Origin of the sequence: Kribbella ginsengisoli (genome assembly GCF_039537185.1) — a bacterium.
Lineage (GTDB): Bacteria > Actinomycetota > Actinomycetes > Propionibacteriales > Kribbellaceae > Kribbella > Kribbella koreensis.
Genome location: NZ_BAABAA010000018.1, coordinates 1 through 56,623 on the forward strand (window position 1 = coordinate 1; position 56,623 = coordinate 56,623).

The following is a 56,623-nucleotide window of genomic DNA, read 5'->3' on the forward strand; positions in this document are numbered from 1 at the left end:
GGTCGCCACTCCCTGCGCAAGCCCGCCACATGTGGGTTCGGACACGCAACGGCGACCATGAACAGGCAATAACGTGTTCAAGGTCGCCGCTTCATGTTCAAGGTCGCCGCTTGGTGTTCACGCCCGCCGGATGGTGTTCAAGGTCGCCGTTTGGTGTTCAAGGTCGCCGGGAGTGGGTGGGGCAGGGGGAAGGGCGCAGGGGAAGGGTTTACTCTTCCTGGTCGTCGGCGCCGGGGCGTTCCGCCCAGGGGGTTTCCTTGGCGGGGCGGACGACGATTAGTTTGTCGCCGGCGGCCAGGACTGAGACGGACGAGTCGTAGTAGCGGTGGACCTTGCCGTCGCGGACGACCGAGACGACGCGGTCGGGGACCGATGACGGTGCCTTGCCGACCTCGCGGCCGAGGACTGGGCGTTCGGCGACCTCGAGGCCCTCGCCGTAGGTCAGTAGGTCCTCCATCACCTCGCCCAGGTTCGGGCTGACGGCGGACAGGCCCAGCAGTCGGCCGACTGCCTCCGAGGAGGTGACGACCGCGTCCGCGCCGCTCTGCCGCAGCAGGGGGACGTTGTCCTCCTCGCGGACCGCGACGACGATGTGCGCGTTCGGGTTCAACTGCCGGACGGCGAGCGTGACCAGGACCGCCGAGTCGTCGCGATCGGTGGTGACGATCACCTCGCGGGCGGTCATCACCTCGGCGCGGCGCAGGACGGTCCGGTTGGTCGCGTCGCCGTGGAAGGCGGCCATCTGATCGTTGCCCGCGTCACCGATCGCCTGCGCGCGCGGGTCGATCACCACGATGTCGGTGCGCTTGACCCCGTTGCTGAGCAGGGTCTGCACGGCCGAGCGGCCCTTGGTGCCGTAGCCGACGACAACGACATGGTCCTTCATGCGCTTCCTCCATCGCGAGTCGCGCATGATGCGGCGACCTTCGTTCGCCAGGACTTCGAGCGTCGTGCCGACCAGCACCACCAGGAACGCGATCCGCAGCGGTGTCACGATGAAGGCGTTCACCAGCCGGGCGGTCGGCGTCACCGGAGTGATGTCGCCGTACCCGGTCGTGGTGAGCGTCACGGTCGCGTAGTAGATGCTGTCGATGAAACCGACGCTGCCGTCGTAGGTGTCCTTGTAGCCACCCCGGTCGACCAGCACGATGCAGACCATCAGCACCAGCAGGCCGAGCGCGATCATCAGCCGCCTGGACAACTCCACCACCGGCGAGCGCGTGCTCGCGGGCAGGTTGACGAGAAGGCCGTGGGGGTTACGACCGGGCAGGGATGGCACGCGTCTGACGATAGGGCACCGACGGCCGATCCACCGCATGCGACAGGCTCTGGTCGGACAGTGCGACGGTCACCATCAGGTGGCCGCTGTCCTGGACGACCCTGGTCCGCATGCGCAGGCCCTCGACGGTTCGCAGCATCGCGTCGTTCTCCGGCTGCACCATGCAGACCACCCGGTCGGCACCCATATCCCGGGCCTCCCGGATCACCCGGCGCAGCAGTTGCGAGCCCAGACCGTGCCGCTGCCAGCCGTCCTCGACCAGTACGGCGATCTCCATCGCCGAGCCACTCAGCTCGTCCCAGGGAGCAGCCGTGGCCATCCCGACGACGGCCTCACCCGCTGCGGCGACGATGGAGATCCCGCCGGCCGGGGCCGACAGGTGGCGCGCAGTACGGGCCGTGAGCTTCGGCATGGGGACGTGGTACCGCCGGGTGCGGCTCTCGTACGAGCACCGGTCGTGCATGGCGACTACTGCCTCGGCATCGTCGACAGTGGCCTTGCGCAACTCCGGTACTGCGCTGCCGGGCCGGGGCGGCTCCTGGACCGGGCCGACCTCCCGCTCGGCCAGCCGGCCGGCGATCTCGACCAGTACGTCGGCACGCGCCCACTCGGCCGGCGTGTACTCATCGAACCCCTGCAGACTCTCCAGCTCCTCGTCCACGGAGATCGGGTCGTCGATGAGCCGCAGTACTGCGCGCAGGTAGCGGGTGGGGCCGTCATGGAGGACATCGGCCTGGCACGGGCGGACCGTAGTACCGGTGCAGCCCGCTTCGGCGACCAGTGCGGTCAGGTCGTCCGCGGTCCAGCCGACGCCGGTGGAGACAACCAGCTCGTCGACAGCCCCGGACTCGGCGGTGAAGACCTCCAGGCTCAGAATGTTGATCTCGTCGGCACCACAGCGTGCGGCGAGCTCGGCCAGTGCACCCGGCCGGTCGGCGAGTTCGGTCCTGATCTTCCAGAGCATGGTGACGCCCTCCCTCGTGGACACGTCCTTCCACTGTGCGCGGGAGCTGTTGCTACGCCGGGTCCTGCGTGTTACAAGCAGGTCAACCCTCTATCGGCGACGCTTGATCTTCGGCAGCCGATCAGTCAGCTTCGGCTTGCTCGCCGCCAGCACGACCGCGTTCTCGCGCCGATCCAGATCCGCATGCCGCAACAACTCCGGATAGGACGACTGCGCCACCGGCGGATAGGTCGTGACGATCGCATCCCCGCTGAAGACGAAGAAGACGGCCTGCCCGTCCTTGATCACCTTCAACAGCGACCCGTCCCGCACAGTCAACGCGTGCTCGATCGCCTTCTTCCGGGCGTTCCGCTTGGCCAGCGCCGCCTGCAACGCCTGCTGGGCAGGCTCGCGCCCATGCTTGACCGCCTCGAACGCCATCGGCCCGTACCGCACGCCGTACTTGACAACATTCTTGGCCAACTTGCCTTTTCCACCCGCCATGGTTCGACTGTACTGACTGCGCCGGGTCGGCATGCGGAGTTGGGGGCCGTCAGGCACGATGGGCGGGTGACCGTTCCTACGCCGCGCCGGCCGATCTTGCCGGGTGCCAAGTTGTTCGAGTCGTTGCCGGGTGCGCACGACCCGGCCGCGGTGGCCGAGGTGGCGCACCGGACCGCGGAGTTGCTGGTGCGCGGCGCGCGGTCGAGCGAGGACGCCGAGGTGATCGCGCGGGTGGTCAAACTCGCCGACGACTACGGCCTCGACGAACTCGCGGACCTGTGGTCCGACTCGCCGGCGGACTCGCTGCCCGGCACGCTGTGGCGGCTCTACCTGCTGCGCTCCTGGGTGCATGCTTCGGCCGAGGAGGTCTCCCGCGAATACGCGACGGGGCGCAAGTACGCCGAGGTCCACGCCGTGGTCGCGGGCGTCGCCGATCCGCCCGGGCCGACCGAAGTACGGGACATGGTCGACGCCGTACTACGAGGTGTCGCGACCGGCGATTTCGCCACCACTCTCGACCGCGCGGCCGCCTTCGCGCGGATCGTCGCGACCGGCCGGGCACACCTGGCCGACGACACCCACGACCTGGTCCGGTCGGCGTCCAAACTCGTCGAACTGGCAGACCAGCTGCAGACCGCGGCACGCACCGAACGCACCGGCAACCTGTGGTAGTTCGCTACACTGATGCAGGTGTCGGGCCGCGGTAGCCCCGGGTCCCAAAATTAGCCGCTTCGAGCGGCCTCGCGCCGTGAGGCGCTTCCCGGTCCGGCACCAAGTCTTGCGAATCCGGTCAGCATCCTGCGCTGGCCGGATTTTTCGCGTCGTGATCTTTCCGTGATCTCGACCGTTAACTTTTCCCGCCGGTCCACGCCTGACCGGCCCGCGGACTGCGTTAGTTCCATCCAAGCGATGGCTTGAAGCAAACGGGCATCCGGTTGCAGGTCACGGATCGGCACTGGTAGGCAGGGAACCGCGGAGGTGGGGCCGTAGCCCGAAGCAGTAGAGAACCTGGGGACTGAACAAGGAGAAGAACCCAGTGCGGAAAGCCCTGGCCGCGGCGGCTGTCGCTGCCCTGATCGCATTACTCACCGTTGTCGCCCGACCCTCGACCGTATCGATCCCGAAGGCCGACGCGAAGGTCGCGCCCGGTGTCCGGGTGGTCGGCAACCAACTCGTCGACGAGACCGGCAAGAAAGTCCAGTTGCGCGGCGTCAACCACTCCGGCGCCCAGTACGCCTGTTCCGAGGGCTGGGGGATCTTCGACGCTCCCGCCACCGACGCGACCATCGCGGCCATGAAGGCCTGGGGCGTCAACGCGGTCCGGGTGCCCCTCAACGAGACCTGCTGGCTCGGCAGTACTCAGGTCCGGCCCGGCATGCGCGGTTCGACGTACCGGAACGCCATCACGGCCTGGGTCACCAAGCTCACCACCGCCGGGATGACCGTGATCGTGGACGAGCACTGGACGCAGACCGACGCGAAGAAGGCGACCGACCAGCGGGTGATGCCGTCGCGGATCTATTCGGCCATGTACTGGCGGTCGGTGGCCGCCACGTTCAAGAACAACCCCGCGGTGATGTTCGACCTGTTCAACGAGCCGTACCCGGACAACAACCGCGACACCACGGCCGCCTGGAAATGCGTGCGCGACGGTGGCACCTGTCCCGGCGTCAAGTTCGTCACGGCCGGCATGCAGGAACTCGTCGTGATCGTGCGCGCCACTGGAGCCAACAATGTCATCCTCGTGCCGGGTCCCGAGTACGCCGGATCGCTGCGCCGCTGGCTGGAGTTCAAGCCGGTCGACCCGGCGAACCAGCTCGCCGCGTCGGTGCACATCTACGGACTGCCGCTCGATTCGCCGTACCGGGACCAGGCGCGCTGGCCCGAGATCGACAAGGTGGCGGCCAAGGTACCGGTCGTGATCGGCGAGATGGGTGACACCGACTGCACCCACCGGTTCACCGACAAGCTCACCAAGTACGCCGACGCGCGCAACATTTCGTATCTCGCGTGGGGCTGGGTGGTCAGCGACTGCGCCGACGAGCCGTCACTGATCAAGGACTACAAGGGCACCCCGTCCGGCTTCGGCGCCGGCATCAAGGCGGGCCTGCAGAAGAAGCGCTGACCCGAGGACCAGCGCTCCCCCGGCCGGATCTCGGGGTCCGGTCGGGGGAAACCCCCTGTCGCGATCACTCCCAGTAAGAGCAGACTCGGAACCACGACGGTTCTGGGGGCCGCTGAAACGCTTGGGAGGGCGAACAGCATGACGGAGGGACAGACGACCGTCGTGCGGGCGAAGGACCTGATTCGCACGTACGGCGAGGGCGATACCGCGGTCAAGGCGCTGCGGGGGGTCGGGGTGGAGATCACCGCCGGCCAGTTGACGGCGGTGATGGGACCGTCCGGCTCGGGCAAGTCGACGTTGATGCACATCCTGGCCGGGCTGGACAAGCCGACCTCGGGGTCGGTGCAGATCGGCGGCACCGAGATCACCACCCTGGGCGACGACGACCTGACCAAGCTGCGCCGCAAGCACATCGGCTTCATCTTCCAGTTCTTCAACCTGCTGCCGATGCTGACCGCGCGCGACAACATCGTGCTGCCGCTGACGATCGCCGGCGAGAAGCCCGACCCGGTGTACTTCGATGAGCTGGTGGCCCGGGTGGGCCTGGCCGACCGGCTCACGCACCGCCCGGCCGAACTGTCCGGCGGCCAGCAGCAGCGGGTGGCGATCGCCCGTGCGCTCGTCTCCCGCCCGACGGTGATCTTCGCCGACGAGCCGACCGGCAACCTCGACTCGCGGACCAGCAACGAGATCCTGCAGCTGATGCGCAGCTCGGTCGAGGAGTACGGGCAGACCACCGTGATGGTCACCCACGACGCCAAGGCTGCCGCGATGGCCGACCGGGTGCTCTACCTGGCCGACGGCGAGATCGTGAAGGAGACCGGGCGGACCGACCAGCACGAGATCCTGCAGATCATCGACTCGCTGGACCTGCAGTGACCGGCTTCGCGCTGCGCGGGCTGCTCAGCCGCAAGCTCCGCACGGCGCTGACCGCGATCGGCGTCGTCCTCGGCGTCGCGCTGGTGTCCGGGACGTACGTGCTGACCGACTCGATCTCGAGCGCGTTCGACTCGATCTTCTCCGACAACTACAAGAACACCGACGCGGCGATCACCGGCAAGACCGCGTTCGACGTACCGGACGGGACCGCGCCGGCGCCGCCGTTCGACGAATCCCTGCTGGCCAAGGTGTCGGCCCTTCCCGAGGTCGGCGTGGCCGGCGGCGCGGTGTCGGGCGAGGCGCAGCTGATCGGCAAGGACGGCAAGTCGATCGCCTTCGGTGGCGCGCCCAACCTCGGCTTCAGCGTCGATCCGGAGCACCAGGAGTTCAACTCGCTCGCGCTGGTGAACGGTGACTGGCCGGGGCCGAACCAGGTCGTGATCGACACCCAGACCGCCTCGAAGAAGGGCTTCGTGACCGGCGACACGATCGGTGTGCAGGCCCGCGGCGAAGTTCAGCAGATGCGGATCTCCGGGCTGGTCGAGTTCGGCTCGGTGTCGTCGATCGGCGGCGCGACGCTGGCCGGTTTCCAGCTGCCGACCGCGCAGAAGCTGTTCGACAAACCGGGCAAGCTGGATCAGATCCTGCTGAAGGCCAAGAGCGGCACGTCGCCGCAGCAGCTGATCGACGCCGTCCAGAAGGTCTTGCCGGAAGGCACTCAGGTGCGGTCCGCCGAGGACCAGGCCGCCAAGGACGCGGCCGGGACGAGCGACTTCCTGAACTTCTTCCGGACCTTCCTGCTGGTCTTCGGCGGGATCGCGCTGTTCGTCGGCTCGTTCGTGATCGCGAACTCGCTGTCGATCACGATCGCCCAGCGCACCCGTGAGTTCGCGACCCTGCGGACGCTCGGCGCCTCGCGGCGTCAGGTCCTCGGCACGGTCGTGCTCGAGGCGCTCCTGACGGGCGTGGTGGCGGCCGTCGCCGGGCTGTTCCTCGGGCTCGGAATCGCTACCGGGCTGTTCAAGATCTTCGACGCGGCCGGGCTGACCCTGCCCAACAACGGGCTGGTGTTCCGCGGCCGGACCATCGTCGTCGCGCTGGCGGTCGGCATCCTCGTGACCTTGCTGGCCAGTCTTCGACCGGCCATGCGAGCGACGAGGGTCCCACCGATCGCGGCCGTTCGCGAAGGTGCTTCGTTGCCACCGGGCCGTTTCCACCGGTACCGCGCACTGGGCGCTGTGGTGCTGACGCTGGCCGGCGTCGCGCTGGTCGTGGTCGGGCTGTTCGTCAACGGGCTGGGCACGGGCAATCTGCTGACGTTGCTGGCGGTCGGAGTACTGCTGATCTTCATCGGGATCGCGTTGTTCGCGGCGCAGTTGGTACGTCCGTTGGCGGCCGCGTCCGATCCGGTGGCTCGTGGGTCGGTACTCGTGCTGACCATCCTCGCGTGGCCGCTGTTCTCCTTGCCCTATTGGCTACTGCGGCGTGGGTACTGGGGACCGGGGTCCGGGCTGAAGCGGGCCGGTGGGTTCGTACTCGGCGCGGTGCTGAATCCGGTGCTGCTCGTCGTGGTCACCGCGATGGCGATCCGGCGGCGGGTGAGCTCGTGGGAGCCCGAGTGGCCGGCGGAGTTCCCCGGCGTACTGATCGATGGGCCTGCGGCTGGAATCGGTGGGCAGAACAGCCGGCGCGATCCGCACCGGACCGCTTCGACGGCTGCCGCATTGATGATCGGGCTGGCCCTCGTCACGCTGGTGGCGACTCTCGGCGCGGGCATCATCAAGCCGTTCGAGGACGCCGTCGACCGGATCTTCAGCGGTGACTACGCGGTCGCGGCGCAGAACAACTTCAGCCCGCTGCCGCCGACGGTCGCAGCCGCGGTCGCGAAGGTTCCCGGAGTACAGGCCGCTTCGAGTGTGCGTGGCGGGCAGGGGCAGGTGTTCGGCGACACGATCCAGGTCACGGCGGTCGATGAGCAGGCGCCGTCGGTACTGCGCTTCGACTGGAAGAGCGGCTCGCAGGAGACGCTCGGGACGCTGGGCGCCGACGGCGCGATCGTCAACGAGGACTACGCGAAGAAGCACAATCTGGCGCTCGGTTCGACGTTCTCGATGACGACTGTCGTCGGCAAGAGCCTGCCGCTGACCGTGAAAGGCATCTTCAAACCTCCGGCGGGCGGCTCGCCGTTCGGCGACGTGACGATCTCGACGACGACCTTCGACGCGGCCACCCCGCAGCCGCTGAACCTCTACACGTTCCTGAAGATGGACGGCGGGGTCACGGCCGCGAACACCGCGGTGGTGGAGAAGGCGCTCGCCAACTTCCCGAACGCGAAGGCCCAGACGCGGGAGCAGTTCAAGGACGCCCAGGCGAGCGGGATCAAGAGCCTGCTCAACGTGCTCTACGTGCTGCTCGCGCTGTCGGTCCTGGTCAGCCTGTTCGGCATCGTCAACACGCTCGTGCTGACCGTGTTCGAGCGGACCCGGGAGCTCGGCATGCTGCGGGCGATCGGCCTGACCCGGCGCCAGGTGAAACGGATGATCCGGCACGAGAGTGTGATCACGGCGCTGATCGGGGCGGTGATCGGCATCATCCTCGGCCTCGGCCTGGCGTCACTGCTGGCCGCCCGGCTGGACGAGGTCAGCTTCGCCGTACCCACCGGGCAGCTGATCGTCTTCGCCATCGTCTCGGTGGTCGTGGGCATCTTCGCCGCCATCTGGCCGGCCCGTCGCGCGGCCCGGCTCAACCCGCTGGAGGCACTGCAGTACGAGTAGCGGTAAAAAAGTGGCCGACGGCGAGGGGTTACCCGTCGGCCACTTACCGGCTACCTTCGCGAGGGCCGGGGTATCCCTGCGCGGGCAACCATCGGCGCCAACCGCCGTTCCCTACGCAAAGGATGCCCTCATGCGCCGCCTCCCCCGCGCGCTGCTCCTTACCCTCGCCGCCGGTCTGCTCCTCCCGTCCGCTTTACCTGCTGGTGCCGCTGCGCCGGACGACGCCCGTCACAGCCGCGACTTCGACATCCAGGCTCACCGCGGCGGCCTCGGGCTGACCGTGGAGAGCACGATCGCCTCCTTCTCGCGTGGCCTCGAGCTCGGCGTCAGCACGCTCGAGCTCGACGTCCAGATCACCGAGGACGGCTACGCGGTGGTCACCCATGACCGCCAGGTCACCGGCGCGAAGTGCAAGGACACCGCGCCCTACACGCCGGGCGACCCGGAGTACCCGTACGTCGGCAAGTTCATCAACACGCTGACCCTGAAGCAGGTCAAGCAACTCGACTGTGGCTCGCTGCCGCAGGCGAACTTCCCGGGCCAGACGCCCGACCCGGGTGCGCGGATGCCTGAGCTGCGCGACGTCTTCGCGCTGGTCAAGCGCTTCCACGCCGACAAGGTCAAGCTCAACGTCGAGACCAAGGTCGAGGCGGGCGCGCCGACCCAGACGGCACCGCGCGAGCAGTTCGTCCAGGTGGTCGCGGCCGAGATCCGCAAGGCCCGGATCGGCCGGCAGGTGACGATCCAGAGCTTCGACTGGGGTTCGCTGATGCGGATGCGGCAGGTCGCGCCCGAGCTGCCGATCGTCGCGCTGACCAACTACGACTTCCTGCAGACCGGCCAGCCCGGCAAGTCGCCCTGGCTCGGCGGTATCGACATCGACGACTTCGGTGGCGATCTGGTGAAGGCGGCCGCGTCGTTCGGCGCGGACGCGATCTCGCCGGTGCACGGGTTCCCGCAGGACGGTCGCGTGACGGATCCGGCGTACAAGCCGTATGTCACTGCTGACATGGTCCGGTCGGCTCACCAGGCCGGGATCAAGGTGGTGCCGTGGACGGTCGACGACCCGGCGACGATGCAGTCGCTGATCGACAAGGGTGTCGATGGCATCATCTCGGACTACCCCGATCGGGTGCGGTCGGTGGTCCGGTCGAACGGGTTCCGGTTGCCGGTCGCGTACGACGCTCCGGCGGTCCGCGCGCTGCCGGCGGCTCACGCGCACAACGACTACGAGCACCGGCAGCCGTTGACCGATGCGCTCGACCGTGGCTTCAACAGTGTCGAGGCCGACGTCTGGCTGGTCGACGGCGAGCTCCGGGTCGCGCACGACCTGGAGGACGCGATGCCGGGTCGCAATCTCGAGAGCCTGTACCTGAAGCCGCTCGCACAGCGGGTTCGGGACAACCACGGCGAGGTCTACCGGCACGGACGGAACTTCCAGTTGCTGATCGACATCAAGAGCGACGGGCCTTCGACGTACGCGGCTGTTGATGCGGCACTGCGGAAGTACAAGGGCATCAGCACGGTCTTCGCCGGTGGCCACACCTACCGCGGCGCGGTCACGTCGGTGATCAGCGGCAACCGCCCGCTCGACGTGCTGAAGGCCCAGAAGGTCCGGTACGCCGGTTACGACGGCCGACTCAGCGACCTGAACTCCAAGCTGCCCGCGTCGCTGATGCCGCTGGTCAGCGACAACTGGTCGAACAACTTCACCTGGCGAGGTATCGGCCCGTTCCCGGCTGGCGAGCGCACCAAGCTGCAGACCATCGTCACCACTGCCCACGCGGCCGGCTACCGGGTCCGCTTCTGGGAGACCCCGGACGTCCCGGGTGCAGCCCGTGAGGCCGTCTGGTCGGAGTTGGTGGCTGCAGGAGTCGACCACCTGAACACGGACGACCTCCACGGCCTGGAGGACTTCCTGCGCTAGTCCACTACCGCAGTGAGGGCAACGACGTCGAAGCCGTCCCGGACGGCCTGGCGTTGCTTGACGGCGCCGTTGCCCTCCCGGAGTACTCGCTGGATCGTCTCGGCGACCATGTCGGCCTCACCCAGCTGGTTGAGCGCCTGCGAGACATGTCGCTGCAGTAGGCCGAGTAGCTCGCTCATAGGTAGCGGGCGGGCCTTGAGTACCTCCAGCCCGTTGCTGGTGATCCCGTCGCGTGCTGCGAGCCAATAGGCGGCTCGTAGTACCTCCGGCTCGAGCTTCGGGCCCAGACCGCCGTCGTCGAGTGCTGTCATCACCAGTGCGCGGACGAGCGTCGCAAGCAGCACTGTCTCGTCGACGGTCAGCGGTACATCGCTCACGCGTATCTCGACCGTCGGCAGGTGGCTGGACGGGCGCACGTCCCAATAGACCATCCGCTCGTCCATGATGCTGTCCGTGGCGACCAGCATGGCGACAAGTGCGTCGTAGTGCTCGGCGGATTCGAAGTACGGCGGTGGGCCCGAGCAAGGCCAGCGCGACAACATGATCGATCGCCAACTGGAGTAACCGGTGTCCTGCCCCAGATAGACCGCACTGTTCGCCGTCAACGCCAGCAGAGCAGGCAGCCACGGCCGCAGATGGTTGCTGACCCGGATAGCGGCTTCCCTGTCCGGTACGTCGATGTGCACGTGACACGCACACACGGCCTGCTCACGAGCCAGTAACCCGTAGCGGGCCGCCATCTGCTCGTACCGCGGCTTCCTGGTGATCAGTTGAGTCGCAACTCCACGGGGAGGCACAGCAATCGCGAGCAACTGCGCATGCTCCTCCGCTGCGGCTTCCGCGAGCTTGGACCGCGCCCAGGTCAACTGGTAGCGCAGTTCATCAGCCGTTTGACACACAGGCGAGTTGATCTCCACCTGGGCTCTGGTCAGCTCCAATTCGATGTCTACCCCGTCAGTCCCCGCGGCGACGGCCTTACTGCGTGGCACCGGGTCGCCACCGGCCGAGACCAGCAGCAACTCCTCCTCGACGCCCATGGACGGATGGCTCAAGGCAACTCCTCTGTAGCGATGCCTTCGACGTACCCGGCGCCGACGTGCTGGAAACCGTGCCACTGCTGGTCACCAGGCATGCACTAGGCTCGGCCGGGTGAGTCTGCCGATCGTGACCGCCACCCGGTACGTGTTGCCGTTACGCGAAGGCGGTTCGCTGCCCGGTGTTGTCGAAGGCAACGATCTCGGCACCTACGTGCTCAAGTTCCACGGCGCCGGCCAGGGCCCGAAGGCACTGGTCGCCGAGATCATCGTCGGCGAACTGTTCCGCCGGCTCGGGCTGCGGGTGCCGGAGCTCAAGCTGATGGAGCTCGACCCGCTGATCGGCAAGTCCGAGCCCGACCAGGAGATCCAGCAACTACTGCTGCGCAGCGCCGGCCTGAACCTGGCCGTCGACTTCCTGCCCGGCTCCTTCGGCTACGACGGCTCCAGCGGCAAACCGGACGAGACCACCCAGGCCAAGATCCTCTGGCTCGACGCGTACGTCGCCAACGTCGACCGGTCCTGGCGCAACCCGAACCTCCTCGTCTGGCACAAGCAACTCTGGCTGATCGACCACGGAGCAGCGTTGTACTTCCACCACTCCTGGATGTCCGCCGAGAAGTTCACCGGACTCGCGTACGACGCGCAGGATCACGTGTTCCGTGACGTCGCCGACTCGGTACCGGCCGTTGACGCCGAGCTGGCGGCGGCGATCACTCCCGAGCTGCTGACCGAGGTGATCGCGCTGGTGCCGGGCGAGTGGATCGAGGAAGGCGACCGCGAGCGGTATCTGGGTCACCTGACCGCCAGACTCGCCGATCGGTCCGCCTGGCTGCCGGGTGGTGCACAGTGAGCCTGGCGCCCTTCGACCCCGCGGTGAACCTCGTCCCCTTCGACTACGTCATCCTGCGCGCGGCACCCCGCATCCACCGCGGGGAGTTCGTCAACGTGGGCGCAGTCCTCTACTGCCGCTCCCTGGACTTCCTAGGCGCCTCCTGGGACGTCGACCCGCTCCGCCTACGCGCCCTCGACCCAGCGGTCGACGTAGACGTCGTCTGCGCCTCCTTGGAGCACCTCCGCGCCATCTGCGCAGGCGAGCCCGAAGGCGGCCCCGCAGCCGCCACCCGAATCGGCGAACGCTTCCGCTGGCTGGCCGCGCCTCGCAGTACGGTCGTCCACCCCAGCCCCATCCACAGCGGCCTCACCAACGACCCCGGCGCCGACCTGGACCGACTGGTCGACGCCTTCGTCAGATAGTTCAGGCCAGGGCTTGGGAGACGACCTCGCGGGCCTGGGCGAAGACCTCGTCGAGGTGCTCCGCGCCCTTGAAGGACTCGCCGTAGATCTTGTAGAGGTCCTCGGTCCCTGACGGCCGTGCGGCGAACCACGCGGATTCCGTGGTGACCTTGAGCCCACCGATCGCGGCGCCGTTGCCCGGCGCACTCGTCAGCCGGTCGAGGATCGGCTCGCCGGCCAGCTCGGTCGCGGTCACGGCGTCGGCCGAGAGCGCGCCCAGCTTGGCCTTCTGCTCACGGCTGGCCGGCGCATCCACCCGGCTGTACGCCGATGCGCCGAACTTCTCCACCAGCTTGGCGTGCGCCTGCGACGGCGTCTCCCCCGTCACCGCGGTGATCTCGCTGGCCAGCAGCGCGAGCAGGATGCCGTCCTTGTCCGTCGTCCAGACCGTACCGTCGAAGCGCAGGAAGCTCGCGCCCGCGGACTCCTCGCCGCCGAATCCGACCGAGCCGTCGATCAGGCCGGGCACGAACCACTTGAACCCGACCGGCACCTCCCAGAGCCGGCGGCCCATGTCGCCGACCACCCGGTCGATCAGCGACGACGAGACCAGTGTCTTGCCGACCGCGACGTCCGCACCCCACTGCCGGTTGGCGAACAGGTACGAGATGGCGGCCGCGAGGTAGTGGTTCGGGTTCATCAGGCCGGCGTCCGGCGTGACGATGCCGTGCCGGTCGGAGTCGGCGTCGTTGCCGGTCGCGACGTCGTACCGGTCCTTCTGGGCGACCAGCGAGGCCATCGCGTACGGCGAGGAGCAGTCCATCCGGATCTTGCCGTCGTGGTCGAGCGTCATGAACGACCAGGCCGGGTCGATCCGCGGGTTGACCACGGTCAGGTCGAGGCGGTGCCGCTCGGCGATGGCCGCCCAGTAGTCGACACTCGCGCCACCGAGCGGGTCGGCGCCGATCCGGACACCGGCCGCGCGGATCGCGTCCAGGTTGAGCACGGAGGGCAGGTCGTCGACATAGTGCCCGAGGAAGTCGTACTCCCCCGCCTCCGCCCTCGCCGCCTCGAACGGAACCCTGCGTACTTCGCGGTTGCCACCGGCGATCAGCTCGTTCGAGCGGGCCGCGATCCAGCCGGTCGCGTCGGAGTCGGCCGGGCCGCCGTGGGGCGGGTTGTACTTGATCCCGCCATCGCGCGGCGGGTTGTGGCTCGGTGTGATGACGATGCCGTCGGCACCCGCTCCAGCGCCACGGTTGAGCCGCAGAATCGCGTGGGACACACCAGGGGTCGGGGTCAGCCGGTCTGCGCTGTCCACCAAGGTCTGCACGCCGTTGCCGGCCAGCACCTCGAGCACGGTCCGCCAAGCGGGCTCCGAGAGGCCGTGGCTGTCCCGGCCGACCAGGAGTGGCCCAGTGGTCCCCTCGCCCGCGCGGTACTCACAGATGGCCTGCGTGATGGCCAGGATGTGGGCCTCGTTGAAAGCGCCGTCGAGGGACGAGCCGCGGTGGCCCGACGTACCGAAGACGACCTTCTGGGCGGGGTTCTCGACGTCCGGCGTGATCCCCTCGTACGCCGCGAGCAGCGCGTCGACGTCGACGAGATCCTCGGGCTGAGCGGGCTGGCCTGCGCGTGGGTGCATGTGCACATGCAACAAGCCTTCGGCCCGGATCACAACTCCACCCGTGGCGCGTCTCGCTGCTCGGTTTCAACCGTCTCAAGTCGGAAAGGGCGTGAGGAGCTGGTCTACCGGCGCGTAGTCATCGGTGAGCAACGGTGCGTCGCCGATGAACTGCTGCAGCGCGTCGGGGTCGTCGATGTAGCCGCCGGTGGTGCCGAGGCGCTGGCGGATCGCAGTACCGGGTAATGGCTGGTCGGCGGCGAGCAGGACGAAGTTGCCGCCTGCATTTCCCGCCAGCTCGGCAGGTTTCGCGATCAGTGCGACGTACGGGAATTCGGCGGCGACGGTACGGAGCTCGGCCTTGAGGAACGCCTGCGGACCGAAGTCGATGATGTTGGCAACGAGGAGCCCGTCCGGCTCGAGCACCCGGCGCAGGTCGGCGACGATCTCGCGAGTGGTCAGGTGCCAGGGCACGGCCACCCCACCGAAGGCATCCATCACCAACAGGTCCCGGCTGTCGTCCGGCTCGGACCGTACGCCGAGCCGCCCGTCCTTGATCTGGATGTCGAGATCCGGGCCCGGCCTGGCACCCAGCTCGGCCTTGTCGAGCTCGATCACGCCGGGGTCGATCTCGTAGACCTTGTTCTTGGTCCCCGGCCTGGTGGCCGCGAGATAGTGCGGCATCGTCAGCCCGCCGCCACCGATGTGCAACGCCTGCAGCGGTGACCTCTCCGGCCATCTGGACTCGATCGCTGTCGCGAAGTCCTTCGTGTACTGGAACTGCAGGTAGGTCGGATCCGCGAGGTCGATGTAGGAGTGGCGCAGCTGGTCGAGGTAGAGGATGCGGCCGTCGGCCCGCGCTGGGTCCTTCTCGATCCGGGCACAGTGGTAGGCCGTCTCCACCTCACACGGACGCGGCGCCACCAGGGTCAGGCCAGTACCGATCAGTGCGAGAGCCAGTGGCCGGCTAGCGGCCTTCAGACCGCGGAAGAAAACCGTCAGGGCGGCTCCGGCGAGCACCAGCAGGCCGCCGAGGCACAGGACGATCGTGCTCGTCGGGACCTTGGCAACGAACACGAACCCGGTCAGTACGGTGCCGGCGATCGCGCCGACCGTCGCATAGGCGGACAGCCGGCCGACGACCGTACCGGTCTGGCTCAGCTTCGACAGTCTGAGCTTGGTCACCATGGGCGTCACCGCAGCGAGCAGTGAGGCAGGCAGGAACAGGGCGACGGCGACTGCTAGGAAGACCGCCTCATTGCCACCTCCCCGGAGGGTCTCGCCGGTCCAGCGCACCACCGGCAGGATCAGCAGCACCAGGGCTCCGGCCAACAGGATCATCGGCCCCAGCGTCCGGGTGGGCGGCGTGCTGTCGGCGATCCGGCCACCCAGCGCGGCACCGGTCGCAATGGCCGCCAGAGCGACGCCGATGACGGCGGTGTTGGTCTCCAGAGTCAGGCCCAGGTACGGCGCCACCAGTCGCAGTGAGACGAGCTCGAGCACCATCACGGCGGCTGAACTGCCGAACGACAGGGCAATGGCGACTTTGTCGTTGATCGCCTTGGCGGGTGCTTCTAGGGCGGTCTCATCCACCGCGCCACCCTATCGGCCGTCGATTCCGCCCCGGGCTGTTCGTCATGATGGAAAGACAGTGCTCAGAAGGGACCACCGATGGACGCAACCACGAGTGTCGACCTGTACGCCGGAACGCGCGCGCGGCTGACCGACGCCGTGCAGAGCTTCGGGCCCGAGGTGCTGGCCGGACGCGTGCCGGCCTGCCCGGAGTGGACCGTGCACGACGTCATCGCGCACCTGTCCGGCGCCGCCGCCGATTTCGTCTCCGGCAACCTCGAAGGCGCGCCCAGGCCGCCGTGGACCGCCGTCCAGGTCGACGCCCGTCGCTCGATGCCGACGACTCAGGTCCTGGACGAATGGGCGACGACGACCGGGCCGGCGCTGGAGAAGCTCATCCTGAGCGGCGACACCGCCCACCCGATGATCTGCAACCCGTACGTCGACGCCGGCACGCACGAGGCCGATCTGCACGGCGCGACCGGGATCGGGCGGCCGCCGCGGGAGATCTGGCTGGCGACGCTCGACTGGGTCTTCCCCGATCCGCGCCCGTCGGACGAGGTGGCCGGCACCTTGTCGATCGTGACGCCGGACGGTACTTATCAGCTCGGTTCCGGGGAGCCCGTGGCCGAGGTCCATACGGACACGTACGAATTGTTCCGGGCAATCTTCGGTCGTCGATCGGCGGGGCAGATCCAGTCCTGGCAGTGGACCACTCCGGCCTCCGCCGAGGCATGGTCGACCGAACTGCCCCGCTTGCTCCAGACGACGGTCGACCTGATCGACTGAGGCGTCAATCGTGGGGCTGGTCGAGTTGAGCGACCAGCGTTTTGGGGGCCACCTGGCGATAGGCGTCCTCGACGAGCTCGGCGAGCTGCGGCCAGTCGACGTCGGGGACGTCGAGGTAGACACCGAGCCAGCCGCGGTGCCCGACGTACGGCGGCCGGAAGAAATGCTCCGGGTCGCTGGCGATCAACGACTCCTGGCTGCCTTCGGGAGCCGCGCACCAGAAGGCCGTCCGGTCGTCGTGATGCTGGTCGGCGAACATCACGAAGGTCTTCTTGTCCCGGACGAACCACGTCGGCTCACCGTGACTCAGCCGCTCGGTCGTCTCCGGCAAAGCCAGGCACAGTCCTCGCAGTCGACCCAGCGCGTCCATCGTGTCTCCTCTCAACGGCGTGGTCCTGGTGCGACTCTCAACGGCGTGGTCCGGGTGCGACGATGCCGGCTTCGTACGCGTAGACGACGGCCTGGGCCCGATCCCGCAGGTTCAGCTTGGTGAGGATCCGGCTGACGTGAGTCTTCACCGTCTGCTCGGCCAGTACCAGGGCCGCCGCGATCTCCCGATTGGACTGTCCGCGCGCCACCAAGCGCAGGACGTCCGTCTCCCGCGGCGTCAACTCGGCCGCGGCCGCCGGCAACACCGGCCGCACCTTCACGAAATCCTCGACCAGCCGCCGGGTGATCGACGGCGCCAGCAACGCATCCCCCGCCGCGACGATCCGCACCGCCGCCGCCAGCTCGTCCGGCGACGAATGCTTCAGCAGAAAGCCACTCGCCCCAGCCCGCAACGCGTCGTACACGTACTCGTCAAGGTCAAAGGTCGTCAGCATGATCACCCGCGGCGGCTCCCCCGGCGCGAGCTCAGCCAAGATCCGCCGAGTCGCCTCCAGCCCGTCCATCCGCGGCATCCGTACATCCATCAAGACGACATCCGGCCGAACCCGCCCCACCACCTCGACAGCCTCGACCCCATCCCCTGCCTCCCCCACCACACTCAGATCCGGCTGCGCCCCGAGCAGTGCCGCAAACCCCGCCCGCACCACCGGCTGATCATCCACAACCACCACAGAAACCGTCACTCCACGCCCCTCTCAGCGGGTAGGACGGCTTCTACCCGGTATCCACCGTCAGCAGTTCGTGCCGCGTGGAGGCGACCATCCAGCAAACCAACACGTTCACGCATTCCGATCAGCCCATGCCCACTCCCCGACGCGATCGCAGCATCCACGGGCCCGTTCACAACACTCACATTCAACTCGCTACCGATCCGTCGAACCCTCACCTCCACCACCGCGCCCGGCGCATGCCGTACCGCGTTACTGACCGCCTCCTGCACCACCCGGTACGCCGTGAGCTCGACCGCGGGATCCAGGTCCGCAGAGGACTCGACCTCCAACCGCACATCGGCGCCGGCCCGTCGGGTGGTGGCGATCAGCTCTTCCAGGTCGGCCAAGCCCGGCTGGGGACCCAGCTCGGAGTCGGCCCGGCCACTGGATGGGTTCTCACGGAGCAGGCGTAGTACGCGTCTCATCTCGGTCAGCGAGGCGCGAGCGTCCTCGGCGATCCCGGCGAACTCCTCGCGGGCGTCGGCTGGCAAGCCGGTCAGCCGATGGGGTGCGCTGTCTGCTCGGACGACAACGACCGACAGATGGTGCGCGACGACATCGTGCAACTCCCGTGCGATCCGCGCCCGCTCCTGCCAGCGAGCTCGTTGAGCCCGCTCAGCCGCGCTGATCTCCTCCTGCTCCAGCAGCTGCTGCCGTGCATCAGCCCGAGACCTCACCAGATCGGCAACCACAACCGCCACCGCAGACAACAACGCCATCGTCAGCAGCCCGGCCCACGACCCACGCTCCGGCGCCAACACCATCCCCACCACGCCGACCAGTTGCGTCACCACCCACCAACCGCCCAGCACCCAACGCGACGAGGCCCGAGCACCTCCAACCCCCAAGCCAGTGGCGCCTCGCGCGCCGGCGAAGGCCAACACCAGCGAGTGGCCGAAGACTCCGGTGACCGGCCAGGGCCAGGCTTCGTCGGGCGATACCGGGACGCAGACGATCGCGGTCAGGACGGAGGTGGCCAACGAAACGGGCAACGCCCATGGAGGCCTCAGCCACACCAAGGCCAAGGCCAGCGCTCGCATCACCCCGAGCGCGAAGGCGGCCCCGATCGGCAGTTGGTAATGCTGACCGAGGTCAGTGCTGGTCAGCACCAGCAACGCGCCGACCCCGAGCGCCGCCCAGATCCCGGCTCGCCCAACAGGCCACCTCGAGCTCATCTCACGACCTTAGTCAGAATCCAGCTCAGGTCAGAGCTGTTGGGTCCAGGAGTAGAAGAAGGCACCGCCCGCGATCGCCAGCAGAATCGTTGCCGGGAGCACCAATCGAGAGGTGGCCGAGCCGTACAGACGGCGGATCGACACAGCCTGGAGCAGCGCCAGCCCGCGGACGACGAAGGGGATCAAGATGACGATGGGAACGGAGATGGCAGCGTGTACCGCCCAGGCGCCGGCCTTGGTCGGACCACCCCAGGTGCCGGGGCCGAACGGGCCGTGTTCGACGAAGCCGTAGAACGGGCCGCGGACGACGGCCGTGACGAGCAGCATCACGAGGAACCAACTCAGCAGACCCAGCACCAGGCTCACCACCGCGCTGAGGAGAGAGCTGAAGAGTCCGGGGCGACGCAGTCGGATCGGGTCCGGCGAGCCCTGGAAGCGGGCGAGCTCGCGCCAGGTCTGATGGACCGCGTCGGAACGGCCGAGCAGGGTGCGCACGAACGTCAGCAAGCTCACGGGGACCAGGGCGAGGCCGTAGGCGATCGACCGGAGCAGTCGGCTTCGGAGCGACCGGCGCGCCGGCGGGCTGCCACGTCGCGGATCGCTCGGGCGGGTTGTCAAGGGGTGGTGACCGGATAGCGGTTCGTCTGCAGGGGGCGCGGGGGTTCGGACAGGGTCCGTCATGTCGACTCCTCAGTCTCAGTAACTGAGATCGAGCCTAGAAATCAGCGGTGCCGGAAACATCGCGCCACGGAGCCAATTCGCACCCCCTACCCCGGTACCGGGTCGACTGTGATCTAGGTCACAGTGACCACGGTCCGTGTCTCAGCGTTACACGGTCAGTGCCGGAGGGTGCGAGCGGCAGTGCCGCGCCGACAGGAGGTTCGGACAACATGCGCATTCGGAACCTGGCGGTGACCGCCACGCTGATCCCGGTCCTGATGCTCGCGGGCTGCGGCCATGACGACGCCGCCGAGGTCGCAGCGTCGTCACCGGGCGCCCACAAGGCCGCCAAACCCGGCGTGGCCGACGCGGTGGCCAACGGCTCCCAACCCGGCGCCGGTGTGGCCGCCTCGAACGACCCGGTGATCAACGCGTACTACGACTACCGCGTCGCGTTCGACGTGATGATGCGCAGTGGCGGCCGGTCGACCGAGCAGCTCGCGCCGGTGATGACGCCGACGATGTACACCGCGATCGGCCAGCAGGCGAAGTACTTCCGGGCCAAGCGTCTGCACAACACCGGCGTCACCAAGGTGCTGTGGGCCAAGCGGGTCCTGCGCTCCAACGGCGTGATCGTCCGCGCCTGCTACGACACCAAGCAAGCCCGCACGGTCGACACCAACGGCAAGAGCGTCCTCCCGGCCGGGACGCCGACCCGATGGCTCGACCAGATGCGCGTCGAACTGGTCCAGGGCCACTGGGTCGTCGACGGCGGCAGCACCACTCCGCAAGCCTGCTGACCCGCCATCATCGGGCGGCGAGCAGCACCTCGTAGTACCCCTAGACGTCTCCGTGCCGCCGTCCATCCTGGGCACACCTCGCGGTCCGGAGCCAACTCACAGCGCGGAGAGCAGCCACTGCTCTCCGCGCTGTCTGTTTCAGATCGTCCGATTCAGGCGTGCCGAGTGGCCTGCTTGAGAAGCGACTCGACCGCTTCGCACAGAGCGGCGTCGTCGGCCGGACCCGACCAGACGATCACCCGCGCCTTGTCGCCGAGCTTGGCGGCAACCAGCTCGCGAGCCGGCGTCGGATCCCCTTGGTTGAGCAGTACCACGAGCCGCCGGCCATCACGCTGCAGCCGATCGAGCAACGGCGGCAGCGTCGAGCCCCGGAACAGTCCCGGGTCGCTCTTCACCTTCGTCTCGATCATCACGCCGCGCCCGCGGACCACCAGCAGGAAGTCGGCGCGATCGCGGGTGAACTCGCGATCGTGATAGACCCGCGCCTTCGGCCACAGTCGTTCGAGCGCGGCATCCACCTCGGCGTCGTACCGGGCGGAGAGCCGGCTGATCTTGGAGCTCGTCCCGCGCGGCCGGAACTCCTCGGGTGCACGGAGCCCTCGACGCCGGCGCCTCAACAGGGGCCGGAGCCAGCGGTAGAACGACGTGTCGATCATCGGCGGACCCCCTGGACCTGGGATGACACTCAAACCCGATTGTTCCCGGGTGAAATGTCACGAACCACGTCCAGGTGGTGTCCGCCGGTGATTGTGACAGCATTGCGACGAACCGGCCGGCTACCGCAACATCAGGCCCGGCATCCGGCCGGCCGACAGCGCCGCGAGTCAGAGCCGCGGTGATCAGGCGTTCTTGATCGCCGAGACCTCGATCTCCAGGTTGACCTTCTCGCTGACCAGCACGCCGCCGCCCTCGAGGGCCGCGTTCCAGCTCACGCCGAAGTCCTTGCGGTTCAGGGTGACCGAACCCTCGAAGCCCAGCCGCACGTTGCCGAACGGGTCCACGCCGCGACCGGTGTACTCGAAGTCGACGTCGACGGACTTCGTCACGCCACGGATCGTCAGGTCGCCGGTCACGATGAAGTGGTCGTCGGCGGCCGGCTTGACCGCGGTGGAGACGAAGGTGATCTCCGGGTGGTTGTCCATGTCGAGGAAGTCGTTGCTGCGCAGGTGCTCGTCGCGCTGGGAGTTGCGGGTCTCGATGCTCTTGGCCTGGATGGTGACCTGGGCCGTGGAGTTCTCCGGCTTCTCGCCGTCGATGTGCGCCGACCCGGCGAACTCGTCGAAACCACCTCGTACCCGGGCGACCATCGCGTGCCGGGCGCTGAAGCCCATCCGGCTGTGCGAGGTGTCGATCGTGTAGTCACCGGTGAGTTCGGAATAGTCAGTGGACATGCAGTCCGCCTCCCAAAGAGGGTAGTTTAACTTTGCACTGTCAACCCTGACAGGGTTGAGTTGATTCGTCAACTGACCGCCGGTGACCGGTCTGTGACGCAGAATCGGCAGGCAGCCGAACCCGTCGGCCGATCAGGAGGTCCAGTGAGTTCGACGCAGTGGAAGGTCCACTTCAAGTCGGCCCCGAGCGAGGTCTACCGCGCCATCAGTACGCCGCTGGGCCGCTCGCGGTTCTGGGCGGAGTCGGCCCCGGAGAGCGACGGGGTGATCCATTTCGTGCTGCCCGGCGACCGTACCGACGACGCCCCGATCGAGCGCGCCGTCCGCGAGCACCTGTACGTCGTCCGCCTGTTCGGCGAGCGGATCTCCTTCGCCCTGGCCCCCGACGAGAACCGCGGCACCGACCTCACCTTCACCCACGAGGGCGAGCCCGACCCGGCCACCTGGGTCTCCCTCCTGCTCCGCCTCAAGGCCCACGTCGACTTCGGCGCCGACCTCCGCAACCACGACCCGGCCCGCGCCCTCACCTACATCGACGGTTGTTGACAGCATCGTTGCGGTGGATGTGGGCACTAGGCTGGACGTCACGGGCAGGCCGTCACAGGGAGAGGTCGCGATGTCGGAGTTCAGAATCACTCACGAGATCCACCAGGTTCATCCGGACATCCGCGAGAAGCTCACCACCACCACGATCGAGGCGATCAACGAGTCCAGCTCGCGCTCGCCCGAGGACGCGGCGCTGGTGCTGCGCAACAAGCTCGGCGAGATCGGCGTGCACATGAGCGAAGAGGCCTGCCTGGCCGCCGTCGAACGGATCCGCCAGGGCAAGACGCTGCGCTTCGAGATCGAACAGGTCGACGACCAGGCCGATCGCTGACTCGCGAGGGGCTGAGCTGATGCCGAGTTCGGAGGAGATCCGCGCCGGCCAGCGCGCGGCGTGGGCCAGGCTGTCCGCGGGCTGGGAGAAGTGGGACGCCGTCATCATGGACCAGCTCGGCCCGGTCGGCACGGCGATGATCGAGCGGCTCGACATCGCCGCTGATCAACAGCACCTCGACATCGCCTCCGGCACGGGCGAGCCGGGTCTGAGCATCGCCCGGCTGGCCCCACACGGACGCGTCGTACTGACCGATCTCTCGGCTGAGATGCTCGAAGTCGCCGCACGACGAGCCGCGGCACAAGGTATCGGCAACATCGAGACCAAGGTCTGCAGCGCCGACGACCTACCTTTCGCCGACGCCACCTTCGACAGCGTCTCGGTCCGCTTCGGCTACATGTTCTTCCCGGACATGGCTCAAGCCACCGCCGAGTTCGCCCGCGTCCTCAAGCCCGGCGGCCGCCTGGCCGCGTCGGTCTGGGTCAGCCCCGACCAGAACCCGTGGACCACGATCGCCATGGATGCGATCGCCACCGAAACAGAACTCCCACCACCCGCCCCTGGCGCCCCCACGATGTACCGCTGCGCCGCCCCCGGCTCCATCACCGCCCTGTACGAACAGGCTGGCCTCCACGACGTCGCCGAGTGGAACGTCCCCCTCGAACTCGTCACAGACTCCCCCGACCAGTACTGGGCCATGATCAGCGAACACGTCTCCCTGGCCGTCGCCGCCCTCCAAAAGCTCGACGCCGACGCCCAAGCCCGAATCCGCACCCACGCCATCACAAACGTCGCCACGTTCGAGCAAAACGGCAAGGTCCGCATCCCAGGCCTGGCCCGCTGCGCCGTAGGCACAAAACCAAACCCGCAGTAGGCCGGGCCGACCCCGCGTCAGCCGGACCCGCGGCAGGTCGGACCCGGACTTGCGGTTGGTCAGGCAGCGAGGTCGGCTGCGGTCAGCAGGGGAATCAGTTTGATGCCGTCTGCGGCCAGGGTCTCGGCGCCGCCGAGTTGACGGTCGATCACGCACACGGCCTCGGAGATCTGGGCGCCGAGGGCGCGCAGTTCCTGGGTGGACAGCACGATCTGGCCGCCCTTGGTGACGACGTCCTCGACGATCAGCACCTGACGGCCGGCCACCTCGGCCCCCTCCGCGAGGCGGCAGGTCCCATAGGTCTTGGCCTCCTTACGGACGAAGGCACACGGCAACCCCGTATGCCGCCCGAGCGCCGTCACCACTGGAATCCCACCCATCTCGAGCCCAGCCAGCACCTCAGTCCCAGCCGGCACCAACGGCACCATCGCCTCCGCGATCGCGTCCAGCAACACCGGATCCGCCTCGAACCGGTACTTGTCGAAGTACTCCGTCGCCGTGATCCCCGACCGCAGCACAAACTCCCCGGTCAAATGCGACGCCCGATAAATCCGCTCCCCCAGCTCACTGATCTCCACGGCTGCACCCTACCGAGACCGTCGGCCCTGGCCCGGCCCCCGGCCCAGCACGTCAGCCGGCCTTCCGCTCCCCTCGATCCGGCAGCATGCGGACGAAGTCTTCGACGGCGACGATCGGTACGCCGAACTCGCGAGCAGCTCGTGCCTTGACCGACAGACTGTCGACGTCGGCGGCGACTACGAAGGTGGTGTCCGGGCGGACTGCCTCTTGTGGGACGAAGCCTGCTGCGACCGCTCGGTCCCACCAGATCTCGCGTGGCTCCACCATGTCGCCGGTGAACACCAGACGGCTGCCAGCCGGGAACCCCTGCGCCCCAGGCCGAGCCGGTACGTCGTACTCCCCGCCGCTCACCCGCAGCAAAGCATCGTCGACATCCGCAGCCCGTTGCCCCAGCATCACCGCGACGCGATCGAGATCCGTCCGCTCCTCCAGGCTGACCACTCCCCCGCTCCACAACGCATCCGCCAGGTCGGCGACGTAGAGCCGATGCAGCTCGTCCACCTCCGACCGCGTCAGCCCGAGATCCGTCGCGACGTGCACGAGCTGATCCGCCTCGGCCTCGTTGATCTCCCGATCGGCCAGGATCATGTCGAGCACCGCCAGGTACGAATCGGCTTGCGGCGGCTCCGGCACCCGCCGCAACTGATCGACCAACCTGCTCATCCAGCCATGCCGACCGCCCGCATGCACCGGTCGCACGGTCGCCACCCCATCCGCACCCGGCAACGCAGGCCACGGCAGGTGTCTGATCTCCTCATAAGCCCATTGCCATGGCGGAGGCGACGGAAACGACCGCAGATAGTGGCTGAAGAGCTGTGCCGTCGCCCGGGTGTCCGCAAGCGCCGAATGCCACCCCTCGATCGAGATCCCGGCCGCCGAGCAACAGGCACCCAACGTCCGCTTGGCCCCCGGATACAAATAGCCGGCCAGCGCCATCGTGCACATCGACCGCTCGGTGATCAGCGGCACCCGGAACCCGATCCGGGCAAACTCCGCCCGCAGGAACCCGAGATCGAACTCCACGTTGTGCCCGACCACCATCCGCCCGGCCAGCAACGACCCGAGCCGGCCCGCGATCTGCGCGAAGTCCGGTGCTGCCAGAACGTCCGCGGTCAGAATCCCGTGAATATGCTGCGGCCCGAGGTCGCGCTGCGGATTCAGCAGCGTCACCCACTCCCGCTCGAACCGCCCGTGCGCGTCGAGCAGCACGACGGCGATCTCGATCACCCGGTGCCGATACCCCGGCGACAGCCCGGTGGTCTCGGTGTCGATGACGGCATACATCCGGCGCCTCCTTCAGCGTCGCTGCCAACTGCCACCAGCCAACCACAGGCCACCGACACTTTCTGGAACCGCACAGATCCGATGTAACGCGGCAACGATTCCACTCGATAGCCCATATGGAAGCGCGGGGGGAAGCCGGAAGGCGCCGCGACCGGGATAAAGCGGGGGGACCATGCAACTCACCATCGACACCAGCCTCTCCAGCAGACTGCTGGACATCGTCACCGACCCGCAGGCAGTAGCAGACTTGCGGGCCTACTTCGAGGACGGGCCGCCGAACACCGGCTACCCGGGCCGCTGGTTCGAGCAGATCGGTTCGCCGGCCGACCAGGAGCGCGACCGCAACCGGCTCACCGCCGACGACATCGTTGCCTTGTCCGCGCTCAACATCCGGCTGCCGATCACCGTCTCGGCCAGGCTGCTCGGGGAGGACTCCGCCGAGATCAGCGAGCTGCTGACCGAGATCCCGGCCGACGTCGACCTCTGGGACGTCGCCCGCTCGGACCTGAGTCCGCGCTCGGCGGCGTACCGGCTGTTCACGAAGTTCCGGGCGATGGCGTGGAACGGCGGCGAGCACGGTACCTCCGGCGTCACCGCGAGCAAACTACTGGCCCGCAAGCGGCCGCGACTGATCCCGATCTACGACCACCAGGTCAACCAGCTGGTCGATCTCGGCAAGGGCGCCAACTGGTGGATCTCGTTCCACGAGGCACTGACCGCTCAGGTCCGCGACCATCTCGAGCACGCGCACAAGTCGGCCGAGCTCGGCCCGCGGATCACGTTACTGCGCACGCTCGACGTGATCCTGTGGATGCGCGCCCGCCACACCGACTGAGCCCGCGCGGCGCGACTACTACGCAGGCGGGATGTCGACGGCGATCTCCTCGCCCAGCTTCGCGCCACCGGTCAGATCCAGGTCGTCGCCACTCCAGAAGCGGCCCGGGTCGTACCAGTTGATCCGCTTGCCGGCCGGGAGAAGTCCCATCTCCTCGTACGTCAGCGCGACGACCTCAGCGCAGTAAGCGCTCTCCAGCTTCAGCTCCCGTTCGCCCCGGCGGAACTGCGGGATCCGCCCGCGCAACCAGCGGGATGCGAGTCGCGCGGTCGACGGGAACGGCGTACCGTCCAGGCGCGCGACGGTACGCAGTACGGCGTCCTCTGTCTCACGAGTGACCGGGTACTCGAGCTGCCGCAGCCAAGCGCGCTGACCGTACTTGCGCGACCAGGTGAGCACCGCATCGCGCAGGTCATGCAGCTGTACGCCGCGTTGGTGCTGGCCGGTCCACACGTCGGGCAGCGAGCGGCCGAGCTCGGCGTGCCACATCAGCGGCGGCAGGTCCTCGAGTACCACCGCCATCCCGACGTGGTTGACCGGGCTGTTGGTGGTCAGCTGGATCGCCCGATCGGCCGCGCTCTCACCGCGGAACAGCCAAATGTCACCCGTTCGTGTCAGTTCCGTAGCGTCATCCAGTGCTATCCGTGTCTCCACGTCGCTAGGTTAGTGACATGAAGGCATGGAAGGTCGTAGGACTGGCAGGTCTCGTCGGCGTCGCCGCAACTGGCGTCGTCATCGCGCGAGGCGAGCGCAAGCGCAAGTCGTACACCCCGGAAGAGGTCCGCGACCGCATCAAGACCCGTGTGAAGGAAGCCGCAAGCGCCTAGTGTCCCGCTTACGGGACACTAAAGGTTGTGCAGCGCAACCTCTGTCAGACGGCCTGACTCGATCACGGCCGTCTGGTAGGTGCAGTACGGCTGGCTGCGCCGATCCGTCGGCGACCCCGGGTTGAGCAGCCGCAATCCCCGTGGCGACGTCGTGTCCCACGGGATATGGCTGTGCCCGAAGACGAGCAGGTCGACGTCCGGGTAGGCGCGTTCGCACCGCTCCTCGCGACCTTTCGCCTGACCGGTCTCGTGCACGACCGCGGTGGACAACCCGTCCAGCGTGACCCGGGCGACCTCCGGAAGCCTTGCCCTGAGCAACGGTCCGTCGTTGTTGCCCCAGCAGCCGATCAACTGCTTCGAACGCTCGGTCAACTCGTCGAGCAGCTCGACGCTCACCCAGTCGCCCGCGTGGATCACCACGTCGGCGTCGTCGACCGCTGCCCACACGGCAGCGGGCAGCTTCTTCGCGCGAGCCGGCAGATGAGTGTCCGAGATCAGCAGCAGCCGCATACCGCTACTGTGCCACGGCCTCGATCAACTCCCGCTCACGAGCCGGGCTCAAGCCGGCCTTCCGTTCGCGGTCGAGGCCGAGCTCGCGTTCCCAGGCGAGGGTGTCGACCAGGAACTCCTTGCGTGATCGATGCTTCAGCCCGGCCGCGGCAGCCGCGGCCCCACTGCGGTTCGACCAGCCCTCGTACCCCGGCGCGGTGATCCACATCGCGATCGACTCCGGCCCCATGTACTGCTCGACCTTCTGCTCCTCCAGCCACTCCTGCGACGCGAGTACGACCGGCCCGGTATGCCCGCCGACCTCACGTACCAACGAGATCCACTCGCCGAACGGCACCACGGGACCCACGGTGTCGAAGGTTCCCGTCGTACCGCGTTCGGCGTTGTCCAACAGCCAGGACGCCAGGTCCCGTACGTCGATCACCGACGTCGCCAGGTCAGGCGTGTCCGGCACGAGCAGCGGCTCCTCCGGTGCCCGCGCCGCGCGAGCAACCCACGCTCCGCCCCGATCGCTCGTATCCCCCGGCCCACCGATCAGCCCCGCCCGCGCGATCACCAGACGATCCCCGACTGCAGCCACCGACGCCAACTCGCAAGCCACCTTGGCCTCGCCGTACAGCTCCCGATCGACGACCTCCAGATCGGTTGCCTCCCGCAACGGCGCCGACTCGTCCGCCCCCGGTACGTCGAACGCCGCATAGACGTTGCCCGTCGACACGTAAGTCCAGTGCCTGGCGTCGTCCTTCAGCGCTGCCAACGCCTCCCGCACGAACCCGGGCTGCCACGACACCTCGAAAACCGCGTCCCAGCCCTTCCCCCGGACGGCCTCGTACGCGTCCGGCCGGCTCCGATCGGCCGCGACCAACGTCGCCCCCGCCGCGACCGCACCGCTCTCACCGCGCGCCAGACAGGTCACCGCATGCCCACGCGCGAGCCCTTGCGTCGCGAGCTCGCGCCCGAGGAACGCCGTACCGCCGAGAATCAGAATGTCCACGCCCCAAGCCAAGCAGGCGGCATGGAGAAATCCCACCCCCTCTGCCCAGGGCAGACACGCTCAGTGTCCTCCCGTCCCCGTCGCGTCATAACTGTCCGTCACCACTTGCGGGGCGCGCGGGGCAGGCGCACTGTCGGCAGTAGGAGTACTAGACAGCAGGGGGAATCATGGCTGGTTTCGTTCAGATCATCGAGTTCCAGACCTCCAGACCGGACGAGGTCCGGGCACTCGGTGAGGAGTTCCGCAAGAACCGGGAGGCGGCCGGTCCCGGCTCCTCGCCGGTCCGGATGATGGCGTGTGCCGACCGGGACAACCCGGGCCACTACTTCAACATCGTCGAGTTCGCCTCCTACGAGGAGGCGATGGCCAACTCCGAGCGCGCGGACACCACCGAGTTCGCCACCCGGATGATGGAGCTGTGCGACGGGCCGACGACCTTCCGCAACCTGGATCTGCGGGAGACCGCCGAGATGAGCTGAAGGCTGAACGGGGCCGGCGCCGGAGGGAGTTCGGCGCCGGCCCGTTCGGGTCAGACCAGGTCCGCGGCGCCGGATCCGGTCGTGGTCTGCCGGCCGGACTGGAACTCGTCCGGCGGGGGTTCGGGGGCCGGGTGCAGGTCCGGCCAGGGCTGGGGCGGCAGATCGGCACGCTTGGGCAGCTGCGGATCCGGCCCCGGGTCAGGGTCCAGCCACTCGATCTCGGTGGCGCCGTGGTGACCGTGGATGGCGATCACCGAGTCGATGCTGTCCCAGACGGTGGTGGTCGGATAGTCGCCGTACCAGCGCAGCGCGACGGCTTCGTCGGTGAACTGAACGCCCTCGGCGACGGGCCCGGTACCACTCACCCCGGAGACGTCGTGGTGGCGGATCAGCCGGAAGCGACGGGCAGTCATTTCGGCGCGACCTCCCAGAGCCGTTCACCCGGCAGCGCCCGGCCACCGGGATCCGCGTCGGGGATCGGTTCACTCGTCACCTTCAGGCCGGCGAACCGGCGTGACATGGCGGCGGCATAGCGGTCGGCCACATCGGCCTCCGCCCGGTAGTCCGCGACGACGTGGTCCCCGAACCACACTCGTACGCGGCGACGTTGTTCTCCCGCCGGATCCCCGGACATCAGTGCACCCGGCGTCCGGTCGAAGGCGTGCGGCGGCCGCCTGTCGGGGTTCCCATCAGCGGCATCGAATAGCTGTCGTTCACTTCGATCACTTCCACTTCCCTGTGGGGATGGGTTCACTCGTAGTGACGAACCGGTGACGGCTTCATGACGCGGATTCGGGAGATCTTTTTTCGAGACCGCCCGTTGCCCGATCGGGCCGCGTTTCGGGCGGGCCCCCGCCGCCTGCGCCGGATGCTCTGGACCGCTCCCGATGGATCCGGAGAATCGGTGGAATGGGGGAACTGCGGGATCAACGGGAGGACTCTGCCGGACCGGCCCGGCAGACTGGCGGACCGCAGAGTGCGGCGCTGAGTCCTGCCGCAGCCAACCTGCTCGGGCTGCAGGCCTCGGCCGGCAACGCGGCCGTGGCGCAGGCGATGGACTCCGAGATCAACGGGACGCTCGAGACGATCTACTCCACCCTGCATGTCGGCGGCATGTCCGACGACCGGGTGGAGAACGTACTGCGCCTGCTGCTGGCCAACTTCCCCTCGGCCGAGAAGCTCAAGGCCGGGTACCAGAGTCAGTACAAGCTCGATCTGTACCGCGACCTGGCCACCCTGCCCGCGGAGAAGGCCGTCCGGGCCCGGGACTACCTCGACACGGGCACGTTGCGGACGATGACCAAGCTGCTGATCTCGCTCGAAGGCGCCGGTACCGACCTGCCGACGCTGTGGCGCGTTCTCGGCGACGCGCACGCCGAGGGCGACCCGGAGAAGAAGTGGACGGAGGTCGCCGGCGGTGGACGGCTGGACGACCTGTCGGGCTACAGCCGCTTCGCGGGCGAGACGCTGGACGTCGCGCTCGACGACGACCTGGACGGGCACGAGCTGATCCGGGCGCACGCGATCCTCAAGTTCGGCAAGCCTCGTGACATCGACGAGCTGGTGATCGCGATGGAGCAGATCGGTACCGACGAAGCGAAACTGTTCGAGGCGCTCGGCACGGCCGGCAAGCGGGCGACGATCGAGCAGGAGTACCGCGACTACGAGCTGCGCAAGTACACCGCGACCCCCAACGGGCACGGCGTACTGCTGGAGGATCTGGGCGCCGAGATGGACGGCGAGGACTACCGGCACGCGCTCGCGCTGCTCGGCTACGACGAGAAGCTCAAGAAGCTGGCTGCTGACCAGGGGCTGGTCGCGCTGGTCAAGGCCGCGACGCACGGGTTGGGGACGAACAACGCGCTGATCTGGGACTCGGTCGGCAAGGCCAGCCCCGCGGAGAAGGCGGCGCTGCTGAAGGAGGTCGACGCCCCCGGCGATCCGCTGGGCCTCAAGGGCCTCACCGGCGACCTCAGCGACGCCGACCACGCCCGCCTCCGCGCCATGCTCCTCACCCCCGACCCCACGGCCCCGGCACCGGCCGGTACCGCTCCAGGGCCAGCCAGTACCACCCCAGCGCCGGGCGCTACGGCCGTACCGGCGCCGCCTGGTCCTGATGAGCCTGGCTTCTCGTCGTCTGGTGTGACCGACCCGGCGATCCTCAGCGATCCCCTCGTCCTGCGTCTGCGCGGACTCGGTGGCGTCGACACCCTGACGGTCTTCGACACGCTGAAGATGGCCAAACCCGCCGCCTGGAAGGCCTTCCGCGACGCCTGGAACGACCCGAAGTCGCCCTTCCATCTCTACGTCTCCGCCAACACCGTCGTCGGCGAGAAGCGCGACCTGGCGATCGTCCTCGGCACCGATCTGCGCGCCCGGCTCGACTACTGCATCGGCATGGTCAGCGACGACGAGGACTACCTCTTCCTGCTGCTCGAGGAGTTCGCCACCGACTCCGACCGGCACGTGCTCAGCAAGGACCAGGGATTCCGCGACAAGGCCCTCGGCGCGCTCAGCTCGTCGGAGCAGAACCGCGCCGAGGCAGCACTCCGCCCCCGCGACCAGAGCGCCCAGGAGCAGGCCGATTGGCTCAAGAAGGCGGTCGACCGGGAGAGCAGCGGCTTCTTCGACCTGTTCACCGACACCGGCGACGCATTGCGGGACGAGAAACGCGAGCTCGCCCAGAAGGCCGCCGGCCCGTCCGGAAGCGAGCTGGACAAGCAGATCGCGAAGACCTCGAACGCGCTCACCGGTTACACCGCCGCGCGCGACGAGTTCGCCAACACGGCCTCGATGGTCGTCAACATCGCGGTCGGCGTGATCGCCGCCGTCCTGACCGGAGGCGCCGCCGGTCCGATCGTCGCCGCCCAGCTGGCCCGGGCCGCGGCCGCCATGGCGTTGACGCGAGTCCTGTCCGAGAAGGTGATTCGTGGCGACCGGTTCGACGTGCTCGGCTCGGACGGCGCCGTCGCGTTCGCGGCCGGTGCGACCGACGGGGTGATGAACGTGCTCGGCGGCGTCGCGGCGCGCGGCATCAGCACGGCCGCGCTCGACGCGATGGGGCCGACGGTCGGCGCCCTTGCCAGGACGGCCCACGGGACGGCCGCGGTCGGCGTACTGCGGACGTCGCTCGAAGGCGGTCTGTCCGGTGGCGCGTCCGGGATGGTCGAGACGGTGGCGAAGGACGAGACCTGGCGGCAGGGCATCCAGAACGGTGTCGAGACGTCGATCAAGGCCGCCGGGGCGGGCGCCGGGCAGGGCGCACTCGTTGCCGTCGGCATCCATACCGTCTCGTCCGCGATCAGCGCGATGCGACTGCCTGCCACGGATCCGGCCCGTCAGGCGCTGCATCAGGCGGTCCTCGACGGCAATCCCGAGGCTGCGAAGGGATTCGTGGCCGGGATGGAACGCTGGGAGACAGGCATCCGCGATCTGGACGCCGGTACCGGGATCGGGGCCGGACTGGAGCCAGGGGTCCGCCAGCAGCTGATCCGGCGGGTGCAGGAGCATCGGCGGCAGCTGGTCCAGCAGTTGGGTGAGCACTTCGACGCGAAGCCGTTGGGTGGCGCGAGCACGGAGGCGATCAGCGATGTCGATCTGAGCGTTTCGGGCGAGAACGCCGGTACGAATCTGCTGGCGGCCGAGGCGTTTCTGGATGGGTTGTACCCGGGGTGGCGTTCGAAGTACCGGATGGGGTTGATGGTCGACGCCACCCGGATCGGGACGTACACGCAAGCGCTGGAGGGACTGCCGCCGCAGGCGCGGGCGGCGCTGGAGTCCCGGGTGACGATGGAGGTCGAGACGCTCAACGCCGCACGGCGGCTGCGGAACGCTAGTGGGCCCGAGCGTGGGCTGTTGCTCAAGGACCTGCCGGCTGGGATCGCTCCGGAACGCGTGGAGATCCTGGCCGGGCTTGGCGATGAGGCGCGGCAGGCGGTACGCGACCATGCGCTGGTCGAGGGCGACAAGTTGCTGGCCCAGCTCAAGGCGGCGACGGATCCGGCCGAGAAGGCGCGACTGGCCGAGCAGGTTACCTACCAGCAGATGCTGGCCAATGCGATGAGCGATGACGCGTACCTGTCGCCGGGTGGGGTGAAGGGCTTCGCGCTGAACCAGCCGTTGTCGGGGCCGCATCAGCACTATCAGGCGGCGCTGGATCAGCTCGACATGGCTGGCCATGCGATCCGCGAAGCGGGCGGCGTACTGGAGGCCATGCGCAGCTACGAGCTGTTCAAGTACGTCAATCGTTTCAGCGTGATCGTCGAGTCGGCCGGGTTGACCGATCCGTCGCTGAACTTCTTCAAGAACTGGTCTGATCTGGTCTATCGGGTGGATCGCGCGGCGACCGGGGCCGAGGCACGGCCGGGCGGTCTGGGCAGCGAGGCGAAGGGGGCGCACAAGTCGGGGGCGCGGTACGACAACCCGGGTGAGGCGCTGGATGCGCCGACGGCCGAGTTCCTGCTGGGGCGGTACGAGGAGTTCCAGGCTTTCGTCGCACGGCACACTGCGGAGCTGAGGGCACGTACGCAGCCTGAGGGTGCTGAGGCCGGGTCTTCGGGGTTGAGCAGACTGCCGGATCCCACCGCGCAGGACACGACGCCGAGCGGGGACACCGGTGACGGCCGGCTGACTCCTCCTCCGGTGCCGCTAGGTGGGTTGGAGGCGTTGCATCAGCCGATCGGGCGGCCGGTGGTCGATGAGGAGGCAGGGCAGGCGCTGATCCGGCGGCTGGCGAGCAACGACGCGAGCGCGCTGACCGACATCGGCGTCTCGCTGCCGCCGAAGTTCAGCCCGGAAGGACGCGAGTGGGGGCTGGCCCGGCTGGCCGACGGGACGTACGCGATCATCCAGGGCTCGCCGGGCGTCATCCACTGGCCACGCGGCAGCACGCCACTCGGTCACACCCATCCGTGGCACGCCGGCCGGATGATCAGCGAGGGCGGTACGCCGATCACCGCGATGGCCGACTCGACAGTGACCAGCGACACCGCGGTGTATCTGCAGAAGGTGAAGGTGTTTCCGTCGGTCGGTGACATCGGCTTGGCGTCGGCCAAGGGCTGGAAGAGTCACGAAGTACACACTCCGTACGTCCACCTCGGCGACGGCCGGATCGGCAACCCCACCGCCGCCCCCGCGGCGCCCCGGCTCAGCTTCCGCATCCTCGACGCCGAGATCGTCGGCCACATCGACATCTTCGACGTCACCCGCTGCCAGCTCCAGGCGGTTGCCGACGGCAAAGTCATCTGGGAGGCCACGGTCTGGGCCTCCAACGCGGGCGTCGGCACCATCGAGACCAAACCACCCACCACCTTGAACCCCGGTCGCTACACCGACCGGTACCGCCGCTGAGCAGCTTTGCACCTTGCTAGGTGGCAGGCTGGCGGGATGGGGCGGGAACCGGATGCGGCCGTGCGGGCAGAAGCAGGTATGCACCCACTCCGCCTAGTGACCGAGACAGCTCCGGCCGAGCCCCCTCCACCGTCGGATGGCGAGCTGATCGAGGCCGGGGAGACACCTGATGACTTCGCCCGGCTGTTCGACCGGTACTCGGTCACCATCCACCGGTACGTCGCTCGGCGGCTCGGGACGGCCGAAGCGGACGACCTGCTCGGGCAGACGTTCCTGGTCGCCTTCGAACGCAGGCACCGGTACGTCGATTCGCCTGCGGGCGCACTGCCCTGGCTGTACGGCATCGCCACCAACCTGATCCATCGTCGACGGCGCGACGAGGTCCGTCAGTACCGCGCGTATGCCCGCTCGGAGCCGGCCGGTTCCGAGCAACACGGTGACCCGCTCAGTACGGACGTCGCCGCCCGTGTGGACGCAGCGGTGGCTACGCGTGCGCTTACCGGCGTACTGGCTGGGTTGCGCAAGGTGGAACGGGACGTGCTGCTGCTCTATGCGTGGGAGGACCTCAGTTACGCCGAGATCGCGCTCGCGCTCGACCTGCCCATCGGGACCGTCCGGTCCCGCCTCCACCGAGCCCGTCGAGCCCTCCGCTCCGCGCTCGGCCCCGACTTCGAGGAGAACCTGTGATGACCGAGATCGACCTGCTCAAGCGCATCCGCGACGACGTACCGGCCCCTGACCCGCTAGCCCTGGCCCGCGCCCGCCAACGCCTGTTCACCCCACCACCTGTACGCCGCCGCGTCACCCGGGGACGCCTGCTCGTCGCCGGCGGCCTGGCCCTCACCCTGGCCGGAGGCTTCCTCGCAGCTGACGTGGTTGGCCACGAGAGCAGCCCTCTGCCCGGTACGGCCGCCGACGCCAGCACCTTCCTCGCCAACGCGGCAGCCCTGGTCAAGGCCGGCCCGGACACGCCGATCCGCCCGGGGCAGTACCGGCTGGTCACCACAGAGGTCAGCCGCATGTACGAGTTCGGGCCGGGCAAGAAGTACCGGGCCATGGTGAACGGCGCAACCAACGAGTGGATCCCTGCCGACCCGACCACCCGCAGGCATCCGCTGCAGACCCAAGAGCTCACCAAGGTCGAGTTCACGACTCCCGAGGCCAGGGCGGCTGCACGGAGGCTTGCGCCGGTCCTGTTCACGCATCCAAAGCCGACGCTTTACGCCGCCAACTGCCACGGCATCATCATCCAGTCGAGCCTCTCCCCAGAAGTGCTGAACCGGCCGTGCATTCCCGGCTGGTCACTTCCGACCGCCGAGTTCCTCGCCCGGCAGCCGCGCGACCCGGACAAGCTGCTCACGGCGTTGCGCAACGCACCGCTCCTCGACCACCCACCGTCGAATCCGCTCGAGCAGGCCCGGGTGGAGAACACGCCCCCCGACGAGATCGCCTTCGGCCGGATCGCCGCCGTGCTGGAGCTGGGGGTCGCGCCGGCCGATCTGCGCGCCGCGCTCTACCAGGCAGCCGCCAAGATCCCCGGGATCGTCCTCATCGACGACGTGGTGACCATCGCCGGGAAACACGGCCGCGCGATCGGCTACGAGCGGCACGGCCAGCGGCAGGACATCATCATCTCGCCGACGGACGGTCAGAGCATCGGCTCCCGCTGGGTCGTCACCCAGGAAGGCGCTGACCTCGACAAGGCCAACCTGACCGGCAACGCTCGCCCCGGCGACCTCGACATGGCCACTTCGGTCACCTCCCGGATCACTTCCAGGGCCCCAGCCATCAAGTAGCTCGCTGCCGCGCTGTCCGGAGTCCCGGGCGGCGCGGCTGCTCTCATCCCTCCCGCACCTCGGTAACCCAGTCCCGCCACTGCGGCAGATCCGGCTCATCCATGCTGACCCCCGCCGCGAAGTAGTGCGTCCCCGCATCCGGCAGATAAGCCGCCACCAGATAAGTCACGTCCTCCACCAACAACAACGGCATCCCCAACCCGACCAGCCGCTCGAAACTCGCCCGAGCCTCATCTCCCCCACCCACCAGATCAACCTGAACCGCATACGGATCAATCGCCTGAGCCTCCCCCGCCTCGAGCTCCCCCAGCACATGCCAATTCCCATGCACCGAAACCCCAGCCCCCAGCACCCCCTGCACCAACCCAGCGACCTCCTCGACACCCAACTCAGTCCCAAGAAAAACGCTGTACTCGTCAGCCATCTACCCGCACCCAATTCCGCCACTTGTCCCGATCCGGCGCATCGACGGTCACCGGCTCATCGAAGTACTGGGTGCCGGTTCCTGGGAGGTGCGCGGCGTCCAGGATCGTCACCTCGTGGACCAGGAGCATCGGTACCTCCGGCCGCGCCTCGACCAACTTGTCGAACACCAGCCGAGCCTCCCGTCGCAACACCTCGTCCGGCTTCAACCGGATCCCGATCTCGATCGGATACCCGTCGATCGCCTGAATCTCGCCGGGCTCGTCATCCGGCGACTCATAGATATTCCGACCGACCGACACCCGCAGCCACCCATCCACTGTCGCCGCCCGCCCCCGCAGTCCGACCTCGTCCTCGTCCTGCCCGCCCTGCAACAGTTCCAGCCCCAACACCCCAACCAGCCACCCAGCCACCTGCCCCGGCTCCTCGTCGAGCTGCAGAAAAATGCTCTCATCGGTGGCCATCAGTTCTCCTTCGCATACGTGATCATCCGTCCATCACCGAGAATCAGGTGCACAACCCTGGCAACTGTCGTTCCCTGCTGCCTCGCCGCCGCGCGGTACGCCTCCCGGGCGGCATCCTCGCCGAGCTCGACGTTCCTGCCGTCGATGACTACCTCGCCGTCGACCGCGCGCACCTGCCGCCCGGCTTTGAGAATGTTGCGTTTGACCGTCTCGATCCTGCTGGTCTCCAAGGTCTTGAACTCAACGACCGAACCTCGATCAAAGCGGCTCTTGCGTGCCATCGCATCTGGGTCCGGACCATCGGACCTGTTGTCGATCAGCCTCGCATCGACGCGCCACCCCTCGCCGGAAAGACGCTCGGCGATTCTCAGCTCTTTCGGCACGAAGCTGCTGTGCGGGTCATGCACCCCGGGTGCGAAGTCATCGCCCAAAGCGCGCGGATGCACCGCGGGGTCGAAGTCCGCGACGTCGTCGAGTGCGGTGTCTATTTCTGGTACTTCGATGGCCTCTGGCGGCCGGCCCTCGAAGTCGCCCGGTTCTGGTAGGTGGACGTCGATCATCACCGGGGGCGCCGGGGTGGGTGGGCGCTCGTCGGGGTAGGTGAAGGTGGCGGTGACCTTGTCGGGTTCTATCAGGATGGTGGCGGCGGTCCAGGTTTGCTTGCCGGACTCTTCCATCGACTTGAGGAGCTCGCCGGCCGCCTTGTCGAGTTCGACCTTGATTTCGTAGTCGCGGTCTTCGGGGGGCTCGATCTCCTCGAAGACCTCCAGCTCGCCGGTCTCGGTGACCAGGATCTCGAACTCGAGCTCTTCCGGCTGCTCGTACTCCTCGGCGTCCTTCTCCTGTTGTTTGCGGAGTTTTTCGAAGGCCTTGCGGGCGACCGTGATCAGCGGGGGCTCGAAGTCTTCGGAGTCTTCCAACGGCTTGAAGGGCAAGGAGAAGCGGGTGACCCGGCCGAAGAGGTCGCGGGTGGCTAGGTCGGAGGAGCCGCCGGTGGTGCGGTTGCGGTCGGCGGACTGGGCGTCTGGGCGGTCGCTGGAGCGCGGCGCGCCGACGAGGCGCTCGGCCCAGGCTTTCGTCTTGGGCGGCGCCATCGACAGGTAATGGGCGGCCTGTTCGCAAGCCCGCGCCGCCGCGTCCAGCTGCTGCGCGGCGACAGTCGCCTGCCCCTGCGACGCAGCGATCGCCAGTGCCGCGTTCTCGCGACACCGCTCGGCCGTGCGCTGCAGGTGCGCCACCACAGCGGGTACTTCGTTCAGGCACTCGACCAGTCCGCGCGCCACCCGCTGCAGGTCGGAGGGCATGTTAGATCTGGTCGGCGTAGCTCTTGCAGCCGGCCGAGGCGATCTCCAATGCCTCCGCTGCCTGTTCGACCGCCTTGCCGGCCGCGTCGAGGATCTCGGAGATGTCGCGGTCCACCCCGGTCGCCGTACCGGCGATCAGACTCTCCACCTGGGCGCTGTGCTGGATGAAGCGGAGCTTGAACCCGGCCAAGCCGCCAGCTGCTTGCTTGGCCTCGGCGGAGACCTGGTGCAACTGTTCCTTGAGCCGCTGTACGTCGGACACTTACTGCCTCTTCCTAGGGGTTGCGCTTCTTCGGCAGCACGATCGCCGTGCCGGCCACTGCGGCCGGTACCAGCACCGCCAGCCACCACGGCAGTCCTGCTGCCATCAGGACTACTACCAGGGCTGCCCCGCCCCAGCCCCACCAGCGGGCGCCGGGCAGTCGAGGCAGGCCCAGTACCCGCGACGCGGCCAGCAGGGTGACCGCCGCGATCGCAGCGGCCTCCAGGCCGACCAGGAGGGATCCCCTCGCTACCCAGACCAGTACGAAGCCGACCAGTACCTCGACGGCGCTGATCGTACGGCGCTTGCGACGCTCCTGATCCGCCCGGGCCGCCTTGCGTACCTCTTCCAGCTTGTCGACGGTCTCCGCGAGCTGTTTGGTGAGCTTCGCAGCGGCCGCTTCCATGTCAGTCATACCGCGCATGTCCGGCAACGGGATGGAGGCGCGCTTGCCATCCGGCGGCAGCCCCGCCCGCTGCAGGCTCTCGGCTGCCTTCTCCGCGAGCGCATTGAGCCGGATCTCCAGCTTGCGCCCCCGCTCGGCCATGGCGTCTGCCTCCGCCATGGCGGTCGCCTCTGCCTTCGACCGGTGCGCAGTGAGCCGGTCCTGCGCCTGCTGCGCGTCCGCCCGGGCCCCTGCGACCTGCCGGAGCGCCCGCGCGTACTCGGTCCACTGCTGCTGCTCAGTCTTCATCGCCGCACCAACTCCAGGCACCGGTCGATCTCATCGGCCCGCAGCGGCGCAAACGGTACGACGACCTGCGCCTCCGGGTGCAACCCGTCCCACAGCAGCGCACGATGCGGTTCCGACGCCCACCGCACCAGCGGCCCGGCAACAGCCCGTACTCCGTCCTGCGGATGCCTCAGGAACACATGCGTCGCCACATTGGCGCGGCCGTACCCGAGTTGCTCAGTGCACACGTGCAACCGGTTCCACCACCCAAAGGTGACCAGCCCCTGCGCAGGCCCGTCCCGCACGATGTCCTGCAGCGCATTGGCCGGGCTCTCGAAGAACCCCTCCGCATGCGTCTGCATCTTCGGTACGCCGTGAAACCCGAACCCCAGCAAGTACGTAGTACCGCCAACCTGCCCGTCCCGCACCGTGTCCCGCAACGAGAACAACCGCGGCACCACATCCGCATGCTTGTCGACCGTCTCGACCTCGCATCCGAGCTGCCGCAGCGTCTCGACCAGCGCATGCTTGCCTTCAGCAACGACCGGCGCCGAGTCCGTGCCGTCCAGGAAGATGAACCGAGGCGGCACGACAGCAGCCGCAGCGGCCGACACCGCCAACCCGGTCAACACCCCCAGAGCATCCGTAGGCCCGTCACCGAGCACCAGCACCCCAGCGCCAGGCTCCGGCCGCACCTCCACCGACACCGGCTCCTCGGTCACCGCGATCGGCAGCCCGGTCCACGGCCGCCCGAGCTCAGGCGACACCGCGGCGGCAGTGTCGGTCAGTCGCGCCGGCTCGGCCAGGTGGAAGATGCGCGGCGGGTGCGTGGTACCGGATCTCACCCACAACTCACGGCGCAGATCATCCAGCACCGCCTTGTCCGCAAAGCTGACGAGCACGTGCTGGTTGTCGTCGGGCGATCCGAAGTTCGCGTTCAGCACCGCCTCGCCGCGGAACTGCAGCTCCGCCGCGGCTGTGTTGCCCGTCCGCAGTATCGCCTGCGCGTCAGCCGGCGTCGTCTTCAACGCGATCCGGTAAGGCACCTGCCCGAAGATCGAGTCGCGCCGCGTCGACAACCGCTTCACGCCCTCGATCGTCTGCGTCGCCAGCACGACATGCACGCCGTACGCCCGCCCGAGCCGTACCAACCGCTCGAGCAATCGCGCCGCCTCGTCGGCCAGCTCGTCATCGTCCTCGAGCAGCACCTGGAACTCATCCAGCACCGCGAGAATGCGCGGCGGTCGCTCAGGTCCGGGCTCGAGCTCGGCGATATCGGCCACATTCCCATGCGACTTGAAGATCTCGCTCCGCCGGGCCAGCTCATCGGACAGATGCCGCAGTACCGCGAGCCCGAACGCCCGGTCGCTGTGCACCCCGAGCACCCGCACATGCGGCAGCCAATGCTCCCGCTCGCCGGCCGGCCCGAGCGCGGAGAACTCCACGCCGTGCTTGAAGTCGAGCAGGTACATCTCCAGATCCGCCGGGTCGTAGCGCGCGGCGAGACCATGGATCAGCACGAGCAGCAGGTTGGACTTGCCCTGCCCGACAGCGCCGCCCACCAGCACATGCGGCAGGGCGGGGTTGCCGCTGCGCAACCGCACCAGCGCCGGCGTGCGATCGTCGTACCCGATGACCGTGCTCAGCTCGTCGGTGACCGGTTGCCACCAGGTCGATCTGTCCGGAAGGGTGCGGTTGAAGTCGATCGTCGGCAGTACCGCGATCTCGGCCAGCTCGGCGACGACGTCACAGATGCCCGCGGCAACTCCCGCGTCGAAGGCCGGATCCAGCTTCGCCGGTACGTTCGGCAGCTGCGAGATCTCGACCTTCTCGTTGGCGATGGCAACGGGATTGAGCAGATCGAGCAACTGCCGGGCGTCGATCTCGTGCTCGCCCGTGCTCGACGGGTCGTGGTGGACCAGGAAGCAGATGCCGCGATCGGCGCCGGTCGCCGCCAGCCGCACGAGGTCGCGCTGAGCCAGCTGGTCGATCCCGGCCGGGTAGTCGAACAGCACGATCAGCCGGTACGGATCGGTCACCCGCCCGGTCTCGCGGACCAGGTCCTCGAAATGCTTGTGCCCCAACTGTGCTTGCCTGCTGGCACGCAACGACGAGACGTCGACCAGCCCGGACAGCACGGTGTGCAACTGATCCGCGGTATGCGTTGCCCGAGGCACCAGTTGCGGGTACTTCGTGGTCAAGTGCCCGAGCAGCCCCATCATCCCGGTCAGCCGCGGGTCGAACGCGTCGATCCGCAACCGGAACGGCTCGGCCGACGCGATCAGCCGCAACGCGACGCTCTGCAGCAGCCGTCGGGCCGACTCGTTGCGGTCGGCGGTCACCCGCCAGCCGTTGGTGCGCAAGAGGGGCGCGACTACCGGAGTACCGGCTTCGAGCTCTCCGACTCGCACGTACGACGGGGTGCCGGCGCCGATGTACTGGCGGTTTCGCCAGCGGGCGTCGTTGGGGGGAATGGATGCCAGTCCGGGTGCCAGCCGGTCGGCCAGGATGCGCGCGGCGGGCTCCGCGGTGGCCAACGCCTCCGAGGTGGCGGACTCGACCAGACCGCGCGATTCACGGCGCGCGGCGGCAGTCTCGGCCTGTAGCTGACGATGCAGCTGTACTGCGCGTTGATGCTCGCCACGAGTGAGCTGACGCGCGTTGTCGAGCAACTGCCCGAGCGCGAACTGGAGGCCGCGAATCCGTGCCTCTAGAACCTCTGGAACTGTCGCAGTCTCTGTGGGTGGTGCGGGCGTGCCACTCCCGTCAGGCTGCTCCGTCACGAGCACCGTCCTTCCACCTTCGCCCCGCGACCAACCGAATGCCTTCGCCAACCATGTCACACCAGCAGTCCCGTGCGTCACTCCAGGCACCAGAAGTCTCACCAACCGATCGGTTATCCGGGGGCGACGATCTCGAGCTCGTAGCCGTCCTGGTTATGCAGGAATGCGGCGTAATGCTGCGGCCCGCCGGCGTAGGGGTGCCGGTCGGCGAACATCAGCGTCCAGCCGTGCGCTGCGGCCTCGGTGACGATCGTGTCGACCTCGGCCCGGCTGGCCGCGTTCAGGGCCAGGTGGTTCATCCCGGGACGGAGCCGGTCGTGGACGTCGGCGGACAGGGCCGGGCTCTGCTCGACGACGATGTACGAACTGTCGGCCCCGGACTTCCAGCTGAATCCGCCGGGCCAGCCGTCACCGTCCTTCCAGCCCAGCTGGTGGAGCACCCAGCCCCAGTCGTTCAATGCCCGGGACAGGTCCGGGACCCAGATCTCGATGTGGTGCACAGCGGCGGCCATCGGAGCATTATCTGTGCTCGTCGCGGTATTCATCGTCGAACCGGCTCGAAACCGCTACCGAGACCAGTCCGGACAGCACCAGCCAGACCAGCGCGGCGACCAGCCACGGCCACCACTCCCGGCCCGCGGCGGCATCGGCGACAGCCTTGCCGAACAAGCCGCCGGACGGCGCGAAGACCAGCACCAGCAGTACGCGGGCGACGCTGCTCTCCTTGGTCATTCCTTCATTGTCCGAGCCGATCGCGATCCCCGCTCAGCTGCGGGCGTTTCGTCCCCTCGGCCCCTCCTTTCGCTTCCTTCCTTCCCTTGTTTTCCACAGTCTTGGCCGGGGGTTCAGGAAAGTGTCGGCCGGTTGGTCTAGCGTCTGTTGCGACAGTCAGGAAGGGGCTTCGAATGAGCGCGACCCGGATCGAGACCACGGCGTACGGCGCTGCCGCCCTCGCCAAGCTCGGCGAGGTCGTGACTGCGCTCAAGGCCGACGACCCGATGAAGCCGGTCACGCTGCTTCTCCCCAACAACCTGGCCGGCGTCACGGCCCGCCGTTTCCTGGCCAGGACAACGATCGGCGCCCTGTACCTGGCGACGTTGCCACGTCTGGCCGAGCAACTCTCCGCCGGCGCCCTCGCGCCCCGCCGACCAGCCACCCGCCCGATCGTCGCCGCCACCTGGCGAACCGCTTTGTCCAAAGCGCCTGGCGTCTTCGAAGCCGTCGCCGACCATCCCTCAACAATCCAAGCGCTTGCTGCAGCTCACCGCGAGCTCCGCGATCTTTCCCCGTCGGCACTCGACAAGGTGTCGTCAGCATCGACTCTCGGACCGGACCTGGTCAGGCTCCACCGCCATGTGACGGACGAGCTCCTACCGGACTGGTACGACGAGACCGAGCTACTGCACGCCGCCTCAGCCCGCTGCGAGCCCGGTGTCGTCGCCGAGCTCGGCGCCCTGATCCTGTACCTCCCCCAGGAGCTCACCCAAGCCGAGGCCGGCTTCGTCTCCGCGCTCGGTGACGCCGCCGCCGACCTGACGGTGATCGTCGGCCTGACCGACGTCCGCCGCGCCGACCGCGCAGTCCGCCGATCCCTGGAGCGCATCGGCATCGACCTCCCGACGTCGATCTCCAAGAACTACCCGGTCGCCACCGAGGTGCTCAACGCGTCCGACGCCGATGACGAGGTCCGCTGCGTCGTCCGGGACGTGGTCGCGTCCCTGAAACAAACGCCCGCTCATCGGATCGCAGTCCTGTACTCCGCATCGACGCCGTACGCCCGACTGCTGCACGAGCATCTGGCGGCCGCGAAGATCGAGGTCAACGGGCCCGGGACGCGGCCAGTTCACGAAAGAGCGATTGCTCGGACGCTGCTCGAAGTACTGGCTCTGGTGGATCACGATCTGCCGCGTGCCGATCTGTTCCGCGCGCTGGCGAACGCGCCGACGCGCGACTTCACTGGGGAGCGGATTCCGGTGCCGCAATGGGAGCGCCTGTCGCGGGTCGCCGGGGTCGTGCGCGGCGACGACTGGGACGAGCGGCTCAGGCGTTACGTGGAGTCCGAGCGCCGGACGGCTGAGCAGGAGCAGGCGTCGGATGACCCGATCGCGGGGGTGATCCGGCGCGCGCAGTACAACGCGGGCAACGGGCAGAAGCTGCACGAGTTCGCCGTCGAGCTGCGGCGGCGGCTCTTCGCTGCCTCGGAGTTGGGGACCTGGTCGGACCTCGCCAACTCAGTGCTCGGGCTGTTCCAAGCACTGCTCGGCGATGCATCGGCCCTGCCCGTCGAGGAGCAGTATGCGGCGGTCGCGGTCGAGGGTTCGCTGCGCGGCCTCTCAACACTGGACGAGCTCGGCACTCCGGCCAGCCTCTCGGTACTACGAGATGTCCTCGATCTCGAATTGCAGCAGTCGTTGCCACGCGTCGGGACGTTCGGCACCGGCGTACTGGTCGCGCCGCTGTCGGCCAGCATCGGACTGTCGGTCGATCTCGTGTTCGTGGTCGGCCTGTCCGAGGACCTGTATCCCGGCAAGGTGCATGAGGATGCGCTGCTCCCCCACCGCGTGCGCGAGGCGGCGGCGCCCGAGCTTGCATCCTTCCGCGATCGGCTCGACGAGAAGCAACGGCACCTGCTCGTCGCGTTCTCCTCTGGTGCCTCGCGGGTCGTCGCGTCGTTTCCTCGCGGCGATCTGCGCCGATCATCGCGCCGGCTGCCGACACGATGGTTGCTGGGCACGTTGCGGTCGATCACCGGCGACCACGCGTTGGCCGCGACGGAGTGGGATCAGGCGGCGTACGGCGATCGGCTGCTGACCTCGGCGTCGTACGCGGGATCGTTGACCACGACAACCTTGCCGGCGACCGAGCAGGACTGGCGGGTGCGCGCGTTGACGGCGGGCCTGACGCTGGCCGACGACGTGGTCGATCGGGCTCGGGTGTTGCTGCGTGCTCGGGGCGGCGACGAGTTCACGCGTTTCGACGGGAACCTGTCCGGGGTACCGGGCTTGCCCGACTACGCGCTCGAGGATCGGATCGCGTCGCCGACGTCGCTGGAGTCGTATGCGACCTGTCCGCACGCGTACTTCGTCGAGCGGCTGCTGCAGGTGGAGCCGTTGGAGGCGCCCGAGGATCTGCTGGTGATTTCGCCTTTGCAGGTGGGGAATCTGATCCACAACAGCCTCGATGCCTTCGTCAACCGGTTGAGCGGTTCGCTGCCCGGCTTCGGAGAGCCGTGGACAGCTGAGCAGCGGTCTTTGCTGGTGGCGATCGGCGCGGAGCTGGCCGACCGGTTCGAGGCCGAGGGGCTGACCGGGCATCCGCGGTTGTGGCAGCGCGAGCGGTTGCGGATCCTGGGCGATCTGCTGGTGCTGCTCACCGACGACGAGCGATGGCGTGCCGAGCATGACGCTTCGGTGGTGGCGAGCGAGCTGCGGTTCGGCTACGACGGCGAGCCGCCGGTGGAGATCCCGGTGCCGTCCGGCCGGGTGTTGCTGCGCGGGTCCGCCGACAAGGTCGACCTCGGCAAGGACGGCACGATCTACGTCACCGACGTCAAGACAGGTGGCTTCTCCCGGTACGAGTCGATCGAGTCGGATCCGGTGGCGGCCGGGACGAAGCTGCAACTTCCGGTCTATGCGTATGCGGCTCGCGCCCGCCTGGGTGAGCCGACGACACCGGTCGAGGCGTCGTACTGGTTCGTCCGCCGAGGCGGCCGTCGTATCCCGGTCCCGCTGACGACGGAGGTGGCCGCCCGGTACGTCGACACGCTCGACGTGATCGTCTCCTCGATCGCCGCCGGCTACTTCCCCGCCAAGGCACCGGAGATCCCCGACTTCCTCTGGGTGCAATGCCCCTACTGCAACCCCGATGGCATCGGCCACAGCGAAGTACGAGCCCGCTGGGACCGCAAACGCCACGACCCCACCCTCGACCGCCTGGTCCGCCTGATCGACCCAACGGCACTCACCCCTCCTCTCGACCCTGCTTCGCCTGCTCCGATTCAAGAGGTGCCGACCGATGTCTGAGCTCCTGGATGCCGACGCTCGCGAGCGGATCCGCACCGACACGTCCTCAACGCTCTTCGTCGAGGCCGGTGCGGGCTCGGGCAAGACGCACGCGCTGGTCGAGCGCGTCATCACGCTGGTGCTGCGCGACGGCGTACCGCTGAGCACGATCGCGGCCGTCACGTTCACCGAGAAGGCCGGCGCCGAGCTGCGCGACCGGCTGCGGGTGGAGTTCGAGAAGGCGCGCAAGGGCCCGGCCCGGGCTGCGGCCGACGATGCGCTCGACGATCTGGACTCGGCGTCGATCGGGACCCTGCACTCCTTCGCCCAGCAGATCCTGCTCGCGCATCCGATCCAGGCCGGCCTGCCGCCATTGATCGACGTCCTCGACGAGGTCGGCTCCTCGGTCGCCTTCGAGGAGCGCTGGTCCGAGCTGCAACAGCAGTTGCTGGATGACGACACCATCGCCGAACCGTTGCTGCTCGCAATGGCCGTCGGCGTCGAGCTGAAGCACCTGCGTTCGCTCGCGCGGCTGTTCGGCAACGACTGGGACCTGATCGGCGATCGCGTTCTGGTCGATCCGCCCGAACTCGTCGCGATGCCGGACCTGAGCGGCCTGATCGCCGCAGCCGGCAAGATCGGCTCGACGATGGCGGACTGCCTCGATGCCGAGGACCGGATGCTGGCGAAGGTCCGCCAGATCCACAACCTCGGCCTCACCCTCGAAGCCGCCACCGATCAAGAGACTCAGCTCGCGCACCTGCAGGCCCTGCGCAGCCTGAAGGTCGGCCGGATCGGCCGCAAGGAGAACTGGCCCGACATCGCCAAACTCCGCGCCGACTGCACCGAGGTCGTCGACGTCGCCGGCTCGCTCGTCGAGCTGCTCCTGGATGCTTGCCTACGGCACCTTTCTCACTGGCTGGCCGTCCGGGTCCTCGAATCCGCCGAACTCCGCCGGGCAGAAGGCCGCCTGGAATTCCACGACCTCCTGGTACTCGCCCGCGACCTCCTCCGCCGCGAGCCAGCCGTGCGTTCGGCGCTCCAAGAGCGCTACCGCCACCTACTGCTCGACGAATTCCAAGACACCGACCCCATCCAGATCGAACTGGCAGTCCGCATCGCCGGCGGCGCGGACGCCGACGCCCCCGACTGGCGCGACGTCGAAATCCCCGACGGCAGCCTGTTCGTAGTAGGCGACCCCAAACAGTCGATCTACCGCTTCCGCCGAGCCAACATCGCCACCTACCTCACCGCCCAGGACCTCCTGGGCGACACAGTCACCCTCACCACCAACTTCCGCACAGTCCCCGACGTCCTGGACTGGATCAACACCGTCTTCACCACCCTCATCACCCCCGAACCAGCCGCCCAACCCACCTACCACCCCCTAACCCCCCACCGCCCCTCCGCCGCCGCAGCCCCTACCCTCACCGCCGTCACCGATACCCCCGCACCCACTACGCCTTCGCCGGACCCCACGCCCGACCACACAACTCCGGTGAGCGGCGACCAACTCTCCTTCCTGGACTTCTCCGACGAGCCGACCGACTCCGACGGATCGACCGTGTTCGGCGAGTCCGGCGGATCCGGGTCCGGCGAGCCGAGCGAGTCCGGCGACTTCTCCAGCACCCCCGGCGACTCCGACGCCTCAGGCGACGCGTCGGTGGACGAGCCTGCCGCGACAACGCATCTCGCCAGCGTCACCCCGCTCCGTCGGCACCTCTCCGCGGTGCCCACTCCGTCTGACGCGACCAACGAGCCCCTCAGCCAACTCGCCGGCCACCTCAGTACCGCCCAATCCAGCGCCGGCCCAGCAGTAACTATCCTCGGAGCCGAGCCGCACGACGACCTCCCCCGCGCGCAAGCCTCCGTCCTCCGCGAACGCGAGGCAGCCGACGTCGCCGCAGTCATCGACCAGGCCCTCAACAACAACTGGCAGGTCTACGACGACAAGACCGAGTCCTGGCGCCCAGCCGGCGCCGGCGACATCGCAGTACTCGTCCCAGCCCGCACCTCACTCCCGTTCCTCGAGGAAGCCCTCGACCGCGCCGACATCCCGTACCGCGCCGAGGCCAGCTCCCTCGTCTACCAAACCGCCGAGGTCCGCGACCTCCTCGCCTGCGCCCGCGCCCTCGGCGACCCCAGCGACCAACTAGCCCTGGTGACCGCCCTCCGCTCCCCCCTCTTCGGCTGCGGCGACGACGACCTCTTCACGTGGAAGCGATCCGGTGGCTCCTTCAACCTCACCGCCCCCGTCCCCGACGCCCTCCTCACCCACCCGGTCGGCGAAGCGATGGAGTGGCTCCGCCGCACGTACTACGCCTCCCGCTGGCTGACCCCGAGCGAAGTCCTCGCCAAGATCGTCGCCGACCGCCGCATGCTCGAGGTCGCCGCGACCGGCCCACGCGCCCGCGACGCCTGGCGCCGGGTCCGCTTCGTCGTCGACCAGGCCCGCGCCTGGTCCGAGGTCGAACACGGCGGCCTGCGTTCGTACCTCGCCTGGGCCGCACACCAAGGCGAAGAAGCATCACGAGTCGCCGAAGCCGTCCTCCCCGAGACCGACGCCGACGCGGTACGGGTGATGACGATCCACGCCGCGAAGGGCCTCGAGTTCCCCATCGTCATCCTCTCCGGCATGACCGCCGCCCCGAACCGCCAACGCGGCGTACAGGTCCTCTGGCCCACCGACGGCGGGTACGCCGTGAAGCTCAAGTCCTCCGTCCAAACCGAAGACTTCGACCTCGTCCAACCCGTCGACGAGCAGATGGACGACTTCGAACGCCGCCGTCTCCTGTACGTCGCCACGACCCGCGCCCGCGACCACCTCGTCATCTCACTCCACCGCTCGGGCACCCGCCGCCACTCCAGCAACGCCGAACTCTTCGCCTCGGCCGACGCCGCCACCGCCGCCAACCCGGCCCTCTTCACCGGCCCTCAGGTCACGGCGACAACCAGCACCAACCACGTCGAGCAGGTACGCCCGCCAGTCAACCGCCAGGAGTGGGAAGCCCGGATCACCGACGCCCGCCAAGCGAGCCGCAAACGCTCCGCCCAAAGCGCCTCCGGCCTCGAGGGCACCGGCCCCGACGTTGCTCTCCAAGGTTCGGACCCCGGCGCCGCCAAGGCCGCCCGCGACGTCGAGCTCCCACCCTGGTCCAAGGGCCGCTACGGCACGGCCATCGGCCGCGCAGTACACGGCGTCCTCCAAGTAGTCGACCTAGCCACCGGCGCCGGCCTAGACGCCGCCGTCGCCGCCCAATGCCTAGCCGAAGGCGTAGTCGAGTACGCCGACGTCGTGACCGCCCTAGTCCGCTCGGCCCTCGCCTCAGAGGTGGTCCAACGAGCAGCAGCCCGCGAACACTGGCGCGAATCCTACGTAGGCACCCTCCAACCAGACGGCACCGTCCTGGAGGGTTTCGTAGACCTCATCTACCGCGAAGACGACGGCACCCTGATCATCGTCGACTACAAAACCGACGCCATCCCCGCCGAAGCCCTCGACGCCCGGATCGCCCACTATGCCCCCCAACTTCACACCTACACCGACCTACTCCCCAACACCGGCCGTCCCGTCCTCCTCTTCCTGGCCCCCACCACAGCCCACGCCCACCAGCTCTGAAATCCGGTTGCCCGCGCCATCCGCGGACCGCCATCATCGCCCTATGACCACGACGAAAGCCCTTCTGCTCTTGACCTACACCGACCTCTCGGTGCGGGCCCAGCAGCAGACCGGCCGAGCGCGGAGGCCAGCCACCTCGCGGTCATGACCGCCGCCCTGGTCGCGGGTCTCCTTGCCGGCTACGGCATCGCCATGCCAGTAGGCGCCATAGCGACCTACCTCGTAGCCCTCACGGCCCGTACCTCCTTAAAACTAGGAGCATTCGCCGCCTTAGGCGTAGCAACAGCCGACGGCCTCTACGCCCTAATCGCCACCCTCGGCGGCTCAGCCCTGTCCCCACTAATAGAACCGATCACGATCCCCCTCAAGTGGACCTCGGTCCTAGTCCTCCTAACCCTGGCAACCCGCAGCGCAACCACAGCCATCACCCACCACCGCCGCCTGCACTCATCCGACGCCTCGGCAACCACTCCCCCAAGCCCACCCCGCGCCTACTTCGCCCTACTCGCCATGACCATCCTCAACCCCACCACAATCATCTACTTCACCGCCTTGGTCCTAGCCAGCCAAGACGCCACAACCCCAACCCACCTTGAAGAATCAGCCTTCGTCCTAGCCGCCTTCATCGCCTCCACCTCCTGGCAACTAGCCCTAGCCACCAGCGGCGCCCTCCTAGGCCGCCTCCTAACCACCCCCACCGCCCGCCTACTAACAGCCCTACTCTCCAGCACCCTCATCACCGCCCTAGCCCTACACCTACTACTAACCACCCTCTAACCCAGATTGACGACCATGCCCTCACCCACGAAGACTTCGAATGAGCCCTAACCCACAGCTGCCTGACACCATTCACGCCCTGACCAAAACCTCCCCACCCGACGCCGAACTCCACCTCCCCGGAGATGTGGCGCCTTCAGCGGCGTCAGCTCAGCTCTCGAACCTCGATCTCCAGTCGGTACAAGGACCGGATGTCCTCAGCCAACGCCCGCCCGTCGAACCGTGGAACTCTTGCTTCCCACCAAGCCGCGCCGGGCCGCATCTGCTGCTCAGTCAGCAGGGCCCGATACCGATCGTCAATCGCCTCGATCTCGGCCCGAACCCACCTGCTCGTACTTCGCAAGCTCGGAATCCTGCAGTATCCCCCGCGATCATCGGGCGAACGACTCCCACTGCGCGATCACTCCGGTAGGAGGCAGCGGGCGCCCTCGCCCCCGAGAATCCATGAACTCCCGGTACTGCTCAAGGAACTCCGCCGTGTCATCCACTCCCTACCTCCGCGTCCGCCAGCCCCCGCGCGTGTCTCCGGAGCGCGAGAAGACGCTCATCGCCGACCGGCGCCAGCGGCAGATCCGGGTCCAGCGGACACTCGAAGGAGCCGTCGTCCGTCATCCACGCCAGCACCCCTCCGGACATGCAGTCCGGGTGCAAGAGCGAGGGCGGATCACAGAACGGCAGCCCCTCAGCCCCAACCCACGCAACCCGGCAACCACCCGCGATCACCGCCGCAAGCGTCGTCCGCACAGCCACGACAAACTCATCGCCAGTCCGCCAGATGGCGATCGGCACCTCCCACATCGCCACCTCCCAGACCTCCCCGTAGAGCGTCCAGTCACAAACCTCGTCAGCCAGAATCCAAGCCCCCGAAGGAAACCCCGGCCGCCGCGACCCCCGCGGCAAGAGCCCGTAGACGATTACCCCAGGCACCTCTTCACCACCCACGATGACCACCAAACAATCCCGCGCGAGCCGCGGCCTCCCATCCGTCACTCTTCGACCACTTCGATTGCGCCTGCCGCCTTCAGAAGCCACTCGAGCGCCCCCACCGGTGCCGGCGAGCCAGGCGTATCGAGCCACACCTTCAGCAAAGTTGTGCTCGCCTGCTCGGCGCCGAGCCAGTACCAGGTCCGCTCAGACGGACGCAACCACTCAAGCCACTCAGACAAGGCCCATGGTTGCCGATCCTCGATTTCGTTTTGCTGATCTGGCGGGAGCGACTTCCACCAGACAAGCCACTCATGGTCTTCCTGTTCCGACTGCTCAGGACCAGATGCGAGTACGAACCAGTCCGGCAGTTCTCGTTGCCATTCGGCGAGGGCTGGCCAATCCCTCTCGCCGTAGCGGAGTACAACCTCCAGCACCTGACGACATCGGTGGAGGAGATCAGCGCTGTCCGCAGAGTAGGCGGACAACTCGATAGCAGATTGAGCCGCTACTCCTGTCGAATCGTCGGACAGGAGACGCCGACGTTCATCTGAGGGTGTCAGCAAACTACTTCACCACCCACGATGACCACCAAACAGTCCCGTGCGAGCCGCCGTCTCACGTCCGTCACGACTCTTCGACCACTTCCGGCTTTGAGCCACCTTGAGCTTTCCACCAATCGGTGTCAGTGCCTGCGTCTTCCAAGAACTCCAACTCAGAGTTGACATGACCGACGAATACTTGCGGCAAACGAACACCGTGATCCGTCAGGTAGTGCGCGAGCCCTTCAGGCCGGTACCAACTGCCGTCCGTCAGCTCGACCTCACCGTTTCCAATCCCGCAGAAACGGCACATCGAGACTCCACCGAACGCCCTGAAGACAAAGCCTTGCGTAAGGTAGTCGGCCACATCCTCCCGCTCCTGCTCGTCCCAGCTGTGATCCACAAAGCTCTGCGGATCAGGCCAACCAGGTGTCGTTGGTCCTCCCCAATAGCCGACCAGTCTCAATGCTGTGCGGCCGGCCTGAGTCGACCGGCATCCGGAGATAACTTGCGAACGCAAGGCTGCGCTCTTCACTGCTATGCATGCCCAGACTCGACATCACGCCTCAGGCCGCGCCACCACGAGTCGTCAACCTCTAGCTCATCAATCACCATGGCCTGGGCCCGCACATGCTCGTTGGTCCCATGTCCCATCCACGGAGTCATTGCCACCCCTCCAGTCCAGTACTCCGATCTGCCCGCGTAAACCGGACGCTCAACCGCTAACGCCCCCGCCTTATCAGACGCTCGCCTCCGGCAGGCATCGCGCGTGAACTCGGGTACCGTCTGTGCCTACTCCACGTCGGCGAGACCTACCGAGTGCCGCCTGAGCATCTGCAGACACTCGTCATCGACAGGAATCAGCGGCAAGTCAGGCTCCAGAGGGCAGCCGAAAGCGCCGTCGTCTGTCATCCAAGCCAAGACGCCTCCCGACATGCAGTTGACGTCGAACAACTGCGGCGCATCGCAGAACGGCACGCCCTCGGCTCCGATCCACGCAACCCGGCTACCGGCAGCAATCAGCGCTTCGAACGTCGTCCGTACGGCAGCGACGAACTCGGCACCGGTCCGCCAGACAGCAATCGGCACATCCCATCGCGGGACCTCCCACGCCTCGCCGATGAGAGTGAAATCTCGGACCTCGTCCGCGAGAATCCAAGCATCAGACGGAAACTGCGGCCGGTGCGATCCACGTGGAAACAGTCCGTAGACGATAAACCCCGGCATCTCCTCACCACCGACGAAAACAGTCAGCGAATCACGAGCGAGTGGCGGCGTCATCGAAGGCTCCAGAACGTCAACTGGTTCTCCGTTGGAACAAATGCCGATGCCAGTTCGCCTTGATACTTGCCTGACTTGAATACGAAGACAGCCACCTGTTTCCCTTCGATTTCGCCAAGGAAACCCTTGACGGGCGTTGCGCCCAGTTGGTGGTCGAACGTGGCGGTCGGATGCTCCAAGATTGGCACGAGCGCACGCCTGATCAGCTCCGGGCTCTTCTTACCGGACCAGGCGGGGAGAATGCCGGACTCGGTCAAATGCACTGATCCGTGTTGCAGGCGACGAGCCGTCAGGGCCGTAGCTCCTTCGCCCTCCGCAAATCCGATCACCGTTTTGGCGGGCCTGCGAGTTGCGGCCTGCGCACGTCCCAGCGCCGGGAAGCGGCTCGCGACTGCGCCTATGGCTATGTCGGCGGCTAGGGCAGAGCAGTTGCCTTTTACTACGCAGGCTTTGGAGTCGAGGATGCCGGCGGTGCCGGCGGAGAGCATGCCGGTGGCGGCTGAGACCTGCATGAAGATGGGGATGGCGGGGGCGCAGGAGCGGACGAAGGTGCAGGTTACGGCGCCGGCCAGGGCTGCTGTGGAGGTCCAGCCGGAGATGGTGGAGATGTTGGTGAGGGTGCCTTCGATCTCGTCGAGGCCCTGGAGGTCGTTGTTGGAGATGGGGTTGCCGGCGGCGTACGCGTAGGGCTGGGGGCTGCCGCCCTGGTCCGGGGAGATGAAGGTGGCGGTGGTTGGGTTGTACTCGCGTTGGCCCATCAAGTAGTTGCCGTTGGGCAACTCGAGGGCGCCGGCGTACGTCGGCGCGTCCGGCTTCGCGGCTTTCGGGTCGCGCGGGGCGCCGTAGGGCTCGTAGTCGTAGTGGGTCAGCGAGCCACCGCTGGTAGCGACGAGCGAACCTGAGCGGCCGGACACGAGTTCGGTGGTTTTGGGCCCTGCGCTTTGGGCGATGAGGCCGGCGCCGTAGCTATAGCGCTGGGACGTCTTGCCAGTCGTGCTTTGGAGGATCTGCGGAGAGAGCGGATCCCACAGATAGCCAGTCGTCTGGGAACCGGTGGTGGAGGTAGCACGACGGCCGTCGCCGGTGTGGACGTAGGTGGTCGTGGCGTTGACTGTTGTGGAGGACGTCGGCTTGCCTGCGGCGTTCCACTCGTACTTCGTGGTTCCGTCTGATGCAGATTGCCATCGGGGTCGTACGTGTACGAGCGAGCGGATGGCGGCACGAGCGGGGACGCCATCCCGGGCCGAGTGGACCCGTTGCCGCATCGTTGGAGTTGTACGTCCGGGTAGCCGTCAGCGGGGCGCCAGGACCAGGGAGCGCCGCATCGGACTCCACCGCAGCCAGCGCGCCGGTCAGGGAGTTGACCGGGTCCGACTGCATCGCGAACGGCCCGAACAGTGCCCTGGCTTGTTTGTCGGGCAGGGTGAAGCCGGGCGAGCCGGCGTAGATGTTGACGTAGCCGCCCGCGGAGCCTTTGCCGTTCGTGAGCGTGGCGCTGAGGAGGCCGGGCGACGACGGCAGCTCGCAGTCGAGCGGCACTGTGACGGTCCAGGTGAGGGACTGCGTGCGCGCGAGCCTCGGCTTCGGGTAGTTGGTGCACGGCCAGACGCTCACCTGCCATCTGCGGAGGTCCGTCAGCTTGATGACGCAGATGTTCAGCGACGGCGAGAACGTACGGGCTTGGAAGGTGAAGGTCTGGCCGGTGCCGGCGTGGCCGAAGCCGCCGTCGTTCGCGATCTGTGGACCCTTGGTCAGCAGCTCGCCGCTCGCGGTCACGCTCACGTCCACGTGGACGCAGGTGCCTTCCTCTGGGTTCGCGGCGGAGGCCTGCATGGTGCAGAGCGGATTCAGGAGCAGCAGAGTCAGGAGCAGCAGGAGGAGGCGACGGGTCCGGGACATGCTCGCCTCCAGTCGGTGATGGTCGGTGACTGAGAGTTTATGGGGATCGCGCAGCGCTGTGGGGTGGGTGGTTACGGGGTGTGGATAACTGGGGATGTCACCCTGTGTGCAGGTGGGGGTGGGCGTCCCCTACGATTCACCGCATCCGTGTAGTTCGGATTCGCCGATCGGAATGCCCAATCCGGCTGGCGGATCTGCCACGAAGAGTGTGAGGGTGTGGCCATGAACATCGGTAGTCGGAAGATCGTCGTGGACGAGGCAATCGCGCAGCTGCGGCTGTACGCCGAGACGAACGGCGCGGTGCTCAAGTACTACGACGGTCTTCCCGGGATGACGAACGTCGGTGGGTCGGACCCTGACCGGGTCACGCTCGAGGACCTGGCGCGGACGATGCTGATCGGATCCGACCTGCGCCCGCTGGACATCGTCTGGCTGCTCGAGGTCGACGCGGACAAGGAGTTCGCCGCCGTACCGGTCGACGCGCGTCTCGAGGATGCTGCCCCCGGTACTCCGCTCTTCGAGGCCGCGACAGAGCTGGACGAGAAGTTCAGCGGTCACCGTGGTTTCGGGCACGCCAAGAAGGCGAAGCTGCTGCACCTCAAGCGGCCGTACCTGTTTCCCGTCAGCGACAGCTTCATCCGGATGACCTACAGCGAGGCGTCGGCCGGCCCGGACTTCCTGGCCGCCGTGCATCGCGACCTGGTCAACCCGGCCAACGTCCGCGACTTCAAGCTGCTCCAGGTCCGCCTCATCGCCGAGCCGCCGACCTCTGCCGCGCGCGTACTCGCCGAGGCGCCCACGCTCCGCCTGCTCGACATCCTCGCCTCGCTGCTGGGCGAGGCGAAGTAGTAGCTCCTACATGACGCCTAGTCGGGCCAGCGGCTCGACTAGCTCTCGTTCCTCGTAGGAGAGGTGCGAGAGGAGGGTGTCGTCGAGGAGGTCTACGGCGGCACGGAGGGTGTCTATGGTGCCGGAGCCGTCTACCAGGGCTACTAGTGCCTTGTCGACGCCTTCGAGGACGTCGTGGATGATCAGGTGCTCTGCCTGGAGGCGGTCGACCACTGGCGTCAGAGCCGGGTCTGCTCGGCGGAGGCGGGGGAAGAGCGCCGCGTCCTCGATCGAGTGGTGCGTGGTGACCAGGCGGCAGTAGGTCTCGCAGTAGACGCCTAGTGTCCAGTTGTTCTGGCGCATGGTCATGGTGTTGATGTGGTCGCGCGCTGCGCCGACACCCAGTGAGCCGGCGGCCACCTGTTCCACCAGATCCCGGATCTGCTCCAGCTCGGCTCGCAGGTGATCGTGTACCTGGACCAAGTGCTCCCCCGACGCCAGTTGCTGCGGTGTGTACGTCCGCGTGGGGTCCAGAGCAGGTCCAGTCGGCCGCTCCGATTCATCCAGCACCTGTACTCCGCTCCGCTTCGCGGAGGGCGGCAGCGTCGGCACCACGCTGAAGTTCCC

The 56,623-nt window shown here is 67.9% G+C and carries 57 protein-coding genes (1 of these 57 cut by a window edge); 22 read left to right on the forward strand and 35 right to left on the reverse strand.

The features are described 5' to 3' along the window. Window positions 1-208: 208 nt before the first annotated feature. The 3 genes from ABD768_RS38140 to ABD768_RS38150 form a co-directional block, all read right to left on the reverse strand. The gene (locus tag ABD768_RS38140; RefSeq protein WP_425552066.1) at window positions 209-1,291 is read right to left on the reverse strand and encodes a potassium channel family protein; all 1,083 of its coding nucleotides are present in this window, start codon (window positions 1,289-1,291) and stop codon (window positions 209-211) included. Next, on the reverse strand, window positions 1,257-2,267 hold the full coding sequence (locus tag ABD768_RS38145) for a GNAT family N-acetyltransferase (RefSeq protein WP_343966319.1): 1,011 nt from the start codon (window positions 2,265-2,267) through the stop codon (window positions 1,257-1,259). Before ABD768_RS38145 ends, ABD768_RS38140 begins: the two co-directional genes overlap by 35 nt. 66 nt (window positions 2,268-2,333) lie before the next feature. Next, a complete protein-coding gene (locus tag ABD768_RS38150; protein ID WP_343966321.1) occupies window positions 2,334-2,726 on the reverse strand; it encodes a hypothetical protein in 393 nt (130 codons plus the stop codon). Window positions 2,727-2,792: 66 nt separating this feature from the next. Between ABD768_RS38150 and ABD768_RS38155 the strand changes: the two genes are divergently transcribed. The 5 genes from ABD768_RS38155 to ABD768_RS38175 all read left to right on the forward strand — a co-directional run bounded on the left by ABD768_RS38155 (window position 2,793) and on the right by ABD768_RS38175 (window position 10,431). After that, entirely contained in the window at window positions 2,793-3,398 is a 606-nt protein-coding gene (locus tag ABD768_RS38155; protein ID WP_343966323.1) for a hypothetical protein, read from the forward strand. 364 nt (window positions 3,399-3,762) lie between these two features. Continuing rightward, window positions 3,763-4,851 carry a glycoside hydrolase family 5 protein gene (locus tag ABD768_RS38160; RefSeq protein WP_344849098.1) on the forward strand — a complete coding sequence of 363 codons (1,089 nt, stop codon included), beginning with the start codon at window positions 3,763-3,765 and terminating at the stop codon, window positions 4,849-4,851. Between the two features lie 138 nt (window positions 4,852-4,989). Continuing rightward, entirely contained in the window at window positions 4,990-5,730 is a 741-nt protein-coding gene (locus ABD768_RS38165) for an ABC transporter ATP-binding protein (RefSeq protein WP_344849100.1), read from the forward strand. Continuing rightward, entirely contained in the window at window positions 5,727-8,504 is a 2,778-nt protein-coding gene (locus ABD768_RS38170) for an ABC transporter permease (protein ID WP_344849102.1), read from the forward strand. The genes ABD768_RS38165 and ABD768_RS38170 overlap by 4 nt, the downstream gene beginning before the upstream one ends. Window positions 8,505-8,634: 130 nt before the next feature. Then, window positions 8,635-10,431 (forward strand): glycerophosphodiester phosphodiesterase family protein, encoded by a 1,797-nt coding sequence (locus ABD768_RS38175; RefSeq protein ID WP_344849103.1) that lies wholly within the window; start codon window positions 8,635-8,637, stop codon window positions 10,429-10,431. On the opposite strand, the gene ABD768_RS38180 is transcribed toward ABD768_RS38175, so the two are convergent. Next, window positions 10,428-11,483, reverse strand: coding sequence for a carboxylate-amine ligase (locus ABD768_RS38180; protein ID WP_344849104.1), 1,056 nt, complete (start codon window positions 11,481-11,483; stop codon window positions 10,428-10,430). The genes ABD768_RS38175 and ABD768_RS38180 overlap by 4 nt on opposite strands. Window positions 11,484-11,580: 97 nt before the next feature. Here ABD768_RS38180 and ABD768_RS38185 point away from each other — a divergent pair, with 97 nt between their 5' ends. After that, window positions 11,581-12,318 (forward strand): HipA family kinase, encoded by a 738-nt coding sequence (locus tag ABD768_RS38185; RefSeq protein ID WP_344849106.1) that lies wholly within the window; start codon window positions 11,581-11,583, stop codon window positions 12,316-12,318. Next, the gene (locus ABD768_RS38190; protein ID WP_343966338.1) at window positions 12,315-12,722 is read left to right on the forward strand and encodes a DUF3037 domain-containing protein; all 408 of its coding nucleotides are present in this window, start codon (window positions 12,315-12,317) and stop codon (window positions 12,720-12,722) included. The genes ABD768_RS38185 and ABD768_RS38190 overlap by 4 nt, the downstream gene beginning before the upstream one ends. 1 nt (window position 12,723) lies before the next feature. On the opposite strand, the gene pgm is transcribed toward ABD768_RS38190, so the two are convergent. Together pgm and ABD768_RS38200 are read right to left on the reverse strand one after the other, a co-directional pair. After that, window positions 12,724-14,346 (reverse strand): phosphoglucomutase (alpha-D-glucose-1,6-bisphosphate-dependent), encoded by a 1,623-nt coding sequence (gene pgm, locus ABD768_RS38195; RefSeq protein ID WP_343966341.1) that lies wholly within the window; start codon window positions 14,344-14,346, stop codon window positions 12,724-12,726. 75 nt (window positions 14,347-14,421) lie between these two features. Then, window positions 14,422-15,918: a fused MFS/spermidine synthase gene (locus ABD768_RS38200; protein WP_344849109.1), complete on the reverse strand. Its 1,497-nt coding sequence runs from the start codon at window positions 15,916-15,918 to the stop codon at window positions 14,422-14,424. A 78-nt stretch (window positions 15,919-15,996) separates the two neighbouring features. Between ABD768_RS38200 and ABD768_RS38205 the strand changes: the two genes are divergently transcribed. Next, on the forward strand, window positions 15,997-16,686 hold the full coding sequence (locus ABD768_RS38205; RefSeq protein ID WP_344849111.1) for a maleylpyruvate isomerase family mycothiol-dependent enzyme: 690 nt from the start codon (window positions 15,997-15,999) through the stop codon (window positions 16,684-16,686). Window positions 16,687-16,690: 4 nt separating this feature from the next. Here the strand turns inward: ABD768_RS38205 and ABD768_RS38210 are convergent, their stop codons facing one another. The 4 genes from ABD768_RS38210 to ABD768_RS38225 are packed head-to-tail and all read right to left on the reverse strand — an operon-like array spanning window position 16,691 to window position 19,474. Continuing rightward, window positions 16,691-17,056 (reverse strand): MmcQ/YjbR family DNA-binding protein, encoded by a 366-nt coding sequence (locus ABD768_RS38210; RefSeq protein ID WP_344849113.1) that lies wholly within the window; start codon window positions 17,054-17,056, stop codon window positions 16,691-16,693. Window positions 17,057-17,093: 37 nt separating this feature from the next. Beyond that, window positions 17,094-17,759 (reverse strand): response regulator, encoded by a 666-nt coding sequence (locus tag ABD768_RS38215; protein ID WP_344849115.1) that lies wholly within the window; start codon window positions 17,757-17,759, stop codon window positions 17,094-17,096. Further along, window positions 17,756-18,961, reverse strand: a complete 1,206-nt coding sequence (locus ABD768_RS38220; protein ID WP_344849117.1) for a sensor histidine kinase — start codon at window positions 18,959-18,961, stop codon at window positions 17,756-17,758. The genes ABD768_RS38215 and ABD768_RS38220 overlap by 4 nt, the downstream gene beginning before the upstream one ends. A 30-nt stretch (window positions 18,962-18,991) precedes the next feature. Next, window positions 18,992-19,474, reverse strand: coding sequence for a hypothetical protein (locus ABD768_RS38225; RefSeq protein WP_344849119.1), 483 nt, complete (start codon window positions 19,472-19,474; stop codon window positions 18,992-18,994). Window positions 19,475-19,851: 377 nt separating this feature from the next. Here ABD768_RS38225 and ABD768_RS38230 point away from each other — a divergent pair, with 377 nt between their 5' ends. Then, the gene (locus tag ABD768_RS38230) at window positions 19,852-20,421 is read left to right on the forward strand and encodes a hypothetical protein (protein ID WP_344849121.1); all 570 of its coding nucleotides are present in this window, start codon (window positions 19,852-19,854) and stop codon (window positions 20,419-20,421) included. 152 nt (window positions 20,422-20,573) lie between these two features. On the opposite strand, the gene ABD768_RS38235 is transcribed toward ABD768_RS38230, so the two are convergent. Both ABD768_RS38235 and ABD768_RS38240 read right to left on the reverse strand, forming a co-directional pair. Further along, entirely contained in the window at window positions 20,574-21,077 is a 504-nt protein-coding gene (locus ABD768_RS38235) for a hypothetical protein (protein WP_343966360.1), read from the reverse strand. Window positions 21,078-21,260: 183 nt separating this feature from the next. Next, window positions 21,261-21,812, reverse strand: a complete 552-nt coding sequence (locus ABD768_RS38240; RefSeq protein WP_343966362.1) for a YceI family protein — start codon at window positions 21,810-21,812, stop codon at window positions 21,261-21,263. Between the two features lie 144 nt (window positions 21,813-21,956). Between ABD768_RS38240 and ABD768_RS38245 the strand changes: the two genes are divergently transcribed. From ABD768_RS38245 to ABD768_RS38255, 3 genes are all read left to right on the forward strand, one after another. After that, entirely contained in the window at window positions 21,957-22,358 is a 402-nt protein-coding gene (locus tag ABD768_RS38245) for an SRPBCC family protein (protein ID WP_344849123.1), read from the forward strand. Between the two features lie 70 nt (window positions 22,359-22,428). Beyond that, on the forward strand, window positions 22,429-22,689 hold the full coding sequence (locus ABD768_RS38250) for a hypothetical protein (protein ID WP_343966366.1): 261 nt from the start codon (window positions 22,429-22,431) through the stop codon (window positions 22,687-22,689). Between the two features lie 19 nt (window positions 22,690-22,708). Continuing rightward, on the forward strand, window positions 22,709-23,563 hold the full coding sequence (locus ABD768_RS38255) for a class I SAM-dependent methyltransferase (protein WP_344849126.1): 855 nt from the start codon (window positions 22,709-22,711) through the stop codon (window positions 23,561-23,563). A gap of 59 nt (window positions 23,564-23,622) precedes the next feature. On the opposite strand, the gene pyrE is transcribed toward ABD768_RS38255, so the two are convergent. Both pyrE and ABD768_RS38265 read right to left on the reverse strand, forming a co-directional pair. Further along, window positions 23,623-24,141, reverse strand: a complete 519-nt coding sequence (gene pyrE, locus ABD768_RS38260; protein ID WP_344849128.1) for an orotate phosphoribosyltransferase — start codon at window positions 24,139-24,141, stop codon at window positions 23,623-23,625. Window positions 24,142-24,193: 52 nt separating this feature from the next. Then, window positions 24,194-25,426: an exonuclease domain-containing protein gene (locus tag ABD768_RS38265; RefSeq protein WP_344849130.1), complete on the reverse strand. Its 1,233-nt coding sequence runs from the start codon at window positions 25,424-25,426 to the stop codon at window positions 24,194-24,196. A 172-nt stretch (window positions 25,427-25,598) separates the two neighbouring features. Between ABD768_RS38265 and ABD768_RS38270 the strand changes: the two genes are divergently transcribed. Next, on the forward strand, window positions 25,599-26,261 hold the full coding sequence (locus ABD768_RS38270; RefSeq protein WP_343966372.1) for a DUF6308 family protein: 663 nt from the start codon (window positions 25,599-25,601) through the stop codon (window positions 26,259-26,261). A gap of 18 nt (window positions 26,262-26,279) precedes the next feature. On the opposite strand, the gene ABD768_RS38275 is transcribed toward ABD768_RS38270, so the two are convergent. Further along, the gene (locus ABD768_RS38275; protein ID WP_343966373.1) at window positions 26,280-26,915 is read right to left on the reverse strand and encodes a hypothetical protein; all 636 of its coding nucleotides are present in this window, start codon (window positions 26,913-26,915) and stop codon (window positions 26,280-26,282) included. Between the two features lie 17 nt (window positions 26,916-26,932). On the opposite strand from ABD768_RS38275, the gene ABD768_RS38280 reads away from it, so the two are divergent. Further along, entirely contained in the window at window positions 26,933-27,088 is a 156-nt protein-coding gene (locus tag ABD768_RS38280; protein WP_328325882.1) for a hypothetical protein, read from the forward strand. Between the two features lie 18 nt (window positions 27,089-27,106). Here ABD768_RS38280 and ABD768_RS38285 read toward each other — a convergent pair whose 3' ends face one another. Continuing rightward, a complete protein-coding gene (locus tag ABD768_RS38285) occupies window positions 27,107-27,598 on the reverse strand; it encodes a metallophosphoesterase family protein (RefSeq protein ID WP_344849135.1) in 492 nt (163 codons plus the stop codon). A 4-nt stretch (window positions 27,599-27,602) separates the two neighbouring features. Then, complete coding sequence (locus tag ABD768_RS38290) at window positions 27,603-28,592, reverse strand: Rossmann-fold NAD(P)-binding domain-containing protein (protein WP_344849137.1); 990 nt, start codon at window positions 28,590-28,592, stop codon at window positions 27,603-27,605. Between the two features lie 167 nt (window positions 28,593-28,759). On the opposite strand from ABD768_RS38290, the gene ABD768_RS38295 reads away from it, so the two are divergent. Then, window positions 28,760-29,071 carry a hypothetical protein gene (locus tag ABD768_RS38295; RefSeq protein WP_343966377.1) on the forward strand — a complete coding sequence of 104 codons (312 nt, stop codon included), beginning with the start codon at window positions 28,760-28,762 and terminating at the stop codon, window positions 29,069-29,071. A 50-nt stretch (window positions 29,072-29,121) separates the two neighbouring features. Here the strand turns inward: ABD768_RS38295 and ABD768_RS38300 are convergent, their stop codons facing one another. Both ABD768_RS38300 and ABD768_RS38305 read right to left on the reverse strand, forming a co-directional pair. Then, the gene (locus ABD768_RS38300) at window positions 29,122-29,484 is read right to left on the reverse strand and encodes a hypothetical protein (protein WP_343966378.1); all 363 of its coding nucleotides are present in this window, start codon (window positions 29,482-29,484) and stop codon (window positions 29,122-29,124) included. Then, on the reverse strand, window positions 29,481-29,705 hold the full coding sequence (locus ABD768_RS38305) for a hypothetical protein (protein WP_343966379.1): 225 nt from the start codon (window positions 29,703-29,705) through the stop codon (window positions 29,481-29,483). The genes ABD768_RS38300 and ABD768_RS38305 overlap by 4 nt, the downstream gene beginning before the upstream one ends. Before the next feature lie 275 nt (window positions 29,706-29,980). Between ABD768_RS38305 and ABD768_RS38310 the strand changes: the two genes are divergently transcribed. The 3 genes from ABD768_RS38310 (at window position 29,981) to ABD768_RS38320 (ending at window position 36,216) form a co-directional block, all read left to right on the forward strand. Then, window positions 29,981-34,420: a hypothetical protein gene (locus tag ABD768_RS38310; protein ID WP_344849140.1), complete on the forward strand. Its 4,440-nt coding sequence runs from the start codon at window positions 29,981-29,983 to the stop codon at window positions 34,418-34,420. A 96-nt stretch (window positions 34,421-34,516) separates the two neighbouring features. After that, a complete protein-coding gene (locus ABD768_RS38315) occupies window positions 34,517-35,107 on the forward strand; it encodes an RNA polymerase sigma factor (protein ID WP_344849142.1) in 591 nt (196 codons plus the stop codon). Beyond that, window positions 35,107-36,216 carry a CU044_5270 family protein gene (locus ABD768_RS38320; RefSeq protein WP_344849144.1) on the forward strand — a complete coding sequence of 370 codons (1,110 nt, stop codon included), beginning with the start codon at window positions 35,107-35,109 and terminating at the stop codon, window positions 36,214-36,216. Before ABD768_RS38315 ends, ABD768_RS38320 begins: the two co-directional genes overlap by 1 nt. A 43-nt stretch (window positions 36,217-36,259) precedes the next feature. Here ABD768_RS38320 and ABD768_RS38325 read toward each other — a convergent pair whose 3' ends face one another. The 8 genes from ABD768_RS38325 to ABD768_RS38360 all read right to left on the reverse strand — a co-directional run bounded on the left by ABD768_RS38325 (window position 36,260) and on the right by ABD768_RS38360 (window position 42,857). Further along, complete coding sequence (locus ABD768_RS38325; RefSeq protein ID WP_344849145.1) at window positions 36,260-36,640, reverse strand: hypothetical protein; 381 nt, start codon at window positions 36,638-36,640, stop codon at window positions 36,260-36,262. Further along, a complete protein-coding gene (locus tag ABD768_RS38330; protein WP_343966389.1) occupies window positions 36,633-37,103 on the reverse strand; it encodes a hypothetical protein in 471 nt (156 codons plus the stop codon). The genes ABD768_RS38325 and ABD768_RS38330 overlap by 8 nt, the downstream gene beginning before the upstream one ends. Further along, window positions 37,103-38,407: a hypothetical protein gene (locus tag ABD768_RS38335; protein ID WP_344849147.1), complete on the reverse strand. Its 1,305-nt coding sequence runs from the start codon at window positions 38,405-38,407 to the stop codon at window positions 37,103-37,105. The genes ABD768_RS38330 and ABD768_RS38335 overlap by 1 nt, the downstream gene beginning before the upstream one ends. 1 nt (window position 38,408) lies before the next feature. After that, window positions 38,409-38,669 carry a hypothetical protein gene (locus ABD768_RS38340; RefSeq protein ID WP_164592782.1) on the reverse strand — a complete coding sequence of 87 codons (261 nt, stop codon included), beginning with the start codon at window positions 38,667-38,669 and terminating at the stop codon, window positions 38,409-38,411. Between the two features lie 13 nt (window positions 38,670-38,682). Further along, on the reverse strand, window positions 38,683-39,363 hold the full coding sequence (locus ABD768_RS38345) for a hypothetical protein (RefSeq protein ID WP_343966393.1): 681 nt from the start codon (window positions 39,361-39,363) through the stop codon (window positions 38,683-38,685). Continuing rightward, window positions 39,360-42,125, reverse strand: a complete 2,766-nt coding sequence (locus tag ABD768_RS38350; protein ID WP_343966395.1) for an FtsK/SpoIIIE domain-containing protein — start codon at window positions 42,123-42,125, stop codon at window positions 39,360-39,362. Before ABD768_RS38350 ends, ABD768_RS38345 begins: the two co-directional genes overlap by 4 nt. Before the next feature lie 113 nt (window positions 42,126-42,238). Then, on the reverse strand, window positions 42,239-42,637 hold the full coding sequence (locus tag ABD768_RS38355; RefSeq protein ID WP_343966397.1) for a VOC family protein: 399 nt from the start codon (window positions 42,635-42,637) through the stop codon (window positions 42,239-42,241). 7 nt (window positions 42,638-42,644) lie between these two features. After that, on the reverse strand, window positions 42,645-42,857 hold the full coding sequence (locus ABD768_RS38360; RefSeq protein ID WP_343966399.1) for a hypothetical protein: 213 nt from the start codon (window positions 42,855-42,857) through the stop codon (window positions 42,645-42,647). 173 nt (window positions 42,858-43,030) lie between these two features. On the opposite strand from ABD768_RS38360, the gene ABD768_RS38365 reads away from it, so the two are divergent. The 3 genes from ABD768_RS38365 (at window position 43,031) to ABD768_RS38375 (ending at window position 50,522) form a co-directional block, all read left to right on the forward strand. Further along, window positions 43,031-46,147 carry a PD-(D/E)XK nuclease family protein gene (locus ABD768_RS38365; protein ID WP_344849151.1) on the forward strand — a complete coding sequence of 1,039 codons (3,117 nt, stop codon included), beginning with the start codon at window positions 43,031-43,033 and terminating at the stop codon, window positions 46,145-46,147. Further along, complete coding sequence (locus ABD768_RS38370) at window positions 46,140-49,745, forward strand: UvrD-helicase domain-containing protein (protein WP_344849153.1); 3,606 nt, start codon at window positions 46,140-46,142, stop codon at window positions 49,743-49,745. Before ABD768_RS38365 ends, ABD768_RS38370 begins: the two co-directional genes overlap by 8 nt. A 144-nt stretch (window positions 49,746-49,889) precedes the next feature. Beyond that, on the forward strand, window positions 49,890-50,522 hold the full coding sequence (locus ABD768_RS38375) for a LysE/ArgO family amino acid transporter (protein WP_344849155.1): 633 nt from the start codon (window positions 49,890-49,892) through the stop codon (window positions 50,520-50,522). A 145-nt stretch (window positions 50,523-50,667) separates the two neighbouring features. Here the strand turns inward: ABD768_RS38375 and ABD768_RS38380 are convergent, their stop codons facing one another. From ABD768_RS38380 to ABD768_RS38410, 7 genes are all read right to left on the reverse strand, one after another. Further along, window positions 50,668-50,865 carry a hypothetical protein gene (locus ABD768_RS38380; RefSeq protein ID WP_344849157.1) on the reverse strand — a complete coding sequence of 66 codons (198 nt, stop codon included), beginning with the start codon at window positions 50,863-50,865 and terminating at the stop codon, window positions 50,668-50,670. 137 nt (window positions 50,866-51,002) lie between these two features. After that, a complete protein-coding gene (locus ABD768_RS38385) occupies window positions 51,003-51,473 on the reverse strand; it encodes a hypothetical protein (protein WP_344849158.1) in 471 nt (156 codons plus the stop codon). A 35-nt stretch (window positions 51,474-51,508) separates the two neighbouring features. Continuing rightward, complete coding sequence (locus ABD768_RS38390; protein WP_344849160.1) at window positions 51,509-51,883, reverse strand: hypothetical protein; 375 nt, start codon at window positions 51,881-51,883, stop codon at window positions 51,509-51,511. A 190-nt stretch (window positions 51,884-52,073) separates the two neighbouring features. Further along, on the reverse strand, window positions 52,074-52,523 hold the full coding sequence (locus ABD768_RS38395; RefSeq protein WP_344849162.1) for a hypothetical protein: 450 nt from the start codon (window positions 52,521-52,523) through the stop codon (window positions 52,074-52,076). 257 nt (window positions 52,524-52,780) lie between these two features. Beyond that, window positions 52,781-53,269, reverse strand: coding sequence for a hypothetical protein (locus ABD768_RS38400; RefSeq protein ID WP_344849164.1), 489 nt, complete (start codon window positions 53,267-53,269; stop codon window positions 52,781-52,783). Next, window positions 53,266-54,183 carry an RHS repeat-associated core domain-containing protein gene (locus tag ABD768_RS38405; RefSeq protein ID WP_344849166.1) on the reverse strand — a complete coding sequence of 306 codons (918 nt, stop codon included), beginning with the start codon at window positions 54,181-54,183 and terminating at the stop codon, window positions 53,266-53,268. Before ABD768_RS38405 ends, ABD768_RS38400 begins: the two co-directional genes overlap by 4 nt. A gap of 52 nt (window positions 54,184-54,235) precedes the next feature. After that, window positions 54,236-55,168: a DUF6531 domain-containing protein gene (locus tag ABD768_RS38410; RefSeq protein ID WP_344849167.1), complete on the reverse strand. Its 933-nt coding sequence runs from the start codon at window positions 55,166-55,168 to the stop codon at window positions 54,236-54,238. 222 nt (window positions 55,169-55,390) lie between these two features. Here ABD768_RS38410 and ABD768_RS38415 point away from each other — a divergent pair, with 222 nt between their 5' ends. Continuing rightward, a complete protein-coding gene (locus ABD768_RS38415) occupies window positions 55,391-56,017 on the forward strand; it encodes a DUF6308 family protein (RefSeq protein ID WP_343966410.1) in 627 nt (208 codons plus the stop codon). Between the two features lie 6 nt (window positions 56,018-56,023). Here ABD768_RS38415 and ABD768_RS38420 read toward each other — a convergent pair whose 3' ends face one another. Then, window positions 56,024-56,623, reverse strand: partial view of an LLM class flavin-dependent oxidoreductase gene (locus tag ABD768_RS38420; protein ID WP_344849170.1) — the 3' end only. Its footprint extends 1,011 nt past the window's final position; 600 of the gene's 1,611 nt are visible here — the last part of the coding sequence; the start codon falls outside the window, past its right edge; its stop codon occupies window positions 56,024-56,026.

Bases quoted from the DNA above. Each gene is read 5' to 3' on its own strand.
- ABD768_RS38310 (WP_344849140.1), top strand. From the start codon at position 29,981: ATGGGGGAACTGCGGGATCAACGGGAGGACTCTGCCGGACCGGCCCGG.
- ABD768_RS38175 (WP_344849103.1), top strand. From the start codon at position 8,635: ATGCGCCGCCTCCCCCGCGCGCTGCTCCTTACCCTCGCCGCCGGTCTG.
- ABD768_RS38230 (WP_344849121.1), top strand. From the start codon at position 19,852: ATGCGCATTCGGAACCTGGCGGTGACCGCCACGCTGATCCCGGTCCTG.
- ABD768_RS38150 (WP_343966321.1), bottom strand. From the start codon at position 2,726: ATGGCGGGTGGAAAAGGCAAGTTGGCCAAGAATGTTGTCAAGTACGGC.
- ABD768_RS38240 (WP_343966362.1), bottom strand. From the start codon at position 21,812: ATGTCCACTGACTATTCCGAACTCACCGGTGACTACACGATCGACACC.
- ABD768_RS38280 (WP_328325882.1), top strand. From the start codon at position 26,933: ATGAAGGCATGGAAGGTCGTAGGACTGGCAGGTCTCGTCGGCGTCGCC.
- ABD768_RS38365 (WP_344849151.1), top strand. From the start codon at position 43,031: ATGAGCGCGACCCGGATCGAGACCACGGCGTACGGCGCTGCCGCCCTC.
- ABD768_RS38205 (WP_344849111.1), top strand. From the start codon at position 15,997: ATGGACGCAACCACGAGTGTCGACCTGTACGCCGGAACGCGCGCGCGG.
- ABD768_RS38295 (WP_343966377.1), top strand. From the start codon at position 28,760: ATGGCTGGTTTCGTTCAGATCATCGAGTTCCAGACCTCCAGACCGGAC.
- ABD768_RS38210 (WP_344849113.1), bottom strand. From the start codon at position 17,056: ATGGACGCGCTGGGTCGACTGCGAGGACTGTGCCTGGCTTTGCCGGAG.
- ABD768_RS38410 (WP_344849167.1), bottom strand. From the start codon at position 55,168: ATGTCCCGGACCCGTCGCCTCCTCCTGCTGCTCCTGACTCTGCTGCTC.
- ABD768_RS38370 (WP_344849153.1), top strand. From the start codon at position 46,140: ATGTCTGAGCTCCTGGATGCCGACGCTCGCGAGCGGATCCGCACCGAC.
- ABD768_RS38265 (WP_344849130.1), bottom strand. From the start codon at position 25,426: ATGTATGCCGTCATCGACACCGAGACCACCGGGCTGTCGCCGGGGTAT.
- ABD768_RS38320 (WP_344849144.1), top strand. From the start codon at position 35,107: ATGACCGAGATCGACCTGCTCAAGCGCATCCGCGACGACGTACCGGCC.
- ABD768_RS38220 (WP_344849117.1), bottom strand. From the start codon at position 18,961: ATGAGCTCGAGGTGGCCTGTTGGGCGAGCCGGGATCTGGGCGGCGCTC.
- ABD768_RS38415 (WP_343966410.1), top strand. From the start codon at position 55,391: ATGAACATCGGTAGTCGGAAGATCGTCGTGGACGAGGCAATCGCGCAG.
- ABD768_RS38235 (WP_343966360.1), bottom strand. From the start codon at position 21,077: ATGATCGACACGTCGTTCTACCGCTGGCTCCGGCCCCTGTTGAGGCGC.
- ABD768_RS38250 (WP_343966366.1), top strand. From the start codon at position 22,429: ATGTCGGAGTTCAGAATCACTCACGAGATCCACCAGGTTCATCCGGAC.
- ABD768_RS38400 (WP_344849164.1), bottom strand. From the start codon at position 53,269: ATGACGCCGCCACTCGCTCGTGATTCGCTGACTGTTTTCGTCGGTGGT.
- ABD768_RS38285 (WP_344849135.1), bottom strand. From the start codon at position 27,598: ATGCGGCTGCTGCTGATCTCGGACACTCATCTGCCGGCTCGCGCGAAG.
- ABD768_RS38300 (WP_343966378.1), bottom strand. From the start codon at position 29,484: ATGACTGCCCGTCGCTTCCGGCTGATCCGCCACCACGACGTCTCCGGG.
- ABD768_RS38360 (WP_343966399.1), bottom strand. From the start codon at position 42,857: ATGACCAAGGAGAGCAGCGTCGCCCGCGTACTGCTGGTGCTGGTCTTC.
- ABD768_RS38330 (WP_343966389.1), bottom strand. From the start codon at position 37,103: ATGGCCACCGATGAGAGCATTTTTCTGCAGCTCGACGAGGAGCCGGGG.
- ABD768_RS38325 (WP_344849145.1), bottom strand. From the start codon at position 36,640: ATGGCTGACGAGTACAGCGTTTTTCTTGGGACTGAGTTGGGTGTCGAG.
- ABD768_RS38165 (WP_344849100.1), top strand. From the start codon at position 4,990: ATGACGGAGGGACAGACGACCGTCGTGCGGGCGAAGGACCTGATTCGC.
- ABD768_RS38345 (WP_343966393.1), bottom strand. From the start codon at position 39,363: ATGAAGACTGAGCAGCAGCAGTGGACCGAGTACGCGCGGGCGCTCCGG.
- ABD768_RS38335 (WP_344849147.1), bottom strand. From the start codon at position 38,407: ATGCCCTCCGACCTGCAGCGGGTGGCGCGCGGACTGGTCGAGTGCCTG.
- ABD768_RS38270 (WP_343966372.1), top strand. From the start codon at position 25,599: ATGCAACTCACCATCGACACCAGCCTCTCCAGCAGACTGCTGGACATC.
- pgm (WP_343966341.1), bottom strand. From the start codon at position 14,346: ATGCACCCACGCGCAGGCCAGCCCGCTCAGCCCGAGGATCTCGTCGAC.
- ABD768_RS38375 (WP_344849155.1), top strand. From the start codon at position 49,890: ATGACCGCCGCCCTGGTCGCGGGTCTCCTTGCCGGCTACGGCATCGCC.
- ABD768_RS38355 (WP_343966397.1), bottom strand. From the start codon at position 42,637: ATGGCCGCCGCTGTGCACCACATCGAGATCTGGGTCCCGGACCTGTCC.
- ABD768_RS38255 (WP_344849126.1), top strand. From the start codon at position 22,709: ATGCCGAGTTCGGAGGAGATCCGCGCCGGCCAGCGCGCGGCGTGGGCC.
- ABD768_RS38305 (WP_343966379.1), bottom strand. From the start codon at position 29,705: ATGTCCGGGGATCCGGCGGGAGAACAACGTCGCCGCGTACGAGTGTGG.